47 protein-coding genes (2 of these 47 cut by a window edge) are annotated in these 57671 nt (G+C 43.4%); 15 read left to right on the top strand and 32 right to left on the bottom strand.

Annotation, left to right across the window (positions count from 1 at the left end):
- From Q4591_RS09075 to Q4591_RS09050, 6 genes are all read left to right on the top strand, one after another.
- A protein-coding gene (locus Q4591_RS09075) for an ABC transporter substrate-binding protein (protein WP_303460650.1) crosses the window boundary here: on the top strand, nucleotides 1-75 show its final stretch. Its footprint begins 675 nt before the window's first position; the window shows 75 of its 750 coding nt (coding positions 676-750); its start codon lies off the left edge, out of view; its stop codon occupies nucleotides 73-75.
- Between the two features lie 360 nt (nucleotides 76-435).
- Nucleotides 436-981, top strand: a complete 546-nt coding sequence (locus tag Q4591_RS09070; protein WP_303460648.1) for a DUF6702 family protein — start codon at nucleotides 436-438, stop codon at nucleotides 979-981.
- 334 nt (nucleotides 982-1315) lie between these two features.
- A complete protein-coding gene (locus tag Q4591_RS09065) occupies nucleotides 1316-2047 on the top strand; it encodes a DUF1538 domain-containing protein (RefSeq protein ID WP_076538618.1) in 732 nt (243 codons plus the stop codon).
- Nucleotides 2048-2113: 66 nt separating this feature from the next.
- On the top strand, nucleotides 2114-2887 hold the full coding sequence (locus tag Q4591_RS09060) for a DUF1538 domain-containing protein (protein ID WP_303460646.1): 774 nt from the start codon (nucleotides 2114-2116) through the stop codon (nucleotides 2885-2887).
- Nucleotides 2888-2890: 3 nt separating this feature from the next.
- On the top strand, nucleotides 2891-3241 hold the full coding sequence (locus Q4591_RS09055; protein ID WP_076538613.1) for a P-II family nitrogen regulator: 351 nt from the start codon (nucleotides 2891-2893) through the stop codon (nucleotides 3239-3241).
- Nucleotides 3238-3645, top strand: coding sequence for a CBS domain-containing protein (locus Q4591_RS09050; protein ID WP_102439578.1), 408 nt, complete (start codon nucleotides 3238-3240; stop codon nucleotides 3643-3645). Before Q4591_RS09055 ends, Q4591_RS09050 begins: the two co-directional genes overlap by 4 nt.
- A gap of 131 nt (nucleotides 3646-3776) precedes the next feature.
- Here Q4591_RS09050 and Q4591_RS09045 read toward each other — a convergent pair whose 3' ends face one another.
- Both Q4591_RS09045 and Q4591_RS09040 read right to left on the bottom strand, forming a co-directional pair.
- Nucleotides 3777-4499 (bottom strand): single-stranded DNA-binding protein, encoded by a 723-nt coding sequence (locus Q4591_RS09045; protein ID WP_102439974.1) that lies wholly within the window; start codon nucleotides 4497-4499, stop codon nucleotides 3777-3779.
- Between the two features lie 65 nt (nucleotides 4500-4564).
- Nucleotides 4565-5932 (bottom strand): MFS transporter, encoded by a 1368-nt coding sequence (locus Q4591_RS09040; RefSeq protein ID WP_102439975.1) that lies wholly within the window; start codon nucleotides 5930-5932, stop codon nucleotides 4565-4567.
- A gap of 340 nt (nucleotides 5933-6272) precedes the next feature.
- On the opposite strand from Q4591_RS09040, the gene uvrA reads away from it, so the two are divergent.
- From uvrA to Q4591_RS09025, 3 genes are all read left to right on the top strand, one after another.
- Nucleotides 6273-9191, top strand: coding sequence for an excinuclease ABC subunit UvrA (uvrA, locus tag Q4591_RS09035; RefSeq protein ID WP_102439976.1), 2919 nt, complete (start codon nucleotides 6273-6275; stop codon nucleotides 9189-9191).
- 89 nt (nucleotides 9192-9280) lie between these two features.
- Entirely contained in the window at nucleotides 9281-10321 is a 1041-nt protein-coding gene (locus Q4591_RS09030; protein WP_102475471.1) for a M20/M25/M40 family metallo-hydrolase, read from the top strand.
- A gap of 326 nt (nucleotides 10322-10647) precedes the next feature.
- Nucleotides 10648-12477: a DEAD/DEAH box helicase gene (locus tag Q4591_RS09025; protein WP_102439978.1), complete on the top strand. Its 1830-nt coding sequence runs from the start codon at nucleotides 10648-10650 to the stop codon at nucleotides 12475-12477.
- A gap of 132 nt (nucleotides 12478-12609) precedes the next feature.
- On the opposite strand, the gene Q4591_RS09020 is transcribed toward Q4591_RS09025, so the two are convergent.
- Nucleotides 12610-13545, bottom strand: coding sequence for a DMT family transporter (locus Q4591_RS09020; protein WP_102475503.1), 936 nt, complete (start codon nucleotides 13543-13545; stop codon nucleotides 12610-12612).
- A 269-nt stretch (nucleotides 13546-13814) separates the two neighbouring features.
- Between Q4591_RS09020 and Q4591_RS09015 the strand changes: the two genes are divergently transcribed.
- Entirely contained in the window at nucleotides 13815-14918 is a 1104-nt protein-coding gene (locus Q4591_RS09015; protein WP_102439979.1) for a phosphoribosylaminoimidazolesuccinocarboxamide synthase, read from the top strand.
- Between the two features lie 90 nt (nucleotides 14919-15008).
- Here Q4591_RS09015 and Q4591_RS09010 read toward each other — a convergent pair whose 3' ends face one another.
- The 3 genes from Q4591_RS09010 to Q4591_RS09000 all read right to left on the bottom strand — a co-directional run bounded on the left by Q4591_RS09010 (nucleotide 15009) and on the right by Q4591_RS09000 (nucleotide 20298).
- Nucleotides 15009-16142, bottom strand: coding sequence for a DUF1624 domain-containing protein (locus Q4591_RS09010; RefSeq protein WP_102439980.1), 1134 nt, complete (start codon nucleotides 16140-16142; stop codon nucleotides 15009-15011).
- Nucleotides 16143-16370: 228 nt separating this feature from the next.
- The gene (locus Q4591_RS09005) at nucleotides 16371-18527 is read right to left on the bottom strand and encodes an ExeM/NucH family extracellular endonuclease (RefSeq protein ID WP_303460643.1); all 2157 of its coding nucleotides are present in this window, start codon (nucleotides 18525-18527) and stop codon (nucleotides 16371-16373) included.
- 226 nt (nucleotides 18528-18753) lie between these two features.
- Complete coding sequence (locus Q4591_RS09000; RefSeq protein ID WP_303460641.1) at nucleotides 18754-20298, bottom strand: S10 family peptidase; 1545 nt, start codon at nucleotides 20296-20298, stop codon at nucleotides 18754-18756.
- Nucleotides 20299-20562: 264 nt separating this feature from the next.
- On the opposite strand from Q4591_RS09000, the gene Q4591_RS08995 reads away from it, so the two are divergent.
- Nucleotides 20563-21576 carry a phosphotransferase gene (locus tag Q4591_RS08995; protein ID WP_303460638.1) on the top strand — a complete coding sequence of 338 codons (1014 nt, stop codon included), beginning with the start codon at nucleotides 20563-20565 and terminating at the stop codon, nucleotides 21574-21576.
- A 126-nt stretch (nucleotides 21577-21702) separates the two neighbouring features.
- Here the strand turns inward: Q4591_RS08995 and Q4591_RS08990 are convergent, their stop codons facing one another.
- Both Q4591_RS08990 and pmbA read right to left on the bottom strand, forming a co-directional pair.
- Nucleotides 21703-23070 (bottom strand): hypothetical protein, encoded by a 1368-nt coding sequence (locus Q4591_RS08990; RefSeq protein WP_303460635.1) that lies wholly within the window; start codon nucleotides 23068-23070, stop codon nucleotides 21703-21705.
- A gap of 194 nt (nucleotides 23071-23264) precedes the next feature.
- Entirely contained in the window at nucleotides 23265-24608 is a 1344-nt protein-coding gene (gene pmbA / locus Q4591_RS08985; RefSeq protein WP_102439985.1) for a metalloprotease PmbA, read from the bottom strand.
- A gap of 355 nt (nucleotides 24609-24963) precedes the next feature.
- On the opposite strand from pmbA, the gene yjgA reads away from it, so the two are divergent.
- The 4 genes from yjgA to Q4591_RS08965 all read left to right on the top strand — a co-directional run bounded on the left by yjgA (nucleotide 24964) and on the right by Q4591_RS08965 (nucleotide 29872).
- Nucleotides 24964-25497, top strand: a complete 534-nt coding sequence (gene yjgA, locus Q4591_RS08980; RefSeq protein ID WP_102440045.1) for a ribosome biogenesis factor YjgA — start codon at nucleotides 24964-24966, stop codon at nucleotides 25495-25497.
- A 24-nt stretch (nucleotides 25498-25521) separates the two neighbouring features.
- A complete protein-coding gene (locus tag Q4591_RS08975; RefSeq protein ID WP_303460632.1) occupies nucleotides 25522-28110 on the top strand; it encodes an Ig-like domain-containing protein in 2589 nt (862 codons plus the stop codon).
- Between the two features lie 235 nt (nucleotides 28111-28345).
- On the top strand, nucleotides 28346-29224 hold the full coding sequence (locus Q4591_RS08970; protein WP_102439987.1) for a LysR substrate-binding domain-containing protein: 879 nt from the start codon (nucleotides 28346-28348) through the stop codon (nucleotides 29222-29224).
- A 150-nt stretch (nucleotides 29225-29374) separates the two neighbouring features.
- On the top strand, nucleotides 29375-29872 hold the full coding sequence (locus tag Q4591_RS08965; RefSeq protein ID WP_102475466.1) for a hypothetical protein: 498 nt from the start codon (nucleotides 29375-29377) through the stop codon (nucleotides 29870-29872).
- Nucleotides 29873-30069: 197 nt separating this feature from the next.
- Here the strand turns inward: Q4591_RS08965 and Q4591_RS08960 are convergent, their stop codons facing one another.
- The 24 genes from Q4591_RS08960 to Q4591_RS08845 form a co-directional block, all read right to left on the bottom strand.
- Nucleotides 30070-31218 (bottom strand): ABC transporter permease, encoded by a 1149-nt coding sequence (locus tag Q4591_RS08960; RefSeq protein WP_102520460.1) that lies wholly within the window; start codon nucleotides 31216-31218, stop codon nucleotides 30070-30072.
- Nucleotides 31215-32399 carry an ABC transporter permease gene (locus Q4591_RS08955; protein ID WP_102439990.1) on the bottom strand — a complete coding sequence of 395 codons (1185 nt, stop codon included), beginning with the start codon at nucleotides 32397-32399 and terminating at the stop codon, nucleotides 31215-31217. The genes Q4591_RS08960 and Q4591_RS08955 overlap by 4 nt, the downstream gene beginning before the upstream one ends.
- Nucleotides 32400-32437: 38 nt before the next feature.
- The gene (locus tag Q4591_RS08950; RefSeq protein ID WP_102439991.1) at nucleotides 32438-33412 is read right to left on the bottom strand and encodes an HlyD family secretion protein; all 975 of its coding nucleotides are present in this window, start codon (nucleotides 33410-33412) and stop codon (nucleotides 32438-32440) included.
- Nucleotides 33402-34802 (bottom strand): TolC family protein, encoded by a 1401-nt coding sequence (locus Q4591_RS08945; protein ID WP_303460671.1) that lies wholly within the window; start codon nucleotides 34800-34802, stop codon nucleotides 33402-33404. Before Q4591_RS08945 ends, Q4591_RS08950 begins: the two co-directional genes overlap by 11 nt.
- A 193-nt stretch (nucleotides 34803-34995) precedes the next feature.
- Nucleotides 34996-36444: a metalloprotease TldD gene (gene tldD / locus Q4591_RS08940; protein WP_102439992.1), complete on the bottom strand. Its 1449-nt coding sequence runs from the start codon at nucleotides 36442-36444 to the stop codon at nucleotides 34996-34998.
- Between the two features lie 89 nt (nucleotides 36445-36533).
- Nucleotides 36534-37364 carry a carbon-nitrogen hydrolase family protein gene (locus Q4591_RS08935; RefSeq protein WP_102520457.1) on the bottom strand — a complete coding sequence of 277 codons (831 nt, stop codon included), beginning with the start codon at nucleotides 37362-37364 and terminating at the stop codon, nucleotides 36534-36536.
- Nucleotides 37288-41655 (bottom strand): YhdP family protein, encoded by a 4368-nt coding sequence (locus tag Q4591_RS08930; protein ID WP_303460626.1) that lies wholly within the window; start codon nucleotides 41653-41655, stop codon nucleotides 37288-37290. Before Q4591_RS08930 ends, Q4591_RS08935 begins: the two co-directional genes overlap by 77 nt.
- Nucleotides 41655-43145, bottom strand: a complete 1491-nt coding sequence (rng, locus tag Q4591_RS08925) for a ribonuclease G (protein WP_303460624.1) — start codon at nucleotides 43143-43145, stop codon at nucleotides 41655-41657. The genes Q4591_RS08930 and rng overlap by 1 nt, the downstream gene beginning before the upstream one ends.
- 94 nt (nucleotides 43146-43239) lie before the next feature.
- On the bottom strand, nucleotides 43240-43827 hold the full coding sequence (locus tag Q4591_RS08920; RefSeq protein ID WP_303460622.1) for a nucleoside triphosphate pyrophosphatase: 588 nt from the start codon (nucleotides 43825-43827) through the stop codon (nucleotides 43240-43242).
- Nucleotides 43828-43829: 2 nt separating this feature from the next.
- A complete protein-coding gene (mreD, locus tag Q4591_RS08915; protein ID WP_102475458.1) occupies nucleotides 43830-44318 on the bottom strand; it encodes a rod shape-determining protein MreD in 489 nt (162 codons plus the stop codon).
- Nucleotides 44315-45217: a rod shape-determining protein MreC gene (gene mreC, locus Q4591_RS08910; protein ID WP_303460620.1), complete on the bottom strand. Its 903-nt coding sequence runs from the start codon at nucleotides 45215-45217 to the stop codon at nucleotides 44315-44317. The genes mreD and mreC overlap by 4 nt, the downstream gene beginning before the upstream one ends.
- 63 nt (nucleotides 45218-45280) lie before the next feature.
- On the bottom strand, nucleotides 45281-46330 hold the full coding sequence (locus Q4591_RS08905; protein ID WP_076538556.1) for a rod shape-determining protein: 1050 nt from the start codon (nucleotides 46328-46330) through the stop codon (nucleotides 45281-45283).
- 368 nt (nucleotides 46331-46698) lie between these two features.
- Nucleotides 46699-50574: a DUF6701 domain-containing protein gene (locus Q4591_RS08900; protein WP_303460618.1), complete on the bottom strand. Its 3876-nt coding sequence runs from the start codon at nucleotides 50572-50574 to the stop codon at nucleotides 46699-46701.
- The gene (locus tag Q4591_RS08895) at nucleotides 50564-51040 is read right to left on the bottom strand and encodes an MSHA biogenesis protein MshP (RefSeq protein ID WP_303460616.1); all 477 of its coding nucleotides are present in this window, start codon (nucleotides 51038-51040) and stop codon (nucleotides 50564-50566) included. The genes Q4591_RS08900 and Q4591_RS08895 overlap by 11 nt, the downstream gene beginning before the upstream one ends.
- The gene (locus tag Q4591_RS08890) at nucleotides 51030-51896 is read right to left on the bottom strand and encodes a PilW family protein (RefSeq protein WP_303460614.1); all 867 of its coding nucleotides are present in this window, start codon (nucleotides 51894-51896) and stop codon (nucleotides 51030-51032) included. The genes Q4591_RS08895 and Q4591_RS08890 overlap by 11 nt, the downstream gene beginning before the upstream one ends.
- Nucleotides 51896-52423, bottom strand: a complete 528-nt coding sequence (locus Q4591_RS08885) for a prepilin-type N-terminal cleavage/methylation domain-containing protein (RefSeq protein WP_102440001.1) — start codon at nucleotides 52421-52423, stop codon at nucleotides 51896-51898. The genes Q4591_RS08890 and Q4591_RS08885 overlap by 1 nt, the downstream gene beginning before the upstream one ends.
- On the bottom strand, nucleotides 52413-52925 hold the full coding sequence (locus Q4591_RS08880; RefSeq protein WP_241904073.1) for a Tfp pilus assembly protein FimT/FimU: 513 nt from the start codon (nucleotides 52923-52925) through the stop codon (nucleotides 52413-52415). The genes Q4591_RS08885 and Q4591_RS08880 overlap by 11 nt, the downstream gene beginning before the upstream one ends.
- 178 nt (nucleotides 52926-53103) lie before the next feature.
- Entirely contained in the window at nucleotides 53104-53577 is a 474-nt protein-coding gene (locus Q4591_RS08875) for a type II secretion system protein (RefSeq protein ID WP_303460609.1), read from the bottom strand.
- Between the two features lie 441 nt (nucleotides 53578-54018).
- A complete protein-coding gene (locus Q4591_RS08870; RefSeq protein WP_303460606.1) occupies nucleotides 54019-54507 on the bottom strand; it encodes a type II secretion system protein in 489 nt (162 codons plus the stop codon).
- An 11-nt stretch (nucleotides 54508-54518) separates the two neighbouring features.
- On the bottom strand, nucleotides 54519-55025 hold the full coding sequence (locus tag Q4591_RS08865; protein WP_303460604.1) for a type II secretion system protein: 507 nt from the start codon (nucleotides 55023-55025) through the stop codon (nucleotides 54519-54521).
- 121 nt (nucleotides 55026-55146) lie between these two features.
- Nucleotides 55147-55752, bottom strand: coding sequence for a prepilin-type N-terminal cleavage/methylation domain-containing protein (locus Q4591_RS08860; protein ID WP_102475453.1), 606 nt, complete (start codon nucleotides 55750-55752; stop codon nucleotides 55147-55149).
- Nucleotides 55753-55882: 130 nt separating this feature from the next.
- Nucleotides 55883-56401, bottom strand: a complete 519-nt coding sequence (locus tag Q4591_RS08855) for an MSHA biogenesis protein MshF (protein ID WP_303446117.1) — start codon at nucleotides 56399-56401, stop codon at nucleotides 55883-55885.
- Nucleotides 56402-56438: 37 nt separating this feature from the next.
- Nucleotides 56439-57656 carry a type II secretion system F family protein gene (locus Q4591_RS08850; RefSeq protein ID WP_303411886.1) on the bottom strand — a complete coding sequence of 406 codons (1218 nt, stop codon included), beginning with the start codon at nucleotides 57654-57656 and terminating at the stop codon, nucleotides 56439-56441.
- Nucleotides 57657-57658: 2 nt separating this feature from the next.
- Nucleotides 57659-57671, bottom strand: the final stretch of a protein-coding gene (locus Q4591_RS08845; protein WP_102440007.1) for a GspE/PulE family protein. It continues 1742 nt past the right edge of the window; the window shows 13 of its 1755 coding nt (coding positions 1743-1755); its start codon lies off the right edge, out of view; its stop codon occupies nucleotides 57659-57661.

The following is a 57671-nucleotide window of genomic DNA, read 5'->3' as shown; positions in this document are numbered from 1 at the left end:
TCTGGTGAGTTTCAACAAATTTTAGATAAATACCAAATTAAAGCACCTGAAAATATGCCGCCATTAGGCCTTTAATGATTAAATTTAACCAAAGCCATTTAAACAACATACTTTATAAACCATATACTTAGACATTCACCAATAAGCATTCAGCTTATATTAGCCCGAGTCAATACCGGCCATGAGCCTCAATCATAGTCAGATAATCAATTCGCGATAACCGCGTTCAAGCTGTGCCTAACCTCCTATTTAACATTAAAAACTTTGATAATAGATTTTACTAATACTATATATTGACCTATGGTATTTAATTAGTATTTGCTGTTAATGCCAGCTTATTTTCCGCGTATCAATATTTATTAATTACCAACAGGCTCAAATCATGCAGCAGCTCAACACTGCTTTTTAAACAGCTAGCAATAAAGGAATATAATAATGTTTTGGATAATTATTGCTCTAATATGGTTTATCACCCTTGCAGGCTTGTTATTATTTAATTTTCAGGCTTCTGCTAATAGAAAAAAAGAAAGCTATACCAATGTGCTGTTTAATGCCAAAAGCGGGAATGTCGCTATTCAACACTGCTTTTATTTAGCTGATGCCCAGCAAACAGCTAAACGCATCATTGGGGCTGATAGCGATTTAGTCAAAAACCCACAAAGCAGAAAAGCGTTTGCTGACTACGTGCAGACAAACTTTCACATTGCAGATAACAATCAGCAATTATTGCAGCTTGAATACCTAAATTGTGAAATCAAAGGTGACTACCTATGGCTTTACCAACAAACCACGCTAGCAAAAAGCGTTATCGGCAACGATCCCAAGTCGGTGGGCTTTTACATCAAAATCGCCAATCAGTTAACATTGTGTCCCAGCCAATTGAGCAATATTAATGTTGAGCACAACAAACAAGTCAAAGTAATGCATATCAGCACCGATAACAAATGGCAACACTTAGCATTAGACACAGATGTCGCCTAAGTGGATCTGCTAGGCCTTATGCAGCACGCAACACTGACATATTAATCGCTGACAAAAGAGACTATATGGTCTCTTTTTTATTGGTAGAAAAGAAACTCTTTAGCCTTAAAAAAGTTTATAACCCTTAAAAAGTCCCTCTTTAATCCTCTCCTACTAGGATCTTTTTTAGACAAATTGATCTAGCTCAAAGATATTGTAACTTGTGTTAATTTAATGTTGCCTTACAACTATAAACAGGCAAACTGGAACTAGCTAAAAACAATAAATAAACCTTTTAGGCTAGCAAGTTAACACGCTGTTTGGCGGTTAGTATTTAGCAATCAAAGGAGAAGGAATGACAGGGTTAGTTAAGCTTTTACAATCCATGCTCGGCAGTTTTAAAGATCTTATTCCCATCATAGTCGTGGTGAGTTTCTTTGAAATATTTATCCTCCAACAAGCACCCGATAACTTATTTTCCATTCTTGTAGGCTTAGTATTTATTGTTCTTGGGCTAACCTTTTTTGTCTTTGGTTTAGAAATGGGCTTATTCCCCATTGGTGAATCATTGGCACACGCACTCGCCCGTAAAGGCAGTACCTTCTGGCTGGTGACCTTCTCCTTTTCTTTAGGTTTTGGCACCACCTTAGCAGAACCCGCTTTAACCGCTGTCGCCGCTGAAGCAGCCCAAGTTGCAGCAGATGGCGGCGCTATCAAGGCCACTGAGGCGGCCATGGACAGCTATGCCATGGGACTGAGGTTAACCGTGGCAGTATCGGTGGGTTTAGCGATTTTATTAGGGGTTATTCGCATTGTGAAAGGCTGGCCAATTCATTATCTGATCATTGGTGGCTACATCATAGTGATGGTGCTCACCAGCTTTGCGCCTGAGAATATTATTGGTATCGCCTATGACTCTGGCGGCGTAACCACCTCAACCATTACAGTGCCGCTAGTAACTGCTCTCGGCGTTGGCTTAGCCACTGTGATTAAAGGACGTAACCCCATGCTTGATGGTTTTGGGCTAATTGCCTTCGCCAGTTTAACCCCAGTTATTTTTGTACTGCTTTACGGGATGATCTTGTAATGGTTACCAGCAATCGTCGTGTTTTGACTACTGTTATAAATCAAAGTTGCGCCGACAAGGAGTGTTATGAATTGGATTAGCCAGCTATTGGAAACCTTACTGCTTACCATGCGTGATGTGGTGCCAATTGCGACTATTTTATTTGGCTTTCAGCTGGGTGTACTCAAGCGCCCCATTGCCAATTGGAAAACCGTGGTCTTAGGTTTTGTGTATGTGATCTTAGGCTTAAGCTTTTTCCTGGTCGGCTTAGAGTTAGCGCTATTTCCCATTGGTGAAAACTTAGCGGATCAACTCACCTCCCCCAGTATTTTGCACCCTGATGGCTCCGCTGGACCGTTCATTTGGCAAGATTACCTGTGGGTTTATGTGTTTGCAGCTGCCATTGGCTTTAGTACCACCATTGCTGAGCCGTCATTAATTGCGGTGGCGATAAAAGCCAATGAAGTCTCTGGTGGCACCATTAGTATTCAAGGCTTGAGAATTTCTGTGGCCATTGGGGTCGCTTTTGGGATCTCACTAGGTTGTTTTCGTATTGTGGTTGGTGATCCTATTCACTACTACATCATGGCTGGCTATGTGGTAGTTGTAATTCAAACATTTTTCGCGCCGAAATCGATTATTCCTTTAGCTTATGATTCCGGCGGCGTCACCACTTCTACCGTGACTGTGCCCCTCGTGGCCGCACTCGGTTTAGGGCTTGCCTCTAATGTTGAAGGCCGCAATCCCCTTATTGATGGTTTTGGCTTAATTGCCTTTGCTAGCTTATTTCCAATCATTGCCGTCATGAGCTACGCCCAAATCGTAGCCTTTGTTGACCAACGAAAATCCGCCAAGGAGTAACCCATGCGATTTAAATTAATTGTCGCTTTTGTTGATGATATTAGTACTGAAGCGGTACTGGATGCCGCCAGAGAAGCTGGTGCCACAGGTGCCACTGTAATTAACCATGCTCGCGGTGAAGGACTAACTAAAAAGAAAACCTTCATGGGGCTAGGCTTAGATGTACAACGGGACGTCATTTTATGGCTAGTTGAAGAGCATATGAGCCGACATATTTTAGAAACGATCTGTGAGGTGGGCGGCTTTAATACTCACCCAGGTCAAGGAATAGCAATTCAAATTGATGTTGAAGATGCCGTTGGTGTTGCTCACCAAGTTGCAAAACTCACTGATGATATAAAGGATCAAATATGAAACCATCAACGCCAATAAAAAACCGTGATATTTTGATGAATGATTACGCCATGATTGATGGCCTACTTACCGTCAGTGAAGCCATTAATATTGCGATGGCAAAAAACGTCACTATTTTAGTGATTAACAAACGCCATGAGCATGATGAATACGGCATATTGTTACTCAGTGATATTGCCAGAAAAGTATTAGCCACTGATAAGTCACCAGAGCGGGTTAATGTTTATGAAATCATGATAAAGCCTGTGATGTCAGTATGCCCAGATATGGATATTCGCTATACCGCCCGCTTATTTGATCAATTCCAGATCAACAAAGCTCCTGTCATTGAACAAGGCAATATTATTGGCTTTGTCACCTATAACAATATTGTCTTAAAAGGCATGGTTAACAATGCCAGTTGATCACTCAAGATCGTGACTCGTCACCTCTAAATAGCTATCGCAGCCAATAAAAAACCCAGCAAAAATGCTGGGTTCCTCATAATAATTCGTAAAATACGTGTTTAATTTAACACTTTTACATTTAACGTGATCTAGAACGGGATATCATCATCCCAATCACCGCCTAAATCAGGTGTAGTATTTTGTGGCTGTGGCGTTGGCGCTGGGCGCTGTGCTGGAGCTGGTTGTTGAAAACCACCTTGCTGCTGCGCAGGAGCAGCTTGCTGATATCCACCTTGTGCAGGTTGGTGAGCTGGCGCTTGTTGGAAGCCACCTTGTGCTTGTTGGGCAGGCTGCTGAGCTGGCGCTTGAGGCTTAGGCGTGTAAGCAGGCTTTTGCGCTTGAGCTGGTTGTTGGAAACCACCTTGAGCTTGTTGCTGCTGACCATAACCACCTTGAGCTTGCTGAGGAGCACTTTGTTGCGGCGCGTTACCGTAACCTTGGTTCATGCCACCTTGCTGACCACCACCTTGACCGCGGCTATCAAGCATTTGCATTTCCATCGCATTGATTTCAGTTTTATAGCGATCTTGACCTGTAGTCTGATCTTGCCATTTACTGGTTTGCAATTTGCCTTCTAAATAAACTTTAGAACCTTTCTTTAGGTATTCGCCAGCAACTTCAGCTAAACGACGGTACATGACGATATTGTGCCACTCGGTGCGCTCTTGCTGCTGACCCTGTTGGTCTTTCCAAGTTTCACTTGTAGCTACAGTAAAGTTGGCTACGGCATTACCGTTTGGCATGTAACGAACTTCAGGATCTTTACCTAAATTACCAACCAAAATTACTTTATTTACACCACGACTGGCCATCGAAAATCTCCTGCGATTTTATCTATTATCTAATCTAAATTACAAAACTGAGCGATCAAAACGATCTAATTGACAGAGCCTAACACAGCTCGCGCTTCACTCAAATCGAATTGATCATCAACTTTCAAATAAGCTGCTCTCTCTTCCATGACGACAATGGCTTCTGCTACCCCAGATAGCTGTGATAGCTGGGTTGCCATGTCTTTCGCCTGATTTCTATCTTTAACTTGTGCCTCAAGGGTATAGCTTTTTAGCAGTACGGGTTTTTCCATGCCTATGGTTAATAATAACCAAATAAACATCAGTCCAAGTGCCACATAAAATACCCCTGCAGCGCCAACCAGCTGATAAGCTCCGCCACCTAGCATACCGCCACAAAATGCCCCTAAAAATTGGCTAGTGGAATAAACGCCCATAGCTGAGCCTTTATCGCCCACCGGACAAAATTTAGCAATTAAACTAGGCAATGACGCCTCAAGATAATTAAAACCAGTGAAAAATAACACCACAGCGGCACTTAATACCCAGAGGTTATCAGCATAAGATCCCATAGCTGCCAATGCCAGCATCATGATCATTAGTGATATTTGGAACATGGTTTTAGTGTTGTTACGTTTAACACCAATAATAATTAACGGCACCATTAAGAAAAACGCGCCGATAAAGGCAGGGAAATACAGCATCCAGTGTTTTTCTTTTACTAAACCTGCATCCACTAAATCTAATGGCAAGGCCACAAATACGGCGGTAAGCACTAAATGCAAAATAAAAATCCCTGCATCGAGTCTGAACAGTTGCGGGTCCATTAACATACGCTTTAATTTAGTGGGCGTAGCAACAGTATCGCCTTTGGGCGCTTGTGAGACTGGGTTAGGTACCAACACCTGCACAATGATCATGCCCACTACCGCTAAGATAGCGGTTAAAAAGAATAGCCCTTCTAAACCTGCATATTGGGCCACTATCGGCCCTGCAAGCAATGACAATGCAAACGAGAAACCAATACACATGCCAATAATAGCCATCACTTTAGTGCGTTGCTCATCGCGGGTTAAATCGGCGGCCAGCGCTAACACTGCAGCGGCAATAGCACCCATCCCTTGAATGGCTCGGCCAAGCACAACCCCATAAATATGATCTGACATTGCAGCAACCACGCTACCTATAGCAAACACCACCAGCCCAGCCAAAATAATCGGCTTACGGCCATATTTATCTGACAACATGCCCATGGGAATTTGTAACACTGCTTGGGTCAAGCCATAAGCACCGATAGCGATACCCACCCATAGAGGTGAAAAACCCTCTAAATGTTGGCCGTAAAGCGCGAATACGGGCATGATCATGAATAAGCCCATCATTCGTAAACCAAACACGCTGGCTAACGAAAATGCGACTTTCTTCTCAATGCCTGATAATCCATTGTTGGCCATTCAGTTGCCCTTAAATTGTGTATCTATAGAAAAATGCGAGTTGCGCATATTATCACAGCGTTCTAATTTAGCTCAAAAGGAATAATGAACCAACAGGCAACTGTTTGTCGTATTTGTTAATAAGGTTAAACAAACAGGTTATAATGTGTTTTATATCCCAGTCGTTTTTTTATGGTTTCAGCCGCTATTAGTCTGGCTCCCTGGGTACATTTAGTGTCACCAATACTGTATAAAACACTGTATAAGCTAGTTAATTAACGATACACTAACGGCTATTTACTAAGCTAACTCAAATTTTGCTACTTTGACAAGGTAGCTAAAACAACCTCTAGAGTGATGAATGGATACCATTGAAATTCGCGGTGCACGAACCCACAATCTTAAAAACTTTGATTTAACCATCCCCCGAGACAAACTTATTGTCATCACAGGTTTATCTGGCTCAGGTAAGTCATCGTTAGCCTTTGATACCTTATATGCCGAAGGCCAGCGCCGTTATGTTGAGTCACTATCAGCCTATGCGCGCCAGTTTTTAAGTTTGATGGAAAAGCCTGATGTGGATCATATCGAAGGCTTAAGTCCTGCAATTTCAATTGAGCAAAAATCCACATCCCATAATCCACGCTCAACCGTGGGTACCATCACTGAGATTTATGATTATCTTAGACTGCTGTTTGCCCGTGTTGGTGAGCCGCGCTGCCCAACCCACGGCCAAGCATTAACCGCGCAAACGGTCAGCCAAATGGTAGATAAAGTATTGGAACTGCCTGAAGGCAGTCGCCAAATGCTATTAGCTCCCGTGGTCAAAGCCCGTAAAGGTGAACATGTAAAATTACTCGAAAGTTTGGCTGCTCAAGGTTATGTGCGCGCCAGAATTGACGGTGAGGTTTGTGATTTATCCGATCCGCCAACCCTTGAGCTACATGTTAAACACACCATTGAAGTGGTGGTTGATCGCTTTAAAGTGCGTGATGATTTAAAGCAGCGCTTAGCAGAGTCTTTTGAAACGACGTTAGAGTTATCAGGCGGTATTGCTATTATTGCCGACATGGCCGGAGAAGCAGACGAGTTGATGTTCTCGGCTAACTTTGCCTGTCCATATTGTGGCTACTCCATGGCAGAGCTTGAGCCACGTATTTTCTCATTCAATAATCCCGCTGGCGCTTGTCAAACCTGTGATGGTTTAGGTGTGCAGCAGTACTTTGATGCAGAAAGAGTGATTGCCAATAGCGAGCTGTCATTAGCAGGCGGGGCGATTAGAGGCTGGGATAAACGTAATTTCTATTACTTTCAAATGCTCAGCTCCTTAGCTGAACATTATAAATTTGATGTCGAAACCCCCTTTGAGCAGTTAAGCGCTAAAGTACAAAAAATTATTCTATCTGGCTCAGGTAAGCAAAACATTGCCTTTAAGTACATTAACGATCGTGGTGATGTGGTTATTCGTAATCATCCATTTGAGGGGATCCTCAATAATATGGATCGCCGCTACCGCGAAACTGAAAGTAATTCGGTACGTGAAGAGCTATCAAAGTTTATTAATACCCAATCCTGTAAAAGCTGTGACGGCTCGCGTTTGCGTGAAGAAGCCCGTAACGTATTTATTGGCGAGTTAAACTTACCGCAGCTGACTCAGTGGTCCATCGGTGAAGCCATGAGCTATTTCACTGAGATTAAATTCGAAGGGCAAAAAGCGCAGATCGCTGAAAAAATTCTTAAAGAAGTTGGCGATCGTTTAGGCTTCTTGGTCAATGTCGGCCTTAACTACCTAAGCTTAGACCGCTCAGCAGATACTTTATCAGGGGGTGAAGCCCAGCGTATTCGCTTAGCCAGTCAAATTGGTGCCGGCCTTGTGGGCGTAATGTACGTGCTGGATGAACCTTCAATTGGCTTGCATCAGCGCGATAACGAACGTTTACTGCAAACGCTAATACACCTGCGTGATCTCGGTAATACCGTGATTGTGGTTGAGCATGATGAAGACGCAATTCGCATGGCTGATCATGTGATTGATATTGGCCCCGGCGCAGGCGTTCACGGCGGCGAAATCATTTGCTCTGGGCCTCTGCAGGCCATTCTCGACTGTAAAGAGTCTGTCACTGGCCAATATATTTCTGGCACCAAGCAAATCCACATTAGTGATAAACGCACCCCAATGGATCCGAAAAAAGTCATTGAGCTATGCGGCGCCACTGGTAATAACCTTAAAAATGTCGACTTAACCATTCCTATTGGTTTATTTACCTGTATTACTGGGGTATCAGGTTCGGGTAAATCAACCTTAATTAACGACACCTTTTATAAAATTGCCCACAGAATGCTAAACGGCGCTACCATTGATGAGCCTGCAGCCCATAAAAGCATTACCGGCATGGAGCAATGCGATAAGGTGGTTGATATTGATCAAAGCCCAATCGGGCGAACACCGCGTTCAAATCCTGCTACTTACACCGGCATATTTACCCCTATTCGTGAATTATTTGCTGCAACTCAAGAGTCTCGAAGCCGCGGTTACTTACCGGGTCGCTTCTCTTTTAACGTTAAAGGTGGCCGCTGTGAAGCCTGTCAGGGTGATGGCTTAATAAAGGTTGAGATGCACTTTTTACCAGATGTGTATGTGCCTTGTGATTCCTGTAAAGGTAAACGCTATAACCGCGAAACCTTAGATGTTAAATACAAGGGCAAAAATATTCACGAAGTGCTGCAAATGACCATTGAAGAAGCGCGTGTTTTCTTTGATCCAATCCCTGCGATCGCAAGAAAACTGCAAACCTTAGTGGATGTAGGCTTGGCGTATATTTGTTTAGGTCAAAGTGCGACAACACTGTCCGGTGGTGAAGCTCAACGAGTGAAGTTAGCAAAAGAGTTATCCAAACGTGATACCGGCAAAACCTTATACATTCTTGATGAGCCCACTACAGGCTTGCACTTTGCTGATATTCAGCTGCTACTAGATGTGCTGCATCGCTTAAAAGCCAAAGGCAACACCATAGTGGTCATTGAGCATAATCTTGATGTGATTAAAACGGCAGATTGGCTAGTGGATCTAGGCCCTGAAGGCGGCTCCGGCGGCGGCACTATTTTGGCAAGCGGAACCCCTGAAGAGGTGGCAAAACATAAAACCTCCCATACTGCACGCTTTTTAAAGCCGCTATTGACCAAGAAGGCTGCGGCCCCAAAAGGTGTCGCTAATAAAGGTGTCACCAATAAAAGTAGCGTGAAGAAAACTCCAGCAAAGAAGGCCACTAAAGCCAAATAGCGATTACACTGTTAGTAATTGCACAGAATACACCTGCTGCGGTATGCGCACCATTGAGTTAGTTTACTCATCAAGCCAGAGGGATATAAATGGAATTTTACCAAAATACTCTGGCTTATTTATCCTCGGTATTAGCATCATTTCTGCAAAAATATCATGTTCAAAAACCACCCTGTTTCACTGTGTCGATTAGATTGACGCCAGTGGCATTGTGTTTTTTGCTAAGCGGCTGCGCTTCGCAAAACTGTGGAAATGACACTTCCAGTCAATGGGCTGATAAAAATCAACTCATCGAAGATATTCGCATATTAACCAGTGATGATTTGGCTGGCCGTAAAACCAATACCATAGGTGCAGAAAAAACCCGCCAATACCTAAGTGCGCGCTTTATTGAACTGGGGTTATCACCTTGGCAAAAAGAATTTATGCTGCCATTTGTTTATCGGCAAAACTTTGCTGATAAACAGGGTATTAACCTCATTGCCACGATTAAATCAAAGCAAGCATCCCAGCGCTGGCGCATTATTACCGCCCACTATGACCATTTAGGCAGTCGTGGCAGTAAAGTCTTTGCTGGGGCTGATGATAATGCTTCAGGCATTGCTGCAATGTTAGCGATTGCAAAGCAATGGCAGCAAGATGGCGATCCGGCGGTTAACTTAATGCTAGTTGCCACCGATGCTGAAGAGCCGGGGTTATTTGGCTCATACGCGCTAGTTCAGCAACTGTTAACACTGCCAGATATGCAGCTAGAAATGTCGCTAAACTTAGACATGATTGGCCACCCTTCTAGACCCAAAGCCATTTATATTGAAGGGGAGCAAAATGTATCTCAATTTAAGCAGATAAAACACCAGCTCCAAGACTATAATAATCTATGTGTGAGACAGAGTCGTTCAAGGCTAAATGATGGCAGTATGCTCAAAATTAATTGGCTGCGAGCATCAGATCATTACCCGTTCCACAAAGCTGGTATTCCTTGGCTCTATTTAGGCGTGCCAACCCATAAGCAATATCACACTGTTGAAGACACCTTAGATACTATCGATATTAACTTTTTAGCAGCAGTCACTGAAACGGCATTCACGCTACTTAAACTGGATAAACAGCGCATCATTGTAAAGCGCTAGAAATTGAGCACTAAGGCGATTACTGCAACTGCATTTGCGAAAAGGCTTGTTTATCCGCTATAAAAAAATGGATTAAATGAATCACGGCCATAAAATAACCGTTTCTGATTTAATTACGTCAAAAGTTACTTAGTTAATCGCTCAGTAAGCGCTACAATAATCAGGCCAATTTTAGTTATTTGTTAAAATTAGATAGTCAACGAGGCCAAAGCTTGCTATAATATTGCCCCTTTGACGCGGGAAATCGACACGGGGTTGATTTTCTGTCTGTGAAACTCTAGTACGAATGCCAATAACTTCGTACGCATCCACAAGGCTACAACTCAATGTCATCCGATGAAAGAACTTTCCGCGAACTTGGTTTATCCGAGAATTTGCTTCGTGCCCTTGACGATCTAGGTTACGAAAAACCAACTCCAATTCAGTCTGCTAGTATCGATCCTTTAATGGAAGGTAAAGATATTTTAGGCCAAGCTCAAACAGGTACAGGTAAAACAGGTGCTTTCGCACTGCCTTTACTAAGTAATGTTGACCAAAAGCTGAATGCTCCTCAAATCCTAGTGCTTGCACCAACACGTGAACTTGCTGTTCAGGTTGCTGAAGCATTTGGTAGCTACGCTAAACACATGAAAGGCTTCCATGTACTACCTATTTATGGTGGTCAAAGCATGCATCAACAATTAAGTGCGCTACGTCGTGGCCCACAAGTTGTTGTTGGTACGCCAGGTCGTGTAATGGACCACATGCGTCGTGGCACTCTTAAACTTGATGCACTACAAGCACTTGTTCTTGATGAAGCTGATGAAATGCTAAAAATGGGCTTCATCGATGATATCGAATGGGTTCTTGAGCACAAACCAAAAGACAGTCAACTTGCCCTTTTCTCTGCGACTATGCCAGAGCAAATCAAGCGCGTTGCGAACAAGCACTTAAACAACCCTGTTCACATTAGTATTGCTGCTAGCCATACTACTGTTGAGTCAATTGATCAGCGTTATGTTCAAGTATCACAACACAACAAACTTGAAGCGTTAGTACGTGTTTTAGAAGTTGAAAATACTGAAGGTATTATCATCTTCGTACGTACCCGTAACAGCTGTGTTGAACTTGCTGAAAAACTTGAAGCGCGTGGCTATGCATCTTCACCATTACACGGTGATATGAACCAACAAGCTCGTGAACGTGCTGTTGACCAACTTAAACGCGGCAAGTTAGACATCCTAATTGCTACTGACGTTGCGGCCCGTGGTCTTGACGTTGAACGTATTGGTCACGTAGTTAACTACGATATCCCATATGATTCAGAAGCTTATGTACACCGTATTGGCCGTACAGGTCGTGCTGGTCGTACTGGTATGGCAATTCTTTTCGTTACCAACCGTGAAATGCGTATGCTTCGCACTATCGAACGTGCAACGAACAGCCGTATCTCGCCAATGAAAGTACCTAGCCCTGAAACTGTTGCTGAGCGTCGTTTATCACGCTTAGGTGAGCAAATCCAAGAAACCGTTAACGGTGACTTAGATTTCATGAAAAATGCAGTGGCTCAGTTATGTCAGCAGCTTGAAATTGACACTGACTTACTCGCAGCAGCATTACTTCAACAAGTACAGGCTGAGCGTCCATTACAACTTCCTGCGATTCAAGAGCGTCAACGTGATTCACGTGACCGTGATGATCGTGGTCCTCGCGACGCTGGTCGTGAGCGTCCTCGTCGTGATTCACGCGGCAGCCGTCCATTGCCAACAAGCTTTGGTAGCGCTGAAGGCCTGAAAGATAAGCCTGATGTTAAAATGTGCCGTTACGTAATCGATGTAGGTCGTGATAACGGTGTTGGTGTAGGTAATATCGTTGGCGCCATCGCTAACGAAGCAAACATTGACAGCCAGTTCATTGGTCAAATTCAATTATTTGATCAAGTTACTTCAATTGACTTGCCAGACGGCATGCCAAAAGATGTACTAGGCCACTTAAGAAAAGTACGTGTTTGTGGTAAAGCATTAAACATTCGTGAAGCGAGTGATGCCTCTTTCCCAGCTGAAGCACCACGTCGTCCACGTAGTGACCGTCCTCGTAGCGACCGCCCTCGTGGTGATCGTCCACGTAGTGACCGCCCTCGTAGCGACCGTCCACGTAAGCCACGTGACAGCGAGTAAATACTTGCAGTCCAACTAACGTTGGTTTAACGCATAAAAATGGAGCCTTGTGGCTCCATTTTTTATGGCTGAAATAAAACTCATCCTACAAGCACCAATAACGCTAAAGTTATTGCGATAAACGCTTTGGTCTTAAACGCTTTCGCCTTCGACATGGGCTTGCCGCTTTTGCTTGTTGCCCACATACAAGGGCCATAGTTGCATGGTAAACACAGCGCCAACAATCAATACAATCCCCAGCAGCGACCACAGATCAATCACATCAACCTTAAACACCTCAGGCCACCAGCCTAAATACACCACTAAAGCGTTAACGCTAAAACTGAGCACTGGCGTCAGCGCGAGCATGGCACTCACTTGCGCCGTGGGCCAGTACTTCATCGCCTGACCAAAACAGCCATAAGCAATTAAGGTATTGATGGCACAAAAACCGACGATCAACCAATGGCTGCTATCCATAAGCCCAAAGTGACTAAACTCGCTAAAAGGCGCCATCACAAGGATCCCTAAGCCATAGATACATAGCAACACATTATTGGGTGTTAGCTTAGTAAACAATGACTTTTGCAGTAAGGCATAACTCGTCCACGACAACACTGAAAACTGCACAATCAGCACCCCAAATAGAATTTGACTGCTATTTTCTGCCGACACATCAAGGCTTGGGTGAAAGAACAGCAACACCCCTAATGCCAGAGCTGCAAAACAGCTTAGCTGCACCGCCGTGAGCCGCTCTTTAAAAAACAGTGCGCCACCAAAGGCTAAAAAGAACGGTGCAGTTTGAAAGTTAAGTTGCGCAGTACCTGGTGATAAGTAATCCAGTGAATACACAAAAGAGGTGTAATTGAGCATCAGTAAAATACCTGCAGCAGCAAGCTTTAGCCAATCACCCCCCTGCAGTTGACTAAATTGCTTCAAATTACCAAAGCGCCATAGCAGAATAAAGGTCACCACAAAGGCCACTAAAAACCTAAACCAAGTTAACGTAACCGGATCAATAAACCCTCCGGATAACTTAAGCGCTATGGGTAATATCCCCCAAAACACAACGGCAACGCTGACAAACATAAGACCTAAACGGGTATGGCTCACAAGATATTCGCTCTTTAATGGTAAAGCTGCAGAAAATTCATTCTAAAGAGCTATGCCAATAAAGCCAATGGCGAATAGCGAGTTTAATTTGCCTCAGTATTCGCTATACAGGATTAAGAGTTTAGCCGCCTGATAAGCATGGAAATCTGCCTTAATACAGGTAAAATAGCCGCCATAAAAATACCTAACTATCCTTATCAATAAAGGATATCTCCCTACACTCAATTTCTTAAGGAATACTGGCCATGAGTCTTGCTGATTCAGTTCTCGCTATCAATAACGATTTGCCGATCCGAACCGATAAGCCAGTACACAGCGGTAAAGTTCGCAGTGTATATTGGTTAACTGAGGCTGATAGCCGCCGCTTAATTGCCGATAAAGGCTATAACGTGCCAGCTGATACCCCATTAGCGATAATGGTGATCAGCGATCGCATTTCAGCATTTGATTGTATTTTTCATGGTGAAGGTAATTTACAGGGCATTCCAGGTAAAGGGGCGGCACTTAACGCTATCTCTAATCATTGGTTTAAGTTGTTTGCTGAAAATGGTTTAGCCGATAGCCATATTCTTGATATCCCACACCCATTTGTATGGATTGTGCAAAAAGCGCGTCCAATTAAAGTTGAAGCGATTTGTCGTCAATACATTACCGGTTCAATGTGGCGCGCTTATGCCAAAGGCGAACGCGAATTTTGCGGTATCACACTGCCTGAAGGGTTAACCAAAGATCAAAAACTACCAGAGTTATTGATAACTCCTTCAACCAAAGGCATTTTAACCGGTATTCCAGGTGTGCCTGAGCAAGATGATGTCAACATTAGCCGCGCCGATATTGAAGCCAACTACCAAGCCTTTGGCTTTGAAAAACCAGCCGATATCGACTTATATGAAGTATTATTAAAGCAAGGCTTTAAGGTCATCTCAGATGCGCTAGCCACCCACGACCAAATGTTTGTCGATACTAAATTTGAATTTGGCTACGTCAATGACAAAGACGGTAACTCCAAACTGATTTACATGGATGAAGTGGGCACACCAGACTCGTCACGTATTTGGGATGGCGCAGCGTATCGTGATAGCAAGATTGTTGAAAACTCCAAAGAAGGCTTTCGTCAATTTCTGCTCAATCATTTTGACGATGCCGATATTCTGCTTAACAAAGATAGAATGCCTGAGCGTGAAGCCCTCGCCCGTGATAACGACTTACCATTAGATGCGATGATGAATGTCTCTCGCACATACACTGGCGTGGCAGAAAAGGTAACCGGCACTAGCATCTCGCTACCTGACAACCCAAAAGCGGATATTATTAACGTTTTAGCCGAGCAATATGACTTAATCGACTAATCCTAAATCCACACATAAAACGAAAAAGGCGCTTAATGCGCCTTTTTACTATCTACTGATTAACCACAACATTTTGGTTAACGCCATTGTCTAGAAATACTTAATCCAGCCCTGTTTACTTTGATGCTTGTACTGACTAAACCACTTAGTTGGAAAGTACAACAGCAGCGCCAATATCACCGTCACCGCCCACACCCAGCTTATATCGGTAAAGCCATATAAATCGCCATAGTTAGGCCCAATGACATTAACGGCAAAGCGGTACATAAACAGTAATAAATATAAGTGCACAATATAGAAAAACATTGGCGCTGATCCAAAGGTTGATAACACTTTACCATAGCGCGGGTTCAGCTTTTCAAGCGTCCGTAAACACAATAATGTGCCGCCAAGAGTCACCAGTAAAAAGTCCAATGAAGGTGGATATTTGGTTAAGTTAAATACCGACTTTAATGTCATTACTAGGGTTTCACCTTGCTGCCAATCAAGTGTTTCGCCGTAAATATTAAAACCGCGTAAGACTGCAAAAATCGCAAAGCAGCTTAAGCCAAGCCCAATGAGCAGGTTATGACGTTTGTTATCATCAAAGCTTGCACTGTAAATCGGTGCTATCACATAGCCTAACAAAATCACCCCAATCCAAGGTAGTACCGGATAACTGGCTCTAATGCCGATAAAGTCATTGGTTAAGATATTGCCGCGGTCATGCAATATGGCCCATAACGTATAACCCCACTCCCCTGGCGAGAAGCTAATGGGCGTAAGCATGTTATGACCAAATACGATCACTAAGCCAATAAGCCCAAGCCAAAATCTCGGTAAGCCGATTAATAACGCTAGCGCCAACATACTGATGCCAATTGCCCACATGACTTGCAGCCAAATCATCTCGTAATTGCCCATCCACTGAAACGTAATCACTGTGCACTCTAATGCGATAATAAACAGGCCACGCTTGATTAAAAATGACCTTGCGGAGCGCTGTGGGCCAAATTGCGGATGGCTATATAACCACGCTGATACTCCGGTTAAAAACACAAAAGTAGGCGCACAAAAATGCGCAGCAAATCGGCTTATAAATAATCCCGTACTGGTGCTATCCAGTGTCATCGGATCGGTGACTTGCTCATGAAAGAAAAACCGCTCTCTAACATGATCCAGCAGCATGATAAGCATTACAATGCCGCGCATAATATCGATACTATCAATTCGCTTTTTTAACATTGGAGCGGTTACGGTATTCAACTTTTCGACTCTCTTTAACACTCAAAAAACACAGCCATTAAATGGTGCAATTACTAGCACAACACTATAACAGGCGTTTTTTTTATCACGGTGATTTAAAGTAAATTGCCTGTAAAGCAAGCACAAAGCGCAATAAAATACGCTCAAAAAATTTACAAACCACCACCGATTTTAAATGATAATAATTTCTATTAAATAATACATCGATTAGGCTTTAGGGCGAAAACCTAAAGCAGACAAGAGCAATAAGCCTAAGTAACCTAAGCTACCGCCATCATCTTTGGCTGTCATTATAGCATCTGCATCTTTAGTATCCTGTACTTCGGGATATGCCAGGGCGATGATCACCGGATCGTGATCTGATGATGAATAGCCATTGTCAGACTTAACTAAATCGCCGGTGTATTTGCTACTGTATTCAAACAAGCTCGATTCAACCGCATTGATATGCCAGTCTTCAATCGCCACTAGCCGAGCCGCTAAGCTTGTATTACCTAAAGCATGGTCTAAATTACCTAACTCACCACCATAACTGTACGAGTATGTAGCAGGCCCATGTGCTTGGGTGTTTAAGTTGATTAGCCCATAGCCCTTATCAATCACACGTCCTTGTGCATCATGCTCTGCGCCATTTAAGCTGGTGTGTGAGGCGGTTTTTATCACATGTTCAGTTAGGCTGGCATCATAGTCAGTGAGTACTGCTAACGGATCTTCTCTGCCATAGGCATTTAAATCGCCAATCACCAGCACATCACCGTCTAAGCCGGTTACCGACTCACCGATCACTTTAGCAGCAGAAACGCGAAAGGCATTACACTTGCCCTGTAAATCTACAGGCTCTGAATCTTCATTAAAGCTTAACCAATCTTCTAAACAGCCTGAGCCTTTAGATTTAAAATGATTAACCACAATCGTCAGCTTGTTACCATTAATGCTAAAGCTTTGCATTAGGCTGTGGCGCTGATATTTACGGTAGGCGGGATTTGTTTCTGTTACGCCCTCATTGATACGGGTTAGCGCTCCTTCTGCCACGTGTTGCTCAGGGGTCGCGATTATTTGAGCTGCGTCAGCTAAAGCAACAACGGCGGGTCGATATAATATGCCAACTGCGATAGCATCAGTGCCGATGAAACCGTCATTGTCAGTGACTTTAACAAATTGATAAGCCTGCTCAGGTGCCAGCTTGGCATTAAGGGCATCAACTAGATTTTGAATGGCACTTAACTTACCAAAGCCATTATTTTCAACTTCCATTAAGCCAATAATATCGGCATTCATCGCCGCCATCGCATTCACGATTTTTGTGCGCTGCAGCAGCATTTCAGACTCAAGCTTTGCCCCGCGATTGTGGCCTAATGGGTTTTTATCACCGCCAAACTCACTATTAAAGAAGTTCAGTACATTAAAACTTGCTACCCGTAAGTCACCTTGGGCCGCAATGGCTGGCGCTACGGTGCGATCATGATGGCGAATAAAATCACTGGCACTAATGTCATTGGTTGGCATAAAGCGATATTGCTCATAACTATAGCCAATCACACCTTCAATATTGGTCAACTGATCGCCAACCCGAATATAGCCGTTATCGGCATTAAAGCTTGGGAAATACGGCACCTCGCCATGTTCAGCTTTATAGTCTGACTCAACCACCAGCTGGTTGGCGATATTGGCGCGATTCAATGCTATCGCCTCTGCTGATAATGGTGCATAAACCTGCGTGGCTTTCATCAGTGGCGCTTTATGTGATAACACCATGTTGTTGCGATATGAGTCATAATCTAGGCTAAATGAACGGGTAACTTTCATGTCACTTGCAGTGTCTAATAGCACTTTCATGCCTTCAACACGCTCCAGCGCTTCGGCAAGTGATTGACCATCAGCAATATGTAACGGGGTCGCTGGCAACTCACCAACATAGTTACCTAAGTGAAATTGTTGCTGCTGTGCAATATTGATTTGGGTAAAGCCTGCATATTCTTGTACTTTACCAGTGACGCAAATCTGCATCCCCGGGACAATTTCTGCTGGCGCAGTGCCTCCCCAATGGACAAAAATACCATCAGATGTCAAAGGCGAGCCGTCACCTTGGGGATCTTGAATAAAAAAACCTTTATATAATCTTTCTGCCCGCGCAGTAACCACACCTTTAGTGGTCACTTCATGAATGGATTCATCCGCGCCTGCAGCGATAAATGGACTCATCTCACCAGCGCCTTGGATCTCATAGATAGGAACAGTGGTTTTGCCTTCACATGAAAACTCATTCGCTGTCACGTCTTGTGTCGTTACGGCTTTGGCCTGTGCCTGCATACTCATAACCAATGTGATGGCTAACGATATTGCAGATAACTTGCTTACTCTCATTTAACACTCCAACTTATTATTCTTATGCTTATTGAAGCCATATTACAACGGACTATTTAATCGCTAATTGGTTAAATTACAATCTTAAAATGGCATTGTGCACACAGCTATTTATTCGCATTCATTTCGCTGAGTTTAATATCGAAAAAGGAGCCGAAGCTCCTCTTTAATCAATAGCTCAGCCACCTAAAATGAGTGCGACTTTGCTATTTTTAAACATTAGCAGTTAATATTTTGCTGCCGCATCTTCTTTTGGCAAACTGTTCTCAATAAACTCACGTAAGTCTTGATTTGATTGCTTTAAATCTTCGGCACGTAAATACATCATATGACCGCTGCGGTAGCCTTTAAAGCTAAGGCGTTGTTTCATTTTGCTGCTCGGATCTAATTGCCACATGCTATATTTGGCATCGAAGTAGTTCGTCGCGCCGTCATAGTAACCCGCTTGAAATAACACATTTAAATATGGGTTTTGCGCCATAGCTTGACGTAGGTTTTCACCGGTTTTATTTTCGGTGCGATCCCACGGGTGTACATCACCCAGCATGTAATATTTTACATCGGTTTTGTAATTTAGCTCTTCACGCATGTAAGCATTAATTGCAGGGGTAAAGGAGTGTAACCAAGACATAAGTTCAGCGTTAAAGTCTGGGCTATCACCGACATCTTGTTTATCTATACCGATATAACGTGAGTCTAAACGGCCAATGGTTTGCCCACGCTCACGCAGTAACTCTTTCCAAAAGTATCGAGTTGACACATCAAGGTTTGATTTCAAAATAACATCAACACTGAGGCCTGAATACAGCGCCACTTTCTCTGCAATTTTTTGTTTATGATCTGGAGCGATAAAGCCGCCCATAGCTAGTGCAGGGATATATTCATTAATGGTAAAGGATTCAACTTCAGGCAAAAAATCAGCAAGGTCGGCTTGTTGAAGTTCAGCAGTTAAGGCTTTGTGATACCAAGCCGCTGCTGCGAAATACGGTAAGCGGTTAGCTGATTTAACCGGGCCTTTGCGCTCAATACCCATGTCAGTCGGCGAGACTAAAATAACCCCATTCACATACATCCATTGGCGATTTTGTAACTCAAGTGCCAACCCAGCAACTCGGGTGGTGCCATAGCTTTCACCAATCAGATATTTAGGTGAGCGCCAGCGTTCAGTACGACTGACAAAGGTATTGACCCATTCAGCTAAATATTTGATGTCAGCGTTAACCCCAAAGAACATCTCTTGCTGCTCATCTTTGCTCGGCATTTCGCCGTCTTTATTAGCTAGCACTCTTGAATAACCAGTATTAACCGGGTTTACATAAACAATGTCGGCAATATCTAAAATCGAGTATGGATTGGTTTTCACCCCATAAGGTTGTAGCGGGTAACCTTCATCATCAACATTAATTGCACGCGGGCCGGTATAACCAATATCCATCCACACAGAAGCTGAGCCTGGGCCACCGTTGAAAGAGATTAACAGCGGTCGTTTGGCGGTATCTTTTACATTATCTCTCTGATAATAGGTATAACTTAAAGTGGCAACCGCCTCGCCTTTTTTATTCCATACAGGCTGAGTGCCAACCGTTGCGGTATAGGAGAAGCTATTGCCGTTCACCTTGGTTTTATGGTTGGTGACAACACTACTGTCGACAGGAATGTGACGACTATAATCCTGCTTTTTAGGTGTCACTTGCTCTTCAGCAAACGTGATTGTGGATACAGAACATAACAATAGGCTTGCTATGATGGCTGTAATCGTCTGTGTTTTCATACCTTCTCTCTTATTATTGATATTGTCGATTTATCGTAGGTTGTAGTAATTAAAGATTCAATGATACATTTATGTGAATCCATTTAATGTCCATATGATTCAAAGTGCAACACGCATGCATTAAACAACACGACAAATAGTTAAAATACCCCTATTTATTAATTATTTAACTGTTAACATTAATCGTAAGCAAACGTACATTCACATTTAACATAACGGCAAGGCGATGCTGAAACCGACAATAACAAAAATAGAATCCAAATAATGACTTCCCCCATAGCGCAAAAGCGTCAGCAACAGAATCAACAAACACCTCATCAGCTCCCTTTGCAAACATGGCAAGCGCCTGATTGGCCTAACAATGCCAACCTTTGGGTTAAAGCCGTTTTAATCGGCCAAAATATCGAACCGATTGATGATCTTGTTGCAGTAAAGTGCTGGTCATTAGGGCAGGTTTTAAAGCAAGCAACCACTCAAGGTGATGTGTATTTTAAAGCCACGGCGCATTTACCATTATTTTCAAATGAAGCGAAACTTTGTCAAAAGCTGGGTCAATTATTTCCGCAACAATCGGCCCAGGTGATTGCGATTGATGAAGCAAAACAATGGATGCTGACCCAGGACTTTGGCAATGCCTATGAAGAAACGGTCCCTTTAGCGGTTTGGGCAGAGGCTTTTAGCTCATTTGCACAGCTTCAAATCAGCAGCAGTGAACACATTGGAGAGTTAGCCTCATCTGGCTGCCTAGTTCGCGACATACAGGATTTACCTCAGCAGCTAACAAGCATATTTAACGACGACAGTATTTTGGCCAGGCTACCAGAAGCAATTCTTCATCCGCAGCAGTACCAAGCCATATTAACGGCATTAGACAATGCCATTCGTGCTTTAAAGCAATTCAAGTTACCAAACACCCTGGTTCATAGTGATTTACATATTGAAAATATCGCTAAGGTAAAGGGTGAGTGTGTCTTTTTTGATTGGAGCGATGGCTGTATTAGCCATCCTTTTATCGATGGCACTTACTTATTTAGAATGCAGCCTAGCGCAGATAAACACGCGGTCATTAATGCCTATTTATCTCAATGGACTCACTTACATTCCATTGAGCAATTAAATCAGGCATGGAATATTGCTGAAGTCGTCTGCTATGCCCATCAAGCGGTATCTTATGCGCAAATGATCAATCAACTGCCACCATCGGGAATTGAGGATCTACAAACTGCTTTTGAAAATGCCATTAAACGACTTTTCGATAAGGTATTAATCGAAGCGTAAAAGAAGTAAGCCCTTAGCGCCAACGTTAAAGAACAAAAAATGCCGATATGTCCATATCGGCATTTTTATTGGCTGCAGCTTTAGCTCAAGATTGATATCAAAGAGCTTCAAAAAATCACTGTAAACTTAAAGTTGATTTAGCTGGTAACCAAATTGACTACTGGTATCAGGGCTTAATACAAAACTGTAATTGGTTTCGCCATCAAAACTCATTAACTCAGATTGGTACAATAAGGTTTGAGTGCCAGTATCAGATTCATATACCACGTTAATCTCATAATCATCTTGCAATAACACTAGGCTATCTTGATCAGTAAAGTCTAAATCGGTAATAGTGTATTCAGCGGATTCTATGGTTTCTGTGCTACGCACAAAATAGATGGTTAAATCATCGTAGTCTTGCGATAAGTTAACAATATCAACATTGTACTCATAGGCTCTTGGACGTAAGTCATGCTCAATAACCATGCCTTGAATCGTTTCTTCATCTTGATATAGCAGCAAGGTACGGACATCATCTTGATTAAAGGTCACTAGTACATTGTCTAACAGTATTTCTGCAGTGGCTGAATCTGTGACACTGACGCCATAATCATTAAAACCGGTTTGTTGGTAATCGCTTACAGTAAAAGGAGCGATATCCAGTAAGTAATGCGACTCAGCTTTACTGATCACATCGACATCTAAACTACGTTGCTCTAGCCCGTTAAAGACCCGAAAATCTGCAGTAGCATCGATGTTAGTGTAAGACGTTGGCGTTGTGGTTGAATCGACACTGTCGATCACCACTTTTAAATCACCTGAACCAAAACTGTTTCTAATCATAAATTTATAAACAGTTTCTGTGGTTAAGCTCATACTGCTTGTGGTGTAGACCACATTATCTGTACCCTTGTCGGTGAGATAAACAATATAGTCATCAGTGTCGAGCATCAATTCTGAGGTGACCCCACGGTAATCGACACTACCAATCATAGTGGCATCGGCGTATGAGTCAGTGTCGAGGGAAATGTAAGCATCAAATGCCATTTCCTCTGCAGTAACATTGGCAACCAGCACCTGCATTTTACTGTATTCATTATCTTCATCGCTATTGAGGTCATCCATATCCGCGCGGTCATAAATAACCTTGAGTAGCTCCGGCGAGTGATAATCACCATAAAGGACAAATAAATGATTCTCTTCTTTATCTAGATCCATGTCCTCAGAATAAATACTGCTTGAATCACCATTTTCATCTGAACCATAGATCTCCATGGTGACACTACCAGTAGCGTAACTATAGCGGGGCATACTGTCGCTAAACGCCACCGAAGTGTATTCATACTCGCCCATCACCAATGATGTGGCTGTGCTGTTAGCCGACGCATTATAAAACTGGATATAAGCACTATCAGTTTCACTGTTATCATCACTATCAGAAGAATCACAGCCCATCAGAGTTAAGGAGCTCAGTCCCAACATCATTAATCCACACATTTTTTTATCAAACATAACAACTCCATTAACGATTTAACTACATGTTAATGGATAGGACTAAGCTTGAGCGTAATCGATTGTCAAGAAGTGTAAAGCTCATAAAGACTATGTAAATTAGAGGGTTCCATTACTCTGACAAAAACAAAAAAACACCGACAAGTCGGTGTTTTAAAGGTTAAGACAGTAAACTTATTACTGCAGTGCAGCGCTTAGCTACCGGCTATTTTCATTTCACTCAGTAAGATACCGCCAGTGCGAATAGATGAACGTAAGTCTCTATCCTTAGCCACACCTTGAATGCCCATGAACATGTCTCTTAAATTGCCTGCAATGGTGATTTCTTCTACTGGGAACTGAATTTCACCGTTCTCAACATAAAATCCAGCAGCGCCGCGAGAGTAATCGCCTGTGACCATATTGACACCTTGGCCCATCACTTCTGTGACGATAAGACCTGTGCCCATGGCTTTTACTAATTCATCAAAGGTTTGGCCGCTATGACTTAAGGTCCAGTTATAAATGCCACCAGCATGACCTGTATTGACTAAATCTAACTTGCGCGCTGAATAACTGGTTAGCAGGTAAGTGGATAAATGGCCAGCATCGATAATATTACGCTGCTGGGTAGCCACACCTTCACTATCATAATTTGCACTGGCTAAAGCGCCAATAAGATGTGGGTTTTCCTCGATGTTAAACCATTCAGGAAACAGCTGCGTATTAATCGAATCTTGTAAAAAACTCGATTTACGGTACAGACTGCTACCACTTATCGCACCGATCAAATGACCCATTAAACCAGTGGCGATTTCAGGCGAAAATAGTACAGGCAGTTTAGCCGTGGGAATTTTACGGGCATTGAGACGACTAGCCGTTTTGTTAGCGGCTAAAATCCCCACTGACTCAGGCGTCATTAACTCATTATATTTACGTGCAATGGTGTAATCATAGTCACGCTGCATGTTGCCATCGTCTTCTTCACCGATCACCACACAACTTAAACTGTATCGTGAGCTGCAATAGCCTTTTAAAAATCCGTGACTATTGCCATAGACCTTGGCTGCAGTATGAGCATTGGCGGTCGCGCCATCAGAATGCTGCACCCGGCTGTCCACTGACAAACTGGCTTCTTCGGCGCGAATGGCTAATTGAGCTAGTTCATCAGGAGTAATATCTTGAGGATGGTATAAATCTAAATCGCGGATGGTTTGCGCCATTAACGCTTTATCAGCAAGGCCACTAAAAGGGTCTGATGAGGTATAACGGGCAATATCATCAGCGGCTTTAACGGCAACGGCAATGGCTTCAGGACTAAGGTCAGAAGTTGAAGAGCTGCCCTTACAACCATCACGATAAACCGTAATACCTAAAGCACCATCTTTATTAAATTCAACGGTTTCAACTTCTTTTTCACGGGTTGAAACCGACAAACCTTGTTGTTTGCTAATGGCAACTTCAGCCGCACTCGTGCCTAACTTTTTTGCATGCTCTAATGCGACAGCAACGGCATCTTGTAACGCCGTTAATTCAGTATCAATATTATTGGTAGACACAAATTTACTCTTTAGTTTCCATTGTTAGGCTTAGCATATCAAATTCAAAACTGTATTGATAACCATCAAAACAAGGATTTACCCATCACAATGGCGCTAAATAAACTAACCTTAAGTTAATCAGTGAGTATCATATTGAATTCTCGCAGATTGATTCTATGAAGCTGGTTGATAAATCGGTCTCTACAGGCTTGCTCTTTTGGCAAGCTGAAGACGATGGTAAGCATCAAAGATTGACCAGCCTTAACATATTTAAAAAATATTCATCGGCTTAAGCTTGAAAACCCGTTATACAGTGGCCTACACCACCCTGAAAGTGCTATTATTCGCCGATATTTATGAGAGGTTTATTACTATGAAAATTGTCGGCGATTCAGATCACTTTAAACAGCCATACGACAATGACGATGAATACGTCAGCAGAACAGAATTTAAAAAAGAAAGCGAAGAAGCTCAAGAGCTTGGCATGCGCTTAATTGCATTAAGTAAAACGCAGCTTGATAAAGTCGAGCTAGAAGAGTTTTTATACGATGCAGTATTAAAAGCCAAAAATATTAAGCAAAAAACAGAAGCCTATCGTCGTCATTTACAATACATTGGCAAACTAATGCGTGGCTATGATCATGAGCCAATCATTAAATCAATCGATAATGTATTGAATAAAAACAATAATGAATCTGCACAGGTTCATAAAATTGAGAAGTTACGTGCCCGCTTATTAGAAAACCCAAACGAAGAAGTTGAAGCTTTACTGGCTGAATACGCAAGTTTTGAGCGTCAAAAGTTACGTCAATTAATCAGACAAACCAATAAAGAACTCGCTAAAGGCCCTGAGTCAAAATCATTTATCGAGTTGTTTAAATATTTACGTGCTGGAATAACCGAATAAACACCACTTACAAGGATGTTGCTGATGCCACTAAATACAATAATACGTGCACTGCCTTTTTCTATTGCTTCACTATTTTTAATGACCGCTTGTAATGGGCCTTCTGATGATAACGATACTGGCAGTGGAGGCGAAGGCAGTTACAGCATTAGCCTAAGCTACCAAAGCGTTGTTAATGGTCAATGCGCTGAAACCACTGATGAATTACGCTTTGATGTCACTGAGCGCTTTTGCGCAGTAGCCCAGTTAAAGCAATCCAATAGCAACGTCAGTGGCGCCATTGTCAGCTTTGCCCCAAGTTTTGGTCAAGCCAGCGTTGATAGCACACTAACAAACAGCAGTGGTATCGCCAGCGTATTCATCAGCACCACAGATAATACTGTCGGCGCAGGTACCTTAGTGGTGTCTCATACCCCTACAGATACTGAATCCGAAACTGATGACAGTGTTTCTGCCTCGCGTAATTTTGAATTTATTAATTCAACCACCACGCCAACACCTGAAACCATCACAATCAATGCCAGTATTACTCAGGCAGGGCAAACGGTAACCCGTTTTAAGATTGATCAAGCCGTATTGCTTACGGCAGCAGTTTTAGATGGCAGCAATCAACCAATAGCGGATCAATTAGTGAGCTTCCAGGCTGGCAGCGCCAGTTTATCGCCAAATACCGCCTTAACCTCTACTGATGGTATTGCTACTGTTAGCTACACCCCAAACAGCAGTGAACTTGGCGCTTATAGCTTAATTGCCAGCACTGACTTTGATGGCACCACTGTTTCAGGCAGCAGTGCCTATGAAGTGCTAAGTGGCGATGAAGTGATTCCTGAAGGCACGATTAAGTTTGGTTATATTGTTGACGATGAGACATTCATCGAAGATAAGCTAGGTTCAACCTTAATCGCTGATGACCCCGACGCAGATCCTCTAACCTACACCATCGGTGCAGGGGCAAGTTTTGGCGTTTATGCTGATGTGATTATTGAAGCGGCTGACGGTACATTCGAGCCATTACAGACCCCCGTAAGCGTATCGTTTAGTTCTGATTGTGTCGCCAATGGCGATGCGAGTCTTGATACCCCGGTTACGACATCCTCAGGCAGAGCCAACTCAACCTTTCAAGATAGCAGTTGCAGTGGCAACAGTATTCGCAGCCAACGAATTATCGCTGCAGCCGTTATTGGTAATGACACCTACAACGCCAACTTCGATTTCTCTTTAGAGCGCCAAACTTTAGGTAGCTTGAGCTTTATCTCTGCAGAGCCAAACCAAATTCGCATTAAAGGCGCTGGCGGTACAGGTTCTACTGAAAGCTCATTAGTGACTTTCTTAATCAGTAGCGCTAATGGTCAACCTGCAGCGCAGCAAAAGGTGACCTTTGGTTTAGACACCGTTATCGGCGGCTTAAAGTTTGCCAATGGTGATGAGGCTATTAGTAATGCCAACGGATTAGTTAGCGTTACAGTGCAATCAGGCACAGTGCCTACACCAGTGAGAGTGTCAGCATCTGCAGAAGATACAGATTCGGGCATCATCATTACCACTCAATCAGAGCAGTTAACGGTTAACACAGGCCTGCCTCAACAACTGGGCTTTAACATTTCCCCTTCTTTGTTCAACCCAGAAGCTGCTGATGTTAATGGTGTTGAAGTCACCATGACCGCCTATGCCTCTGATAGCTTTGGCAATCCTGCGCCCGATGACACCACCATTAACTTCACCACAGAAGGTGGCCAAATTCAGCCATCTTGTTTAACTGTAAATGGCAGCTGTTCAGTGGTTTGGACTTCAACCGACCCACGTCCTACAGATCATCGCGTGACCGTATTGGCTTATGCCTTAGGTCATGAGACCTTCTTTGATACCAATGGTAATAATATCTATGATGATGCCGATGGCGGCGCAATCGCAGAGGCATGTTTAAAACCAAATGGTGATCCAACAGCATGTACCGGTAACGGTATGGACATTGAAACCTACCATCAAGGTGGTTTTAGTGACTTAGGCGATGCCTTTAGGGATGATGATGAAACTGGTATTCGCCGTGATGGTGAACCTTATTTCAATACATCAGGAAAGTCATATAACTCACATTGTGATGAGATTGACTGTGAAAATCCCTTCAGCGGTGATGGTATGTTCAATGGCCCACAGTGTGATGATACTTCTGAAGGTGAAGATGATAAGTTTTGCGGAATCGAACAAGCCAATAAAACTTACATTCGTGCCGCAACGGTATTAACGATGTCAGGCTCAACTGCAACTATTATCACTAATAATGATAGCGGTGAAATTGACATGCTATCCATAACAACTGAGAGTACACAGACCATTTATGTTGAACTGTATGACAGCGCTAATCAAATGATGCCAGCAGGTTCCACCTTAACCGTGGCAGCGATAGATGGCTCAATTGCATTTAATGGCTATACCGTACCCAATGCCACTTGCTTTAGTTTTGCAGAAGGCGACCCAACACATGCGTGTAGTCAAGAAGCCACTCAATTTAGCTATACCGCACCCGATGAAACAGGTGAAGATACCATCACTTTAACAGTGACAACACCCGGTGGACTTAAAACAGAGCGGTTTATGAAAGTGACTATTGAATAGACTTATTAGACCCGCATAAACAGAAAGGCCTGCAATTGCAGGCCTTAATTTTATGTGGCCTTACCTTATTCAGGAAAAGTCACCACATCAAGCTAATGCACCAAATAAGTGCTTAAAGAAGCACTATTGGTAACTGTGACTAATAATTAAATTTTTAAATATCTGTTTTATCTACAATATTTAGTTGGTCTAGTCTTTGCTTAGCCTGCATCGACTTTAGTAAAAAGGATTTTAAATGCTACCTTTACATACCTCATTACGAGGTTTGCGTTGTTTTTGTGTTGCAGCCGAATGTCTCAGTTTTAAAGAGACTGCTCAAAAATTATTTCTCACCCCTTCAGCGGTGAGCCATCAAATCAAACAGCTAGAAGAAAACCTACAACAGCAATTATTTATTCGCCAAACTCGCTCAATCACTTTGACAGAAACAGGGATGCGCTTTTATCAACAAATTACCCCGTTAATGTTGCAGCTGACCGAAACAGTCAATAACTTCAATAATGCCCACACCATGCATGAAGTCAGTATTTCCATGCCAGAATTTTTTGCCAGTGAGCTGTTTGTACCGCAACTGGTGGGTTGGTCAAACGAATACCCTAATATTAATTTAAAGCTCGAAACCGTTAAAACCCGCGCCAAACAAACGGCCAATACAGATCTGTCGATCGTGTTATCTGGTAGTCGCCAAGACCCTGATAAATCGTATGATTTATTTCCGCTTAATTATGTTCCAGCCTGTAACCCAGCACTGTTTAACAGGCTTGAACATAAAGGCTTTAGCGCCCTGTTAGAAGTCCCGTTAATCATGCATCAGGCAAGACCCTATGCCTGGCATCAATGGGCTGAAAGTGTTGGCCTTGATCATTTCAAACCCAAACAAATAATTCAATTAGATAGTATGTTTAGCGTCGCAAGAGCTGCTGAGCAAGGTTTAGGCATCGCATTAATCCCACTGCCTATCAGTAAATCATGGTTTGAAAACAATCAGTTAATTTCATTATTTGAGCAATCTTTAACCAGTCACGACCGCTACTATCTGATCAACCATAACAATGTCACCAAGCCTGAAGTGCAGTTACTTATTGATTGGGTTGTCGCCCGCTTCCATTTTTAAACCACCTCACCAGGGCTGACTAATAGGTTAACCACTGCATGAGTGAATAAATCTCACTTATCAAATTGATTTATCTCGTTTGTCAGCCTCAGACTTTTTTCCTAAATTAGCCCTGTAGCAACTAGCTACTACCTATAAAGGAATATAACCATGAAAAAATCAACACTCTCTATCATCACCGCAGCTGGTTTATTATTATCAAGCTCTGCTGTGATGGCCAATGCCATCGAAACGAGCAAATATAAAATGGTACTTATTGAAGACACACCTGGAGTTGATGCCATTCAATCTGGTGACATCAGTGAAGGCATCGCCCTAACAGAAGCTGCCACCGCCACTGTCATTGACAAATACACTCGCAGTTTGAGTCTTTGTGTTGGCTACACTAAGCTTTCAAAGTTTGATATTGCTGAAACAGCTTGTACTGAAGCGGTAGAAATGGCCAATAAGGCTGCTAAGTTACCCTCAATGCAAATGCGAGCTTATGCCTACAATAACCGTGGTGTTATGAAGTTAATGGCTAATGATAATCTAGGCGCACTGGCTGATTTTAAGAAAGCAGCAAAAGCCAACCATGAGCCAATTTACCAACATAACTTAAGTCGCTTAGAAGCGGAATTAAGTCGCTCTGAAACAGGAACGTTATAATTTGGAAGACGATCAACAGCGACAGCAAAGCTTAATGATTAAGCTCAAAGACATGAAAAACAAAATAGGTATATTTCATCTGAATATACCTATTTTTATTTATCAAAAAAATATCAATATCACGATCACTGGATAATTAAGCTCAATACGCCATGATTAACCAGCTAATTCACAGCCCTAAAGGCCGCCACTCAAAACTAAACACTGGCCCCTTCCTTACTAAATAATCGACGTCTTACGCCAATATAAGCCAGCAAGCTAAACAGTAAAAATAAGCCCCACATTTGCAGCCACATTGGCATGATGGCATCCCATGAGGCGCCCATTTGATTTAACTGCAACATACCCATAATGGCAGGTACAGCAGGGATAATTTGCGAAGCTTGCACTAACGGCTCAGGAATTAATGCCAGCGGCCACACAAAGCCTGAGACAAATAAAATCGGCATTGAGACCAATAATAATACTTGAGTGGGTAAGTCACGCCTGACAAACAAACAGCTTAATGCAACCCCGCACGCCGCAGTCGATAATATAAATGGCACCATAAACAGCAACACTTGGCCTAAACTCGCTTGCACACTAACGCCGTAAAAGTAGTAGCAATAGCCCAAATAAAAACATGAAAAAAAGCTATAAATTAAACTGAAAACGGCTATTCGTGCGGTGATCAACGCCAGTGGCGATACCTGCTGCCAATAGCCCTGTTTACGCCATTGGCCTGCGCCTAAAATACTGGCACCTATCAAGAGGGTTTGATGCAAGATCAGTAAAAATAATCCCGGCACCACATAAGGGGTATAGCCTAAACTTGGATTAAATGCCGGCACACTATTTAAATTGACTGAATTAAGATCTTGTTGAATTTGCTGCGGATTCTCGCCCCGCGCCAGTAAGCCTATCATTTGCACTTGTTTACTGGCATCCATGCCTGCTGCCACTAACCCTTCTGCTACCGCAGAATAAATTAAGAAGTAACTGGCATCACCACCGTAACTTAAGGTTGCCCCTTTACCCAGCAGTAGGTTACGCCTAAAGCCTTCTGGAATAACCAATAAACCAAAGGCATCGCCGTTAGCAATCCACTGCTGCGCCTCATTGATGCTGGCCACTTGGCTGACTATTTTGATTTTGGGGCTGGCATCGGCATGACGCACTAACTGTCTGCTCAATGAAGAGTTATCATGATCTACCACGACAATTTTTTGCTCGGTAGGGACTTGATGTAAATAAGGCAGAGGGTATAACACCGAGTAAAACAGTAAGCCGCCAAAAACCGTCAGTACAATATCTTTATCACTTAACAGCGCTTTAAAATCAGCGATAACAAGTTGCAACCAATTCATCGTGCCTCCTGCTGTTGGCTCACAACAGCTAACGACTCAGCACTATTTACCGGCGCTTGTTTTTGACGAATAATTTTTGCTAATAACCAAGCAATAGGCAATAACACGAGAAAATATAACAAGGAGCTAGATTGCAATAATACCTGCCCAGCCTCGGCGCCATAGCTAACCACAATAACATGGGTGTCCATATAATGACTTGAAGGCATTAACAATCGCCACCACTGCGCCAATTGCGGCATATCATTAACTGGAAATGTAATCCCCATAAAGGCAAATGCTGGCGCAAACATCGCCGAGCCCATACTGATACTGCCAGCAGGCTCGCGCATAACCACCACCACTAATATGACCAATAGCCACAAGGCCCCTAGCATCATGGCCTGAGTCAGTACTAACAAGCCTAAGCTGCCAGCAATGGGTAAGCCTAAATAGCCATATAACCAAACTAAAATAAAGCCGCCATGGAGCAACATGATTGGCGTGTAGAGCATGACTTTAGTGGCCACTAATTGCCAAAAATTATCAGGCAATAAGCATTTATCTTCACCTTTGATCAAACTAGCATTTAAGCTATTCACGAACACCATCATTGATAATAACTGCAGCAATGCAATTAATACTGGCGGCACTAAAAATCCGACGTAGTTATTATTACGATTAAATAAAGCCGTGGTTTGACTGGTCACTGGGGATAAATTTACTGCAACAGATGCTTTATTGGCACCGCCTAAAAGTTGTTTTAGCCCCGCCACTTGCATTAACCCTGAGCCAAGGCTTAATTGTAATTGACTGGATAACAACTTACCGACTAATAAGAACTGGCTGTTATAACGAATATCTATGGTCGGGCTAGCGCCTGTTAATAAGCCATGCTTAAACTGATGGGGGTACACTACCAGCGCATAGACCTCTGCAGTACTCATAGCTTCTTGAGCCAGTGCCAGATTAGGATAAGTTTTAGGGCTGATAACGGAGTTAGCACTGAGGTTGCGAGTCAATGTTCGCGTTAGCTGGCTGTTATCTAAATCAACCACTGCTACGGGTAATTGTCGTGGTAAACCTGCACTAAATAGCCACCATAAACACAACATGCTGATGATGGGAATGTAAGTCACCAAGGCTAATTGCCAAGGTGAGTTCCACAGTGTCTTGAGTTCTTTCTGTAATAAAGCTCCCATGAGCGCCTCTAGCCTCTACTGGCTTGTAAATGCTGAGATTAATCTAATGTCAGTAATACTGACATGCCCACTCTAAGATCATCAATGGCTTCATTGGGGCGCAGCTCGACTTGAAAAGTACGCATATCAAAGTCGTGACCACTTTCAGTGGAGCGCCAAGTCGCAAAACTGCCCATCACACTGATGTGCGCCACTGTAAAGTCCGTGGTCAGTTTTAATGCCGGAATGGTTAGCGACACAACATTGCCCACTTTAAACTCAGCCAATTGGTCTTCACGTAGTTGCAATACGGCCCAGGCATCCGACATATCAATTAAACTGACCACAGGAAAACCACTTGGGGCTAACTCACCCGCTTGCAATAACACGTCACTGACTTCAGCTACTTTAGGCGAGCGCATTTGGCTGTCGGCTAAAATGGCATTCACTTCTTTGACTGCACCTTCTGCCATACGGGCATTACCCGCCGCAGCAGCTTTAGTCTCGACTCGGGCGCCTTCATCGGCCATTTCATACATAGCTAACGCCGCTTGCTCAGTGTATTTAGCTGCTTGCCATTGGGTAAAGGCTTCATCGCGCTTTTGTCTGGCAACCACTCCTTCATTAAACAAGTTTTCAACTCGCTGATAAGTGGTTTGCATTAACTCTGTCGCCGCCTTAGCTTTGAGCCATTGCTCCTTTGCTGCGGTAACTTGCTGTTGTCTTGCGCCGTTATCCGCCTCTTGTTGCATGGCATTGGCGGCGTCACGACCGCCCTCCGCTTGCATTAATTTAGCGGCTAATTCCGGGCTATTAATGGCAAATAATAAGTCGCCAATGGCCACTTTGTCGCCGCGCCTAACCATGACTTGCTCAACGCGGCCGGGCACTTTAGAGGAGATATTGTATTCTCTGGCCTCTATTTGCCCCTGCAATACACTGGGTTTAGGCTCAAATGCCAATCTCAAGCCGTTAGCTAATATGCCCACCAAAAAAATAATGGCGATAACTGCAATAATCTTATTAGCCCGCATGCTGGCTCTCCTGTAATTGGGTTCGACCGATAAATTCATCCACTTGACCGCTGATGGCCATTAATCTGGCATATGCTTGTACATAGCGATATTGCGCCCCCAGTTGCTGGGTTTTAACAGCGCTGAGTTTAAGCTCTGCATCCACCCGATCGATTGAGGTTGATAGACCTTGATTAAAGGCAAGTTCACGTAATCTCAGGTTTTCGGTAGCGAGAGCTAAAGAGGCATTAAGGGCGTTAACTTCTTCATCTGCTTGCTGGAGTTGGCGATAGCTTTGATCCACCAGCAGGCTTAAGTCTTGCTGAGTTTGCGCCTTAGTATGCTTAGCTTGCAACAAGGCGCTTTGGGCGGCTTTGACTTTACCGCTGCGGCCATCACGGCTAAATATTGGCACATTTACGCCTAATCCAACCATCCAGTCGGGTTCAATTTGCGAAAATAAACTATCGTCCTCGTAAAGGGTGTAATTACCGTATAAAAATACGGTGGGATGATACTTACCCTTTTCGAGTTTAATTAGCCCATTCGCTTGGGTTTCTTTAGCCTCCAGCAGTTTTAGCGCAGGGTGCTGGCTGATGGTTAACTGGCTTAAGCGCGGCAATGATGGCGGCTGCGCCAGTGAGAATAACCCCGATGTAGGAGTAGCATTGCTCAGCTGCAACATTCTCGATAAAGCAATGGTCGACATTTCATATTGGCGTTGGGAGCTGCCTAAATTAACTTTGGCATTTTCTAGCGCCACTTGGGCATTTAAGCGCTCAACTTTGGCAATCTGCCCTTCGCGCTCTAATTTCTGCGCGTGTGACGTGTGCTCGGTTAACGAATCAACCAACTGTTGATTCGTTTGCACTAAGGTTTTGGTCACTGCTACTGCAAAGTAGCGATCGACAAGCTGGGTAAACAGCTCGCGGCTGACTAAGGCGTACTGATGCTTTTTTTCTTCCACTTGGGCGGCTTGAATACCTTGAGCCGCAGTAATTTGTCCACCAGTATAAATTGGCCACATGGCTTTTAAACTGGCTCGAAAAACGTCTTGCTCGGTAAACGGGGTCACAAACAGTGAGCCGGGGATCGCACCAATGATATTGCCAAGGGCTGGCGGCAGAGCGGCGGGATCTAATGATGCAATGGGATTAAGATCCCGTAAATCAAGTTCTACGGGTTTTTCTAAGCGGGTATAACTTCCTGATAGATCAAGCGAGGGCAAACTTAAGTCTTTGCCCGCATCTTGCTCCGCTTCAGCGCGGCTGACTTCTTGAGATTGCGCCTTTAACTTATCACTGACCGTTAGCAGTTGTTGCCAAGCCTGATTAAAAGCCAAGGGCTCAGCCTGAGCTGCGCTAATAACGCTGATCCCCACAACTAAAAATGCGGCAAAACGACTGCACATAATACGATTACAAATGACCAAATAGCCCATTACACCACCCTGATTAGATTTTTTACTCTATGTTATTAGCAAGTCGTGACTAACTTTACTTTTTACATCAACAACAGTTAGTTAAGTGTAGCTAAATATAAAGCAATGTCGATTAGAATGGCCTAAATAACTAAGGTGCTATTAAGGCACCTTGGTTTCATTGTTAAGCAGTGCCGCCAACGGTTAAACTGTCTAACTTCAAGGTAGGTTGCCCCACCCCAACTGGTACACTTTGACCATCTTTACCGCACACGCCGACACCTTGATCTAAGGCCAGATCATTACCCACCATAGATATTTGGCTCATGGCTTCTGGACCGTTGCCAATAAGCGTAGCCCCTTTAATTGCTTGGGTGACTTCGCCATTTTCAATCAGGTAGGCTTCTGAGGCTGAGAACACAAATTTGCCTGAGGTAATATCCACTTGGCCGCCACCAAAATTAGGCGCATAAATGCCTTTCTCTACTGACTTGATCATTTCTTCAGGCGTTGAAGTGCCAGCTTCCATATAGGTATTAGTCATACGTGGCATTGGCAGGTGCGCATAAGATTCACGGCGGCCGTTACCGGTTGTCGGCTCGCCCATTAGACGCGCATTAAGCTTATCTTGCATATAGCCCTTTAAAATACCATTTTCGATTAAGGTGGTCTTTTGGGTTGGCACCCCTTCATCATCAATACTTAATGAACCACGGCGATTAACAATGGTGCCATCATCCACTACGGTAACTAATTCTGAGGCCACTTGCTGACCGACTTTACCGCTAAAGGCACTGCTGCCTTTACGGTTAAAGTCACCTTCTAAACCGTGACCTACTGCTTCATGCAGCAATACGCCAGGCCAGCCGTTACCCAGTACTACGGCCATTTCACCTGCTGGGGCATCAATAGCATTGATATTCACTTGGGCTTGACGCACCGCTTCACGGGCAAAGTCAAAACACACAGGTAAACCGGCGTCATCAGTTGCCATAAATACGCTGTAATCATGACGACCGCCGCCACCGGCACTGCCGCGCTCACGCTTACCGTTATCTTCTAAAATAACACTACAATTAAAGCGCACTAACGGACGAATATCCGCCGCTAAGGTGCCATCACTGGCAGCCACTAAAATTTCTTCATGTACGCCAGACAAGCTCACTACCACTTGAATAATGCGGCTATCTAGGCTACGAATATAGGCATCAGTTTGCTTAAGCAAATTAATTTTTGGCGCTTCTTCCATGGCCGCTATTGGGTCATCACTACTGTAAAGCTTATGGGTGTCATGACGTTTAAAGGCATGTACTTTGTGCTCTTGGCCCGCCAAGGCAATGCCTCTTGCCGCTTCTGCTGCTGCGCGTAATGCTGCTGGATTAATTTCATCAGCATAAGCGAAACCGGTTTTCTCGCCAGTAATGGCACGAACACCGACTCCGCGCTCAATATGAAAGCTACCTTCTTTGATAATGCCATCTTCAAGCGCCCAGGTTTCATGGCGGCTGCCTTGAAAATATAAATCTGAAAAATCAATATTATGCTGATGAATAATGTTCAGATAATCTTGCAGCCCGTCAAGGGTGAGTGCGCCTTGTAATAAACTTTGTTCTACTTGAGCTAAAAATGGCATTAATTCTCTCTTTAAGCCCCATGGCCTGTATGTGGGTTCTTGTCTCACCGAACTTAATTCATCGCTCGATATGTTAGCTAATTCAGTATTTATTTTAATTGGGGCGCAATAAAGCGATTGTGCGCCGCCACTGGAATTTGTTGTCTTATGGTCGCTAAGGCGGCTAAATCAAGCTGGGCTTTCACCCAACCTAGACCGGTCTTTTTCTCAGCGATAATCTTGCCCCAAGGGTCTACTATCATACTTTGGCCCCAGGTTTCTCGGCTACCTTGGTTATGCTGACCCCATTGATCGGCAGCCAGAAAATAACACTGGGTTTCAATCGCCCTTGCTTGGATCAAGGTTTGCCAATGGGCTGCGCCTGTTACCTTAGTAAATGCAGATGGCAAGGCAATAATTTCTGCCCCCGCTAACCTTAATGCCCTGAATAAGTCAGCAAAACGTATATCGTAGCAAATGGCTAAGCCTACCTTGCCAAATGGGGTGTCAATGACAGTGATACGATCCCCTGGGCAAAAAGTATCACTTTCTCGATAGGATTGCGTTTTATCGGCAACCTCAACATCAAATAAGTGTAACTTATCATAGCTGCCTAAGGTATTGCCTTCATCATCAAATAAGTAACTGCGACTATAGACCCTAGCTGCATCTGCAGAAATCGGGATAGTTCCGGCCACCATATAAACATGATGACGCTGAGCTAATGCGGCCAGTTGCTGTTTAAGTTTGCTGGATTCTTCCACAGCAGCAACAGCTAATTGCAGCTGCTCGTGACCACCAAATAGCAAACTGCACTCAGGCAGTACTACCAGTTGCGGTTCATTAGCCTTTCGAGGTAATACACTAAGCTGCGAGTCGATAAAGGCCAGATTGGCTTTGACATCTGTGCTGCTTTGACATTGCAATAAACTGACTTGCACTGGCGCCTCCTTGGCATTGTCGATGATACAGGCTAAAGGACACGATATTGGCTGCGGCCTCTGTGGCTGCTTCATCTGCTTTTAGGTTTATGTCAGTAGCATCTACTTCATTAACACCAGCGTCATTAACACCAGCGTCATTAACATTAGCTTTATTAACATCAGTTGCATTCGGCTGATTTTCAGAGCGGTTTAGTTCTACACTCTCAGCTTTAGAGCTAATAGCTTCCGAGCTTACCGTACCTGCCCCGACCTTATCAGGGCTGACTTGTGTTGCTGGCGTTCTTGGCAAAATTGATTCTGGGATTTCGATTTCTTTACTTTTTCGCTCAAGCTCTTCTAATTGTGGCTCGGTCATAGTACCACCAAGGCGAAAACGAATTTCAGAAATAACCTCAATCACAGGCTCTAATACCTTGGTCAAGGCAAAGGCACCTAAGCCTAAAGTCCATGCGCTGGTACTAAGTAATACCACTGTAGGCACACTTGATGCCAATTGCGGAATAAAGCGAATATCATAATTTAAACTTTGGGTGGTTAAATCAGTATAACCACGCACTTTCATATTACCGGCAATCGCATCCATTTCAGTGTCAGTGGTTTTAACCACACCGTTATCGATATTAAGTGAGCCCCCGAACGAGTCAAAGTGTAACCCTTTACCAAACACATCAGAAAAATCTAAAGATAACTTACGCACTATAGAATCTAGGCTAAATAGCGAGAATATCCGCGCACCTTTATCACTAATTTCAGATAAGTAACCTTTGCCCATATCAAAACGTAATTTACCGTTTAGGGTGTCTAATGAGAAACCATAAGGCGGGCCCTGCCATGAAAACTCACCAACTAAATCAAGGGGGGCGTCTTTTAAGCCGGGGTTAATCCCAAGGACTTCTGACAATGCATCAAATTTACTGGCTTTCAATTTAACATCAAACTTAGTCAGGTTTTTGCCATCTTTAAAGGTCCAATCGCCAGTAGCTTGCAAGCTAACAATGGGCCGGGTGAGGGTTAATGTTTGAAAGCGATAACCGTCTTCATAAGGAATACCCTGCAGCACTAAATGGCCCAGACGCCTATCGTAGATGCCAAAATCATCCACATCCACAGCTAATGGCGGTAAATTATCGAGCATATTATCTGGGCTGAACTCCGCTTCTTCAGCAGGTTTAACCCTGGGCGTTAAATGCAATTTACTGGCAACAACTTTTAAGCCTTGTTCACGCCAACTGGAATAAAAATCAATCCGCCCATCAAATTCTTGTGACAAAACATCAAAACGCCATACATGCTCTAACGGCTTGGCGCTAAAACTCAGTTGATTAAAGTCTTGGGCTAAAATATCTAATTTACCCACCTTGGCATCAATTAACGCTAGCGGCGGGAAGAAGCTAGCTTTTGGCCGCGTTAGGGTAGCTTCTGTGGTGCTAGGCTGGTTTTCAGTGGGCGCTGAGGTTTCCGCTGCATGGGCTGTCACAGTATCAACCACGGCTGACTCAGCTGCAGGCTTATTGGCAAAAATACTGGCCATTTCCTCTTCAGTATTTACCAGTGCCGCAGCCGTGGTATCTGGAAGATCGATACTTGAGCTTGCCTTATCGGTAAATTGACTGATGATCGGCAGCCACTGAGTCAGCACCGCATCAGGTAAATCAATAATGATATGACCTTGGTCTTTGGCAAGCTTGTCGCCTAACTTAAACTGACGCCCCAAGATCAGATCATAATGGGCTAAATTATCACCACTTTGTTGATTGAAGCCGCCCCAAAACTCAGCTTGTTTCGCTAGTTTAAGCCCCAATGAGGCCTGTTTATTATCGCCAATAAGCTCTGCACTTAATCGGGTAGGCGTAGCGGCTGCTTTTGTAAACGGCGCAGGTAAGGATAATTCAGCGCCAACTAAGTCTGAGTTAAGCTGTACTTGCAGGCTGTAACCTGTGGCATCAAATATCATAGTGACCCCGCCATCCCAATCCAGTTGACCGGAATAATAGTCAGATAACGGGTTATCAATATAATCAGGTAGATTGTCTAAATCCCACAATCCTTTTAAACCAACGCTTAAGGCTAAATCATCAGCTGAGGTTTTGTTGGTGCCAAAATCAAATGTCAGTGGCTGCTCAAATAAATCTGCGTTGATTTGATTGCCGTTAACTTCAGCATTAATAAATGCCACAGTGCCATTTACTTTTTCCAAGTTAAGCCCTGGTGTGGCGATAAACACCTGGTTATCGTTAAAATGAATTAAGCCTTTATTGTCAGCAACACCGCCCTCATACAGCGGAATGGTTAAATCTAAATCACTGATAATATCCCCTGAAATTTGTACCACATCCAAGGTCGTCCCCACAGATGATTGCAAAGGCGAGTTATCAATAAGCGTTTTTGCAGCCGCTGCTGTTGCCGCGATTTCAGCTTCAATTTTTAAGGTGGTATCTTTACCCATAAACGGAATATAAACATGGGCGCCAGCAGCATTTACGTCTAATAATTTGCCCTTATTAATCATGATATCCATGGCGGCATTTTCAAATAAGGCATATAAGCTCAAATCATCAACTTTGGGCCAATCAGGCTGAAACTCAAATGCGCCGTCATTAAGGTTAAACCCAGCTTGAAAAATACCTGAACTGTCTTGATAAGGAAAACCGCTTAGATCACCATGCCACACAACTTGCGCATCAGGAATATGACCTTTGAGAATAGCCTGGTTTAGATAACTGACTAAATCATCACTCATGGTTTTAAGAGGGAAATAACGCCCTGCATTGGCAGCATTGCTGATAGCCACATTAGCATTTAACGCCAAGTGCGCTTGCGCAGCCATATCCAGCTGCATTGATGCGGCGAGATCAATATCATCATTGTAAAAATGGACTTTGGGTAAGGTAAGCCGTGGTTTAGCTAAACTATACTGCGCTTTAAATGCATCAGCCGATAATGTTAGCGGCGCTTCAAAACCATCTTGAAAATCTAGCTGATATTGCTGCGCAGGAAACTCGGCACTTAATAGATTATTAGCCCAAGAAAGGCTGCCATCAATGGGTTTACTGCCGGGAATATTCCCCGCTGCTTGCCATTGCAGTTGTTTAATATCAGTTTTAAACAATAGCGGTTTATCGGCAACTTTGAGTAATTGCAGTGGCCCAATACTGCCCTGTGGTTGCAATTTACCCCATTGCTCAACCCCTTTAAGGCCCATTGACGGGATTAACGGCAATAATGGTGTCAGCATTTCTGGGGCGATTTGATTAACGCTAACGGATAAGTCACGGTAGTTGGTTTTTAAAGATAGTTGTAATTCAGGCCAAGCTTGCTCATTCGATTTAAAATCAAGGTCATAGCTATTAATCTGCCAGCCGTTATCGTTAGGCTGCCAAGTTAACGCGCCGCCACCAATTTCAAATTTCTGTAGTTCAGTTGCACCATGCCATTGTAGCCAACTTGGCTCAAAGACTAATAAACCAGTATTAATGGTGCGGTGCTCAAACCCGAGCCAAGCTTTTAAATTTACAATGCCTTCAAATTCAATACTATCAAGCTTTAACTCTTTCTCATGTTGTCTTGATGCCCATTCCCCCAAGTCCAACGACTCAGCCGAGATATACACTTGGCCCTTAAGATTATCGGGTTGATAACCACTGCCTTTTAAATCAACTCTTAAAGCCAGTAGCTCTTTTTCTGAAGCTTGCTCATCAAGATGTATAAAGCCTTTAGCTCTGTGCATGCCCGCCATATTATGCCAAGTTAAATTACTAATAAATATCGGCCGATAATCATGGCTGTTACTGAGTAATTGTAAGGTGCCATCACTGATTGAAAAAGTCTCTAGTTGCTCTAACAATAGCGCATAGAGCCAATCGAGATCTGTGGCAGCAGCTGAGGTGGCCTCAGAGCTTGCAAGCGCATCCATGTTCAATGCCACATGAATGCCATCAAACTTGACCGTTTCGATTTGCGGGCTAAGGCTAAGTAGCGTTTGCCAAAAATCCAGTTTTAGATGTACCTTGCTGGCAATTGCAGTCACTGGTATAGCTTGCTGCGGCGGGATCACGATATTACTGACGGTTAAAGCGGGGCCATAGGCCTGCCATTCAGCAGAAACCTCACCCACTTGAACCTCAAGCTGATATTGCTGATATAAATAATCAACAATTTCTGAACGCACTTCAGGTAAATGAGGCAGTAACCCACGGATAAGACTCACCGCTAGCGCGAATAGTACCAAGACTACGGCTACCGATTGAAAGCATATTCTGCACGCAATTAAGGTTTTACTTTTGGGCACTACACCATCACCACGTCATACTTGTTTTGGGTATATAAGGTTTCATTTTGCAGCCGAATACGTTTACCAATATACACTTCAAGCTCGGCTAATAAATGGCCTTCTTCGTTGCTTAAACTCTTGTAAACCGCTGGTGAGCAATACAGCAAAAACTCATCAGCTTGGTAAGCACGATTTAAACGAATTATCTCTCTAAACACTTCATAAGACACTGTTTCAACGGTTTTCATTGAGCCAGTGCCTTGGCAAGCTGGGCACTCGCCGCAAACGACATGCTCTAAACTTTCACGGGTGCGCTTACGGGTCATTTCCACTAAACCTAAACCCGAAAAACCGCTAACACTGGTTTTAACTCTGTCATTAGCCAACGCGTTATTTAAGCTGTCTAGCACCCGCTTTTTATGCTCATCATTAAGCATATCAATAAAGTCGATAATGATAATGCCACCTAAATTACGTAACCGCAGCTGCCTAGCAATCGCTTGAGTGGCTTCAAGGTTAGTATTAAAAATGGTCTCGGCTAAGTTACGATGCCCCACAAAAGCGCCGGTATTAATATCGACTGTGGTCATAGCTTCAGTTTGATCAATAATTAAATAGCCGCCAGACTTTAATTCGACTTTACGCCCCAATGCGCGCTGAATTTCATTTTCAACGTCATAGAGTTCAAAAATGGGGGCTGGCCCTGAGTAATGTTCGAGCTTTTCAGCAATTTCAGGCATAAACTCTTGGGCAAAACCCTGCAGCTCTGCAAAAGTGCGTCGAGAATCCACTTGAATATGGTCAAGTTCGGCGCCAACAAAGTCACGAATAATCCGCACCTGTAGGGCTAAGTCTTGATACAACAAAGTCGCGCCTTTGCGCTTTCTACGTTCACAAACTTTTTTCCATACCCGTCGCAAAAACGCCGCGTCTTGAGCCAGTTCATCATCGCCTACGCCTTCAGCAGCGGTGCGAATAATAAAACCACCATCTTCATCAACATAAGGTTCGGTAATCGCTTTTAAGCGAGCCCGCTCAGTCTCTTCTTCAATCCGCTGAGATACACCCACATGGCTTGAACCTGGCATAAAGACTAAGTAGCGTGAAGGCAAAGTAATATCTGTGGTGAGACGAGCACCTTTAGTACCAAGAGGATCTTTGACGACTTGCACTATGATGTCCTGACCTTGCCTGACTAATTCGGCAATATCACGCACCACAAAGTTGCCTTTTTCAACATCGGCAACACATTCAGTATGGGGAACAATATCTGAGGCATGTAAAAATGCAGCTTTTTCAAGACCGATATCCACAAAGGCAGCTTGCATACCAGGTAGCACCCGACTGATTTTACCTTTGTAGATATTACCCACTAAACCACGCTTCATACGTCGTTCAATATGGACTTCTTGCAGAACGCCATGCTCAACCAGTGCGACTCTCGCTTCTGTTGGCGTCACGTTAATCAGTAATTCAGAGCCTTTTTTACGCTGAGCTTTAGTTTGCATAAGCCACCTGTTTAACGTCTTGTTATACGATATGGGTTATCGAGCCAACTTCTGCAGCTCAGTGTCAAAGACAGATAACCTAAAGGAGTGTTATTTATTTAATCAGGTTCATTTCAATGAGTAGTTCGCGAGTCTCTACTAACGGTAACCCGACAACGGCAGAATAACTGCCTGTAATTGCCTGTACAAAACAGCCACCTAATCCTTGAATACCATAAGCGCCAGCTTTATCCATTGGCTCTTGGGTATCAATATAGGCATCAATAGTCTGGGCGGATAACTCACAAAAGGTTACCGCCGTTTGGCAAAGCCTTGTTAGGGTTGTAGTGCCATCAGTCACTGCAACAGCTGTCATGACTTGATGGGTTTGCCCCGACAATGACGCTAAAATAGCTTGAGCATCTTGTCTGTCTACTGGCTTACCTAAAATCTGTTCACCTAGCACCACTATCGTATCTGAGCCTAATACTTTGGCATCGTCGATTTCAGTACACAAGGCCAAGCCTGCAGCGGCTTTTTCTTTAGCTAATCGCAGCACGAAATCGGCGGCTGACTCACCAGCAATATGTGATTCATCAATATCAGGTGCTACCTGCTTAAAATAAAATCCAGCATCTGAAAACCCAGCTTGGGCCAGTAACTCTTTGCGGCGTGGCGATGTTGAAGCAAGAACCCAACTCATACTTAGCGAACCTTATAACGTCGACGAATGTTGCGTAGCACCCAAAAAAACCACCACCACATGAAAATACTGGAGATCGCAGGTAAGAACATTGACCAATCGAAGCCAACACCGTTAATTACAAATTCGACCCAATAAATAATAAAATGATATAAACACACAAACAGCGCCACTAATATAGACTGCTGCCAGCGGGTAAAGTTACGTAACCTTTGGGATTGGATCACAATAAGATAAATGACAATCGAAAAGGCTAACGAGCGCACCCCTAAGGTTGCGCCAAGCAGCACATCAAGCAGCACGCCAACGACCCATGCGGTAAGTACGCTATAACGATGTGGCAGTGCCATCGCCCAATAAATCATTACCATTAACAACCAATCTGGTCGCCAAGCTTCAACAATGGGCGGCAGCGGCATGATTTGAAACATCATACTGACAAAAATGGTGATCAACACCACCATGCGGCCATTGGCAATATGCGCACTCATTGGCTCACCTCAGTATCGGTCACTAATTCAGCATCTGCCTCAAGGGGAGGAATATCGGAGACTAATGTTGGCTTGAGAGACTCAAGGTCTTCATCAGGCCAAATCAATAATACATAACGGATACGGTCTAAGGCCGCTAATGGCTGCGCAGAGATAATAGAATAGCTTTGGCCAGCATCACGAGAAATGTTCATCACACGTGCCACAGGATAACCTTCAGGAAAACGCTTACCAAGACCCGATGTCACCAGTAAATCACCGACTTGAACGTCGGTACTTTTGGCTACATGGCGCAATTCAATTTCATCAATATCACCGGTGCCTTGGGCTACGGCGCGTACGTCATTGCGGGTAATTCTTACCGGAATACCATGGGTGGTATCGGTCAGTAATAATACCCGACTAGTGAGCTCACTCACTTCAACCACTTGGCCAACAACGCCTTTGGCATCGACAACCGACTGGCCGACGAATACCCCTGTGCGAGCGCCGTGGTTAAGTACCACATAATGCCTGAAAGGATCGCTTGCCACTTCCATCACTTCTGCGACAACTTTACGCGAGTCCATGTGCACCGGTGAGCCGAGTAAGGCTCTAAGGCGCTCATTTTCTTGTCTCAAGTGTTCAAAACGTTGTAAACGCTCAGACATCAGTAATTGCTGGCGCATCAACTCTTTGTTTTGTATTGCCAACATATTACGGGTAGCAATAGAATCGGCAGACCAATCCAGCATCACACCAGGGACATTAGCTAAATATTGAAGCGGGCTTAAAACAGAAGAAATGGACTGACGAAGAGGTTCTAGGCGATCATTAGCGATAAGTAATACCACCGACAAGATAATTGCCAGTGTTAATCTAAATTGTTGCGATATACCACGAACAAAAATTGGTTTCATAATTATCAGGCGGTGACATTTTAGCTATAGAAGTCAAAATATACACCGCCATTGGTTCGCTCTTTAGTTCTCTTCAGAGAATAAGTCGCCACCGTGCATGTCGATCATCTCTAGCGCTTTACCGCCACCACGAGCAACACAGGTTAGCGGATCTTCAGCAACCATCACCGGGATACCGGTTTCTTGCATGAGCAAACGGTCAAGATCACGCAATAATGCGCCACCACCGGTTAATACCATGCCACGCTCAGAAATATCTGAAGCCAGCTCTGGTGGAGACTGCTCTAATGCAACCATTACCGCACTCACAATACCTGATAACGGCTCTTGTAGCGCTTCTAAGATTTCATTGCTATTTAGGGTAAAGCTTCTTGGTACACCTTCGGCAAGGTTACGACCACGTACTTCAATTTCAAGTACTTCGTCGCCAGGATATGCAGTACCAATAGTGTGCTTAATACGCTCAGCCGTTGCTTCACCGATTAAGCTACCGTAGTTACGGCGTACGTAGTTAATGATGGCATCGTCAAATTTGTCACCACCAATGCGTACTGATGACGAGTAAACCACACCGTTTAACGAGATAATCGCCACTTCAGTAGTACCACCACCAATATCAACAACCATTGAACCTGTAGCTTCTGATACTGGTAAACCAGCACCGATTGCAGCAGCCATTGGCTCTTCAATTAAGTAAACTTCACGCGCACCAGCGCCCATGGCTGATTCACGAATGGCACGACGCTCAACTTGTGTTGCGCCAACTGGCACACAAACAAGGACACGCGGGCTTGGACGGAAAAAGCTATTGTTATGCACTTGCTTAATGAAGTGCTGTAGCATTTTTTCAGTCACGTAAAAGTCTGCAATCACACCATCTTTCATTGGGCGAATTGCTTGAATATTACCAGGAGTACGACCTAGCATTTGCTTTGCATCTGTACCCACAGCAGCCACTGATTTTTGTCCGCTGCTGCCACGCTCGCCACGAATAGCCACAACTGATGGTTCGTTTAACACGATACCCTCGTCACGAACGTAAATTAATGTATTTGCCGTACCTAAATCGATCGATAGGTCGTTTGAAAAAACGCCACGCAGCTTCTTGAACATGTACCTAGCCTGTATTCTGTAAAGTCAGAAGAAAGAAAAATCAGGTAACTTTATCAATGCCGCTGATATTGCACAAGACCGAACAGGTTAACAATCGCTAATCTAGGGCTTTTTTTTCTATATTAGGCAATTTAATTGATTATTCGCCAAAAACAACTCAACTGTGATTAAAATTCCACCAAAGCAATGCCAAATTTAATAACGATTAACTTTGGCTCTGCACAGCAAAGTAACAAATCATTGCCAATCTTATGAAGTAAAAAAATGATTGCTCAATATTCGTTGAAAATAGTGAATATCAAATGATGCTAATTAAATCGCAACTCTTAAACGACGCTAATTAAATGAATGAGACACTCGTTCAATAATTAACGTACTTCTCGCCAATAAATTATTCTGTCATGACCACGATAACGACCGAAAAAAGCACTCGCTCTAGGATCGTAAAGCGTGGTTGAAGACGTAGCATCCCAATCCCAATACCATTGCAACCAGGTAGGGACTGATAATGGCGCAGTCACTTGACCTCGGTAGTCTGTCGAGCCAGTAATGGCATTCCATAGCAAGGTAAATTCACCGTTAGCAAACTTACCATTTGGGTATTGGACTATATCATTAGCACGGGTAATTTGTTGCCCTGCAACCAATGCAGGCTCATATTTATAACCTAAAGTGGCATCATCAATCTGAGTCGCTAATGCAGGAGTTACCACACTGCAACTATCTTCAATATTCAGCACCCAATTGGTGCCATCCCAATACTCTGCACGAGTGGCCATTTGAAGCGTATCTTTTTCAGCACCATAAGTGTTGTCCATCACCACACGGCCATGACGAAAACGCTGAGTTGAAAGCTGCTTGGCATCACAGTTACTGCCACAACTACCTACTGTTGCCGCATTCATATCAGGATTGGCAACAAAAGCGTTATTGTCTGCGTTGCTACCTGAATGATTATTGTCGTTATCTTCAACAATAACTCCGATATCAAAACTATCAAACGGACCATCTTTACCTGGGGCAGCAAGCCTGCTAAGTGTCGCCATATAACTACTATCGACTGTTGCCACACCTTCAATCCAAGAACTCGCCGTGACAGGTAATGAACTCAAGCGATTGCGCTTATCATCACCATCTAGGCTGTCAGCCCCCACCAATAGCGCTGTGGCCTTGGCGAAACTGTCTTTATAATTTGTAGTCACTGCGCCATTAATATTAAAGGCACTGATATTCATTGCCAGTGGGAATGGCTGGTCCATATAACTAAAGCCTGTGCAGCTAGGTAAAACACTCACGCCACTAATGGCAAATCGATCAGGCACAAAACGGCCTATATTATCTGAGCTTGCCAATGGGATATCGTAAAAACTTGAACCTTCATAAGTTGATGGCGGCTTAACCGTAAACTCAAACACCCCTACTTCACTGATAGATTGCGTAATAGTATTGGTATTATTAGTCGCTGCAATATGGTTGTAATTACCAATACTAAGACTGCCTTCTTCACCAGGTTTAGGGGCTATTAATTCACTACCTAAAGTCATCCCGCTATGGATGTAATTAGGCGTGGTTAAATTGTCACAAAAATCGACATCATTATCAGACTGCCAAGCCATGCCTTGAACCGTTAAATCAAACTCCTCACCGGCTTTTTTATACACATTGCAACTGCTATCGCCCGCTGCGCAGCTGGCATTGGTATCAACAGGCTTAACGCATAAGCCGACAGGAAAGCTGACAAACGAGTCCGCGCCCACCATCACTAAACCCGCTTCGTCGTCACTGCCATCATATTGCGCATTTAATTGCACCTGACCCGCATCAGGGTAATTCACGCTAATATCCGCTTCGCCATTAGCATCAAAATCCAGCGATATCAGTGTGCGTGCGCCAACGGATGTCCCTATATCAGTTGCTGCGCCATTACCGGTTACTGCAACTTGCGCCCCAGATATAACTGAACTCGGCGAAACGTAATCACTCCAAAAGCCCACATCTTTAGTCACATCAGCAAATTGCGGTACGCACGCTTGTGAGGCATCATCTTTTTTCACCGCAGAAACGCTAATACCAGAGGCAGGTTTATTAGCCAGCTTGTCCGGCACATCAAAAATAAAACCGCTATCAGCAAAATTGAAAGTACATTGCGCCGCTGTGGGGGTATTACCGGCAATGCTACATAAAGTGGGGTTAATGGGGGTAGGCACTGAATTAATAATCCCAACGGTCACACTACCCGTAGTGTTGCGCCTTAAATCAACTTGAGTCGAGTCACTAAAGCTAACACTATTGCCGCCAACCCAGCCTCCGCCACCAGTAATAGTTGCTGGGCTTAAGTTCGCTGATACAGTATCTGAAACCGTGGTGCTACAACTGGCATCAGCGCAAGCTTTCAGGGTTAATGTTTCTGCTGAACAGGTTAACGCTGAGCCTGAGTGGGTATATTCAAAATGATCTATGGCTGCGGTTATCGCAGTCGTTTCAAGAGCGACAAAGCTGTAATGTTCCCAAATATGACGGCGATCGGGATCGCGATAAGTATCTTCATCAACCACCATACTGACTGTATCATTGGTCAACTGACAACGGCGCAGCCAGCCTCCATCACCGCCACGTCGACTGGTTTTTCCTGACACTAAGACTGGCGCATCGCTAAAGCCCGTTAAACTAGTGGTGAAGTTACACTGATAATCTAAGTCCTGAATATTTGCTGAAGTGAAAGTCTGCGCATTCCCAAAGTGAAAATTTGTATTTTCACCATTTAACTCAATAGTACCGTTACCTGCCATTAACGACATATACGCTACGGTTTCGGCTGCAATCTCATCATTTTCCAATCTATCTTCCATGCACCGATTCGGGCTGATAAGCCTGACCTCAGATGCTTCTAAAGCAACTTCAGCCCCAGTCGTTGTAAATTGCGAGGTAGTAGTAAGCCAACAATTATTAACCTGAGTTTGTATTTGGTGCAAAAAGATATCTTGGGTGTCGGGTAATATCACATCGGTATAAGGTGAGTTAGATCCTATTAGCGCATCATCTACAGCCACAGTTCCGGCGATCAATTCGGTGCCATTGGATAAGTCATGGGTGCCTTCTGTAACTGCAATCCAGTGCACCTCTACCATATTGTTAGAATCAACCTTTCGCCTTGCTGGTGAAGGCGGCTCTTGTTGCTCCCAGCTAAAGCCAGATGTGGTGACACTGCCTTGTTCTAAAAAGACTGAAGCGGGGCCATCACCATTTGCATCAGTTTCAGAAATGGTCGGCATTAAAAAGATTAGCGGTGTTGAACCTGCGGGGAAAGGCGTCTCAAAACTAACACTCCCTGTTGTAGCTCCAGTATTCGGATCAGTTATAGATATAGACTTACCGTATTGAATATGGAATGGAATGACAGGGTTGGATGATGCATCATTGATAGTCGATGATTTCATATTTAACACTCTAGCTGTCACACGACCATTAATAATTGACTGATTGGTCATTGACAAGGTCCCATCAACAACAATCAACCCATTAACCGTAGTGCCACTGGCTAGTGTTAGTGAACTATAGGTAATTAATTGCAATTCAAAGTTATTACCATCATTCAGCTTTACTCGATCACTCCAACTTGCAGACTGGTTAACAAAAATTCTCACATCGCCAAGTAACTCAATGGAGGAGTCGCTACCTAAAAGTAATTCATCGACCCAGTAATCACCACCCGACAAGATCAATTTACCCCGATTAGTCAGTTCAAGTTTATCAAAACGATATTCATTAAAGTCATTTGTAATAGTAGCCGTACAATTATCTAGCTTAATCTCTGTAAATTCATTTTCACCGTCATCACCCAATGTTATTTGAGCATTGTTATTACAAGAATCACTACCAGCCCCGCCATTACTAGTCTCAAATTTGTTAGTGCCGCTCATCGCTAAGCCACGGATATCTCTACCGGTAATAGTACAAGTGCGATCACCGCCAGCAGCAGTATCGCAGCTTCTCCCATTACCATTTACAATGCTAATAGAACAAAACTGTAAATCATCTCCATTGGTACCATTAATTCGACTTTGATCACTTAACGATAACTGTGTGCCTGAAGCACATTTACCATTATTATTCCCGCGATGACCTTGGGCAACATCAGCCCAAATAACATTCTGATCAATAACCTCAAATGCATAAGCTGGCATTATCAAAAAACAACACATAACTAACGCTGTGACACTACTTTTTAGAAAACTAATCACCACGGGCTTCCACCTCTACTTGTCGATTAACCCGCAGGCAATCTGTTGTAGCCGCATCGCCGCTACAATTACCGGTTTCACAAACTGCATAGCTAAGAATGCTATATTGGGTCACGCCGTTAGCCACCGTAGGGGTACAAATCACTGAAACTCTACAGCCGTGAAAACCAATTGTTGATGGCGCTATCCATTCATGACGTACTGAATTGCAAACACCCACCCCACCAGCAACCGGAAATAAACTTGCTAATTCAGCATCTGCGCCGCTATTGGCGGCAAATAAGGCTCTGGCGCCCCACACTTCGAGGTTCACAGCATCATCGCTATCTTCCAGCATCCGAATTAATGTGCCAGCCAGTAAAAACATGACGATTAATACAAAAATAGCAATCACCAAGGCGCTGCCTCGTTGACGTCTTGCTATTAAGCCACTAGCGCTTAGTGCCTTGTTTAAGGGGTTATGGAACATTCGTCACCTTAACTTGATGCTGATATTTGAACGTTTCGCCATTAACACTAAATCTGGGTTCAATATGGACTATGGCATTTCGCATTAGGTTTTGTTCAGTCAGTTTAATAGCAGGCTCTAGTAGCAGATTGTTACTAACATTTTCTGCCATCAATACCGCAGTGCCCATTTGCGATGGTGCGGGCTGACTCGCTATATAGCCATAGTCAGCGTAACGATAAAGTTTTACCTCACTATTGCCTATAGGGCTTTCAAAACAATAACTAATAGGCTGACTGGCAAAGTAGATACGTTTAATTGGCGACTGCTCGGCAAATTGAGCTAGGCCAGTAAATGTTAGCATAAGCACATTGGCTGAGCTTGAACTTGATTGCAGTTCAAAGCGCTTGTTTCTGCTAGCTTGATATACATCGTTAACGCCGCTGCTATTGCTAGCGAGTGGGTAAACCAGCGCATATTGCCCTGCATTAATGCTAATGCCATTATCAATCACTGTGCCGGTGACAAGGGCATCATCAGGGTAAATGGGCAGCTCAAGGTAACTGGTGCTGGAATCAATGGGCAATAGCTCAATACATTGATAACTGCCACCTGTTGCAGTGCGTAATCTGACGCTATTTGGCACTGCATTACGAATATCACGGGTCATGCGCTCAACCGCAAAACGGCTTTGGCTAAGCACTTGATCAATTGAGCTTGATTCAACAAAAATACGGGTACCAAAAATAATAAAACCGCTAACCCCAACCACCAATATGCCCAAAATCAAAATGACGGTGACCATTTCAATTAAGGTAAAACCGACCTGTTTAACGCCTATATTTGATAAAGGTTTTGCCCGTTGCAGTAAGCCCATTAGTAATTACTCCTTACCGCTTGGTAAGTGATCACTTCACCAGCAGGCGTAGTGACGTCTACAGTAATTAATTTTTCGGCTTGGCCGTTAAGGTATGACACATCAACTTCTAACTCATAGCCCAAATACACCTCGGCGTAGGTCTGGTTTGAGTCAAGCATGAGACTGCTAATATTCAAACCTTTGTAATCATCCACATCATTGAAATTATTACGGCTTTCACCGTTTGGCCCCAGCGTGGTTGAACAAGCTACCCCAGCAGCAGAATTACACGCTGGTATACCACCATTTGGATCGGTATTTTCATCAAAGCGCTTACCCCAAATCTCATTCATCACCGAATGGGCAAGCTCAGCAGAGCGAACCCGTGAAAGTGTTTCAACGGCGCGATCAGCTTGGGGTAACAGCATTGAGGTCATCAGTACAATGGATATGCTCAACACAAGCATACCCACCACTAGTTCAATCAAAGTAAAACCTGATTTTTTAGTTGTAAAAGCATTAAATGGGGATAATTTATAAGCCATGAATGTAGCCCTCAGATTCCATTGCAATACCTAAGGTTTCATCGGCTACGGCATTAAAACACAAGCCTGAACAATTGATGTTTGAGCGGCCATAATTATCAAAATCTAAAAAGAAGGTCGTCGCGCTTGTACTGGCCAGCTCGATATAAGCGCCACCCTGAAAAGCTTGTTCCACTTCTGTTCTCAACAGGTTTGCGGTATTACAGCTTGCGGAGGCGGTGTTAATCGTTTGCGAATAGTGGCTAAGCTGATAACCCGTTGGCGACACACTAATACGATAACAACGATCGCTATTATTCATTGCTCTTAACTGCACTTGGCGCAGCTCACTGATAAATTCATTTCGCAGAGAATACGCGCTATAGCTGGACTGAGGAATGAGCCTTGGGATCACAAACACAGCGATAATCCCTACGATTAGAATCGTAGTCACCAGCTCAACTAAGGTAAAGCCACAATGAACGCGTTTATGTTTAAGCCCGAGTGAAAAGATCGTTACCACCTATCAAAAAGTAAATCAGTTATATAGTATGGCAAAATATAGCATAAACGTCTTGATATCCTTTATTAAAATTGCCATTTAGCCTATTGATAATGTTAGCCAGTAGTAAGCTTACATACTGAAATACTGCCAATAAAAAAGCCTGCGTAAGCAGGCTTAGTATTAAGTTAAATCAATATTAACAAGCTGAAGCGACTGGTAATGTTGAAAATGTTGGGAGTTTATTCTCTCCAGCACTTTCTTTATAAGTCAATTTGCAAGCTTCAGGAGCGCCTACTTGAACGATCTCAATAGATTTAGGCACATCTGCAGCAGCAGATACCACGGTAAAATCCCATTCATCGTCTGAAATATCTACCGCTTTTAATAATTCAGCTTTTGTTGCTGAAATATAGCCAAATACTGTGGCAGCATCTGTTGCTGCACCAATATCCACCAAACCTGAAGATTTTTTCTCTTCACCCGCAAGTGCCGCCTTTGAATATACAAGGCTATTAGCACCTTGAATCGCCGCTTTAACACCTTGTAAAGTTGATACGCGGGCATCACCTTGTAAATTGATAAATTTTGGTGCTGCAGTAACCGCTAAAATACCTAAAATGATAATGACTACCACTAATTCAATTAGCGTAAAACCTTGTTGTTTTTGCATAAATACGACCTATAGATACGACAATATAAAATATGGATGCCTACGTTTTTTCCAAACTTACTGCGCTTGAGTCAAGCAAGGTAAGTGGCTAAGCAATGTTCTCTGTTTAATCCTTAATGGCGAGACTTGTTAGATAAACAACCTTTACCTAACAAGGGCGTCAATTATCTCACTTCGTCAAATTTCTGTCCCGCATAACTCGGTATCAGTTTGTATCATTTATATTTAAAGCAGATAGCTTTGTTGCTTTTGCATAGATAATGACACTGAATAAAACCGAACAGTTAAACCAGAGAATCAACACCTTAGCAATTTATAGCCACAATTTTATCACCCCATCATGGCCACCATGTGCCACCAAGGTTACACAGCAGAAAAAATATTCCCTTTAAAAACAAAAAAAGCCTGCATAAGCAGGCTTTTAATATCCAAAAATCTAATTTAACAAAGATCGGGATCTGTTACTGCTGTATAAACGGGCAATACACCGTCTCCAGCTTCCTCATAAACTAAATCACAAGTATCAGGAGCGCCTCTTTGATAAATAGTAGCTTCCCCATCAGTAGCATCATCGATAATCCAATCATTTGAACCTGTATCAATATCAGCTAAAGCATCGAAGGTCACATCTAAAGCTTCTTCCAAATCGTCTTGTTTTGCTTTTATGTAACCATATACAATATTTAAATCTTCTGCGCCGGAGCCAATATCTAGAGTATCTGCATCCTCAGATTCTTTACCAGCCAAAGCTGCTTTAGAATAGACTAATGTATTACCACCTTGGATAGCAGCTTTCATGCCAGCTAAAGCAGAAACTCTCGCATCACCCTGCAGATTAATAAATTTAGGCGCTGCGGTTACCGCTAAAATACCAAGAATGATAATAACTACTACTAGCTCAATTAATGTAAAACCATTTTGCTGCTTCATAAAGACTCCTATTAACAACCGTTATCAGTAATCACATAAGTAGGGATTGTATTAGCATCAGCAGCTTCGGTATAAACCAACTTACAAGCTGCTCCTGTCACTTCTGCAGGTGAACCATTTTGAGTGATAGTTAGTTTGCCATCAACAGCATCGTCGACTATCCACTCTGTATCCGCTGTACCAAATTCTGCATCAATGGCGTTATTAAATTCATCCATATCGGCTTGAAGGTAGCCAAACTTTGTCACAGCAAGTTCTTCTGCACCTATATCGACACCTTCGTCAGTACCCCAAGCTGCTATTGCTTTTTTCTCATGACCATCAATCGCCGCTCTAGCAAACACTAACCCGTTAGCGCCTTGAATAGCCCCCTTAACACCTTGCAGTGATGCTTGACGTGCATCTGACTGCAAATTAATAAATTTAGGCGCTGCGGTTACCGCTAGAATACCAAGAATGATAATAACTACTACTAGCTCAATTAATGTAAAACCTTGTTGCTTACGTTTGATTTGCATAATGTCGACCCTCTTTAAAAAATAAAATTTATGGCATTTACAACATTACTGAATAATCCTTATTCAGTAATTAACTATTACTTTCAGCGTGATTAAGGCTTTAGTTACCTTAATCAATAAATTAATCGTTACTAAAACTGAATACTTGGCCAGTACCTGGATTATAAGTCACACCTTTTGCTCCAGCGGTATTTAAGCTCGGTGTTGGCGCCGGAACACCTGTATTGGTGTTCAAGGTTAATGAAGCAATTTGATGATAGACACAAACATCAATACTTTGAACCACTGAGCCATCGATACCGGTAGCCGTTCCGCCAATACCCTTTTCAACTTTTACTGTGTAGCGTAAATCACGCGCGTCTTCAGTATAGATGTCGTTACGAGGGGCACTTTGCAGCACACTATTAAACACTTCCTGACACGTTAGGTCAGTCATTGCTGTAACGTCAGTATTTGTACGACCTGTCGGAAAACCAAAGCGAGTATCTAAAGAAACAACCGTGCCATCTAAAATCACAGAGGTATTACGACGACCGTCCACTTCCCACTGGGCGCGAACAAAACCAACCGCAGTCGCCAAACCACCAGCAACACCTTCGACACTGGCGTTTTGCGCATCTTCAGTGACATTTAAAAAACGTGGAATTGCGGTTGCCGCTAACAAGCCTAGAATGACAATAACAATAACCAATTCGATTAAAGAAAAGCCTTGTTGCTTCATTTTCATATAAAATACCTCTATTGAGACTGACACCTATTTGAGCTGCAGTCATATTGCCTATTGTTAACTAGCTAAAGCTTATATGTAAATAAATTTTAGCACTTAATGTAGATTAAACACCTATATCGATTGAAATTTAATCTGACCCGGTAAAAATAACCCGCCCCGATGAAACCTGATAACTAATGCTACCACTTTGCGCTGTAGCGAAATGACAAATCTCTAATTCGGTTTGGTAATTTACCTTAACTCCCATATCTAGCAAGTTGCTTGCCATCAATTGTTGCCATAACTCAACACAACCCTGTGCGGAGGCGGATTTTAGCATTGGCCAGCCAAAAGTCGACATCAAAATAATATTATCCTCCCCAGCCAGCTTATCATTTTTAAGTTGTTTAGCTGAACCTGACGCTAGGTTTTCCCAACTTAACTTCAAGCGCTGAGGCTTGCCCTGACTAAGCCACTGGCTTTTTACCATCGCCAGCACATACAGCAGCCGATTATGTTCTCGGTGGATACTTTGAGCGCCGATACTCTCGACGCTTGCAAAATGTTTCGCTCCGATAACAACCATAATCACGAGCACTAAGGTGATGCTGATAATACGGATATAGCTCTTAACCAAATTATTTTCTGATTGCTGTTGTTTTTGCATTATGCAATTAACTCAAACATTGTGGCGTTATGCATTGTTAGCCACCTTTGACCACATTGAGCATATCCCACATTGGCAGATAAATACCCAAGGCCAAAATTAATACAATGCCTGCTACAAAGCCAATTAAAATCGGCTCTAATTTGGCGGTTAAATTCTTTAAATCGTAATCCACTTCACCTTCATAAAAATCAGCAGCATCATTAAGTAATTTATCGATTTGACCGGTTTCTTCGCCTACTGCCACCATCTGCAGCACTAATGGTGTAAATAAACCACTGTGGTTTGACACCCTTAGCATTGATTCACCAGATTCAATTCCGCGGCGCATGGCAACAATACGGTCATGCATATAACTATTATCTACGGCATCTGCCACTAAACTGAGCGCTTGAGTCATAGGCACACCCGCTCCCAACATCATCGAGAAACTGCGGCAGTAGCGCGATAAGGTTGAGCGTTCAATGATTGAGCCCACCGCAGGAATATGTAATTTCCATTTGTCCCATTGTCGCTCACCTTTTTCGGTGTGATGCCAATATCGAATGCTGACAATAATGGCCACTAAAACCACTGTCATTACATGCCAATAATTAACAAATAAATTAGAGGTGTTAATTAAAATTTTAGTTGCCCACGGCAGTTCGGCGCCAAAACGGGAAAACATAGCTGCAAACTTTGGAATAACCATGATGTTCAACACCACCATAGCGATAGTAATAGCGATCAATACGAAGATGGGATAGCGCATCGCTGATTTTATTCGGCGGCGAGTCTCTTGCTCTCGTTCGATATAGCCAGATAACTGAATAAAAGCATCTTCCAATTTACCGGTGTTTTCACCCACATGAACCATAGAGATAAAAAGCGAATCAAAAATATCTTGATGCTGATTCATGGCGGCAGATAAAGGGCGACCTGAGGTTAATTGCTCTGAAATATCATTAAGGGCATCTTTCATTCGTTGGGAATGCGTAGTTTCAGCCAAACCTGCAATAGCACGCAAAATTGGAATGCCAGAGCGAGTTAACGAATACATTTGCCGAGTAAAAATTTGTAGCTCTTCTAATGACACTTTTTGAGTAAAAATACCGCCAAGATTAAAAGGCTTAGTCGGTTTTACTTCACGCAGCTCAAGGGGAATAATGCCACGAGACATTAACGCATCTGCGGCGCTATTCTCGTTAGCTGACTCAATTAAGGCAGTAACGGCAGCGCCTTGGGAGTTTCGTCCTCGATACTGGAATGTCGGCATAATTAGACCCCTGAA

Origin of the sequence: Shewanella sp. 3_MG-2023 (assembly GCF_030548765.1) — a bacterium.
Taxonomy (GTDB): domain Bacteria; phylum Pseudomonadota; class Gammaproteobacteria; order Enterobacterales; family Shewanellaceae; genus Shewanella.
Note: the sequence above shows the minus strand (reverse complement) of the source record. Positions and strands in the feature narration are given on the sequence as shown.

Excerpts from the sequence above, each read along its gene's own strand:
- Q4591_RS09070 (WP_303460648.1), top strand. The coding sequence starts at position 436 with ATGTTTTGGATAATTATTGCTCTAATATGGTTTATCACCCTTGCAGGC.
- Q4591_RS09065 (WP_076538618.1), top strand. The coding sequence starts at position 1,316 with ATGACAGGGTTAGTTAAGCTTTTACAATCCATGCTCGGCAGTTTTAAA.
- Q4591_RS09060 (WP_303460646.1), top strand. The coding sequence starts at position 2,114 with ATGAATTGGATTAGCCAGCTATTGGAAACCTTACTGCTTACCATGCGT.
- Q4591_RS09055 (WP_076538613.1), top strand. The coding sequence starts at position 2,891 with ATGCGATTTAAATTAATTGTCGCTTTTGTTGATGATATTAGTACTGAA.
- Q4591_RS09050 (WP_102439578.1), top strand. The coding sequence starts at position 3,238 with ATGAAACCATCAACGCCAATAAAAAACCGTGATATTTTGATGAATGAT.
- Q4591_RS09045 (WP_102439974.1), bottom strand. The coding sequence starts at position 4,499 with ATGGCCAGTCGTGGTGTAAATAAAGTAATTTTGGTTGGTAATTTAGGT.
- Q4591_RS09040 (WP_102439975.1), bottom strand. The coding sequence starts at position 5,932 with ATGGCCAACAATGGATTATCAGGCATTGAGAAGAAAGTCGCATTTTCG.
- uvrA (WP_102439976.1), top strand. The coding sequence starts at position 6,273 with ATGGATACCATTGAAATTCGCGGTGCACGAACCCACAATCTTAAAAAC.
- Q4591_RS09030 (WP_102475471.1), top strand. The coding sequence starts at position 9,281 with ATGGAATTTTACCAAAATACTCTGGCTTATTTATCCTCGGTATTAGCA.
- Q4591_RS09025 (WP_102439978.1), top strand. The coding sequence starts at position 10,648 with ATGTCATCCGATGAAAGAACTTTCCGCGAACTTGGTTTATCCGAGAAT.
- Q4591_RS09020 (WP_102475503.1), bottom strand. The coding sequence starts at position 13,545 with ATGTTTGTCAGCGTTGCCGTTGTGTTTTGGGGGATATTACCCATAGCG.
- Q4591_RS09015 (WP_102439979.1), top strand. The coding sequence starts at position 13,815 with ATGAGTCTTGCTGATTCAGTTCTCGCTATCAATAACGATTTGCCGATC.
- Q4591_RS09010 (WP_102439980.1), bottom strand. The coding sequence starts at position 16,142 with ATGTTAAAAAAGCGAATTGATAGTATCGATATTATGCGCGGCATTGTA.
- Q4591_RS09005 (WP_303460643.1), bottom strand. The coding sequence starts at position 18,527 with ATGAGAGTAAGCAAGTTATCTGCAATATCGTTAGCCATCACATTGGTT.
- Q4591_RS09000 (WP_303460641.1), bottom strand. The coding sequence starts at position 20,298 with ATGAAAACACAGACGATTACAGCCATCATAGCAAGCCTATTGTTATGT.
- Q4591_RS08995 (WP_303460638.1), top strand. The coding sequence starts at position 20,563 with ATGACTTCCCCCATAGCGCAAAAGCGTCAGCAACAGAATCAACAAACA.
- Q4591_RS08990 (WP_303460635.1), bottom strand. The coding sequence starts at position 23,070 with ATGTTTGATAAAAAAATGTGTGGATTAATGATGTTGGGACTGAGCTCC.
- yjgA (WP_102440045.1), top strand. The coding sequence starts at position 24,964 with ATGAAAATTGTCGGCGATTCAGATCACTTTAAACAGCCATACGACAAT.
- Q4591_RS08975 (WP_303460632.1), top strand. The coding sequence starts at position 25,522 with ATGCCACTAAATACAATAATACGTGCACTGCCTTTTTCTATTGCTTCA.
- Q4591_RS08970 (WP_102439987.1), top strand. The coding sequence starts at position 28,346 with ATGCTACCTTTACATACCTCATTACGAGGTTTGCGTTGTTTTTGTGTT.
- Q4591_RS08965 (WP_102475466.1), top strand. The coding sequence starts at position 29,375 with ATGAAAAAATCAACACTCTCTATCATCACCGCAGCTGGTTTATTATTA.
- Q4591_RS08960 (WP_102520460.1), bottom strand. The coding sequence starts at position 31,218 with ATGAATTGGTTGCAACTTGTTATCGCTGATTTTAAAGCGCTGTTAAGT.
- Q4591_RS08955 (WP_102439990.1), bottom strand. The coding sequence starts at position 32,399 with ATGGGAGCTTTATTACAGAAAGAACTCAAGACACTGTGGAACTCACCT.
- Q4591_RS08950 (WP_102439991.1), bottom strand. The coding sequence starts at position 33,412 with ATGCGGGCTAATAAGATTATTGCAGTTATCGCCATTATTTTTTTGGTG.
- Q4591_RS08945 (WP_303460671.1), bottom strand. The coding sequence starts at position 34,802 with ATGTGCAGTCGTTTTGCCGCATTTTTAGTTGTGGGGATCAGCGTTATT.
- tldD (WP_102439992.1), bottom strand. The coding sequence starts at position 36,444 with ATGCCATTTTTAGCTCAAGTAGAACAAAGTTTATTACAAGGCGCACTC.
- rng (WP_303460624.1), bottom strand. The coding sequence starts at position 43,145 with ATGCAAACTAAAGCTCAGCGTAAAAAAGGCTCTGAATTACTGATTAAC.
- Q4591_RS08920 (WP_303460622.1), bottom strand. The coding sequence starts at position 43,827 with ATGAGTTGGGTTCTTGCTTCAACATCGCCACGCCGCAAAGAGTTACTG.
- mreD (WP_102475458.1), bottom strand. The coding sequence starts at position 44,318 with ATGAGTGCGCATATTGCCAATGGCCGCATGGTGGTGTTGATCACCATT.
- mreC (WP_303460620.1), bottom strand. The coding sequence starts at position 45,217 with ATGAAACCAATTTTTGTTCGTGGTATATCGCAACAATTTAGATTAACA.
- Q4591_RS08905 (WP_076538556.1), bottom strand. The coding sequence starts at position 46,330 with ATGTTCAAGAAGCTGCGTGGCGTTTTTTCAAACGACCTATCGATCGAT.
- Q4591_RS08895 (WP_303460616.1), bottom strand. The coding sequence starts at position 51,040 with ATGTTCCATAACCCCTTAAACAAGGCACTAAGCGCTAGTGGCTTAATA.
- Q4591_RS08890 (WP_303460614.1), bottom strand. The coding sequence starts at position 51,896 with ATGGGCTTACTGCAACGGGCAAAACCTTTATCAAATATAGGCGTTAAA.
- Q4591_RS08885 (WP_102440001.1), bottom strand. The coding sequence starts at position 52,423 with ATGGCTTATAAATTATCCCCATTTAATGCTTTTACAACTAAAAAATCA.
- Q4591_RS08875 (WP_303460609.1), bottom strand. The coding sequence starts at position 53,577 with ATGCAAAAACAACAAGGTTTTACGCTAATTGAATTAGTGGTAGTCATT.
- Q4591_RS08870 (WP_303460606.1), bottom strand. The coding sequence starts at position 54,507 with ATGAAGCAGCAAAATGGTTTTACATTAATTGAGCTAGTAGTAGTTATT.
- Q4591_RS08865 (WP_303460604.1), bottom strand. The coding sequence starts at position 55,025 with ATGCAAATCAAACGTAAGCAACAAGGTTTTACATTAATTGAGCTAGTA.
- Q4591_RS08860 (WP_102475453.1), bottom strand. The coding sequence starts at position 55,752 with ATGAAAATGAAGCAACAAGGCTTTTCTTTAATCGAATTGGTTATTGTT.
- Q4591_RS08855 (WP_303446117.1), bottom strand. The coding sequence starts at position 56,401 with ATGCAAAAACAACAGCAATCAGAAAATAATTTGGTTAAGAGCTATATC.
- Q4591_RS08850 (WP_303411886.1), bottom strand. The coding sequence starts at position 57,656 with ATGCCGACATTCCAGTATCGAGGACGAAACTCCCAAGGCGCTGCCGTT.